Source organism: Streptomyces sp. NRRL F-5135, assembly GCF_000719775.1.
GTDB classification, from domain to species: domain Bacteria; phylum Actinomycetota; class Actinomycetes; order Streptomycetales; family Streptomycetaceae; genus Streptomyces; species Streptomyces hebeiensis.
This window is the reverse complement of the sequence record NZ_JOHR01000013.1, coordinates 170,592-226,755: the sequence shown is the minus strand read 5'-3', so window position 1 is coordinate 226,755 and position 56,164 is coordinate 170,592. Positions and strand designations below refer to the sequence as shown.

Annotated in this window: 50 protein-coding genes, 1 tRNA gene and 3 pseudogenes (1 of these 54 running past the window's edge); 26 read left to right on the top strand and 28 right to left on the bottom strand. The window is 70.1% G+C overall.

Annotated elements, in window-relative coordinates:
- Nucleotides 1-117: 117 nt before the first annotated feature.
- The gene (locus IG02_RS0123420; protein WP_030751502.1) at nt 118-975 is read right to left on the bottom strand and encodes an alpha/beta hydrolase; all 858 of its coding nucleotides are present in this window, start codon (nt 973-975) and stop codon (nt 118-120) included.
- A 365-nt stretch (nt 976-1,340) separates the two neighbouring features.
- Between IG02_RS0123420 and IG02_RS0123415 the strand changes: the two genes are divergently transcribed.
- Nucleotides 1,341-2,336: an aldo/keto reductase gene (locus IG02_RS0123415; RefSeq protein WP_030751500.1), complete on the top strand. Its 996-nt coding sequence runs from the start codon at nt 1,341-1,343 to the stop codon at nt 2,334-2,336.
- Nucleotides 2,337-2,452: 116 nt separating this feature from the next.
- On the opposite strand, the gene IG02_RS0123410 is transcribed toward IG02_RS0123415, so the two are convergent.
- The 6 genes from IG02_RS0123410 to IG02_RS0123385 all read right to left on the bottom strand — a co-directional run bounded on the left by IG02_RS0123410 (nt 2,453) and on the right by IG02_RS0123385 (nt 6,604).
- A complete protein-coding gene (locus tag IG02_RS0123410) occupies nt 2,453-3,109 on the bottom strand; it encodes a contact-dependent growth inhibition system immunity protein (protein ID WP_030751497.1) in 657 nt (218 codons plus the stop codon).
- A 14-nt stretch (nt 3,110-3,123) separates the two neighbouring features.
- A complete protein-coding gene (locus IG02_RS0123405; RefSeq protein ID WP_030751495.1) occupies nt 3,124-3,423 on the bottom strand; it encodes an RNase A-like domain-containing protein in 300 nt (99 codons plus the stop codon).
- Nucleotides 3,424-3,485: 62 nt separating this feature from the next.
- The gene (locus IG02_RS0123400) at nt 3,486-4,046 is read right to left on the bottom strand and encodes a hypothetical protein (protein ID WP_030751492.1); all 561 of its coding nucleotides are present in this window, start codon (nt 4,044-4,046) and stop codon (nt 3,486-3,488) included.
- Nucleotides 4,047-4,070: 24 nt separating this feature from the next.
- A complete protein-coding gene (locus IG02_RS41735; RefSeq protein WP_051765571.1) occupies nt 4,071-5,876 on the bottom strand; it encodes an RNase A-like domain-containing protein in 1,806 nt (601 codons plus the stop codon).
- Nucleotides 5,876-6,181 (bottom strand): WXG100 family type VII secretion target, encoded by a 306-nt coding sequence (locus tag IG02_RS0123390; protein ID WP_030751490.1) that lies wholly within the window; start codon nt 6,179-6,181, stop codon nt 5,876-5,878. The genes IG02_RS41735 and IG02_RS0123390 overlap by 1 nt, the downstream gene beginning before the upstream one ends.
- A gap of 21 nt (nt 6,182-6,202) precedes the next feature.
- Nucleotides 6,203-6,604, bottom strand: coding sequence for a WXG100 family type VII secretion target (locus tag IG02_RS0123385; protein ID WP_030751489.1), 402 nt, complete (start codon nt 6,602-6,604; stop codon nt 6,203-6,205).
- Between the two features lie 542 nt (nt 6,605-7,146).
- Here IG02_RS0123385 and IG02_RS0123380 point away from each other — a divergent pair.
- Complete coding sequence (locus IG02_RS0123380) at nt 7,147-8,469, top strand: hypothetical protein (protein ID WP_030751488.1); 1,323 nt, start codon at nt 7,147-7,149, stop codon at nt 8,467-8,469.
- Nucleotides 8,470-8,645: 176 nt separating this feature from the next.
- Here the strand turns inward: IG02_RS0123380 and IG02_RS0123375 are convergent, their stop codons facing one another.
- Nucleotides 8,646-9,392: a DUF1838 family protein gene (locus IG02_RS0123375; RefSeq protein ID WP_030751486.1), complete on the bottom strand. Its 747-nt coding sequence runs from the start codon at nt 9,390-9,392 to the stop codon at nt 8,646-8,648.
- Nucleotides 9,393-9,761: 369 nt separating this feature from the next.
- Between IG02_RS0123375 and IG02_RS0123370 the strand changes: the two genes are divergently transcribed.
- Nucleotides 9,762-10,358: a hypothetical protein gene (locus IG02_RS0123370; RefSeq protein ID WP_030751482.1), complete on the top strand. Its 597-nt coding sequence runs from the start codon at nt 9,762-9,764 to the stop codon at nt 10,356-10,358.
- Between the two features lie 280 nt (nt 10,359-10,638).
- On the opposite strand, the gene IG02_RS0123365 is transcribed toward IG02_RS0123370, so the two are convergent.
- From IG02_RS0123365 to IG02_RS0123350, 3 genes are all read right to left on the bottom strand, one after another.
- Nucleotides 10,639-11,571, bottom strand: coding sequence for a hypothetical protein (locus IG02_RS0123365; protein ID WP_030751479.1), 933 nt, complete (start codon nt 11,569-11,571; stop codon nt 10,639-10,641).
- 527 nt (nt 11,572-12,098) lie between these two features.
- Nucleotides 12,099-12,470, bottom strand: coding sequence for a zinc-binding dehydrogenase (locus IG02_RS42225; protein ID WP_199814071.1), 372 nt, complete (start codon nt 12,468-12,470; stop codon nt 12,099-12,101).
- Nucleotides 12,471-12,933: 463 nt separating this feature from the next.
- Nucleotides 12,934-13,767 carry an SDR family NAD(P)-dependent oxidoreductase gene (locus IG02_RS0123350; protein ID WP_030751476.1) on the bottom strand — a complete coding sequence of 278 codons (834 nt, stop codon included), beginning with the start codon at nt 13,765-13,767 and terminating at the stop codon, nt 12,934-12,936.
- Nucleotides 13,768-13,847: 80 nt separating this feature from the next.
- On the opposite strand from IG02_RS0123350, the gene IG02_RS0123345 reads away from it, so the two are divergent.
- Nucleotides 13,848-14,513 carry a TetR family transcriptional regulator gene (locus IG02_RS0123345; protein WP_078854741.1) on the top strand — a complete coding sequence of 222 codons (666 nt, stop codon included), beginning with the start codon at nt 13,848-13,850 and terminating at the stop codon, nt 14,511-14,513.
- Nucleotides 14,514-14,580: 67 nt separating this feature from the next.
- Here IG02_RS0123345 and IG02_RS41730 read toward each other — a convergent pair.
- The 5 genes and pseudogenes from IG02_RS41730 to IG02_RS0123320 form a co-directional block, all read right to left on the bottom strand.
- A pseudogene (locus IG02_RS41730) lies at nt 14,581-14,670 on the bottom strand (zinc-binding dehydrogenase); the annotation flags it as partial.
- A 74-nt stretch (nt 14,671-14,744) separates the two neighbouring features.
- Nucleotides 14,745-15,794, bottom strand: coding sequence for a methyltransferase (locus IG02_RS0123335; protein WP_030751470.1), 1,050 nt, complete (start codon nt 15,792-15,794; stop codon nt 14,745-14,747).
- A gap of 278 nt (nt 15,795-16,072) precedes the next feature.
- Complete coding sequence (locus tag IG02_RS40875) at nt 16,073-17,059, bottom strand: helix-turn-helix domain-containing protein (protein WP_030751468.1); 987 nt, start codon at nt 17,057-17,059, stop codon at nt 16,073-16,075.
- Nucleotides 17,060-17,310: 251 nt separating this feature from the next.
- Nucleotides 17,311-17,782: pseudogene (locus tag IG02_RS36845) on the bottom strand (serine hydrolase domain-containing protein); the annotation flags it as partial.
- Nucleotides 17,783-17,933: 151 nt separating this feature from the next.
- Entirely contained in the window at nt 17,934-18,596 is a 663-nt protein-coding gene (locus tag IG02_RS0123320; protein ID WP_030751465.1) for a DUF4097 family beta strand repeat-containing protein, read from the bottom strand.
- Nucleotides 18,597-18,856: 260 nt separating this feature from the next.
- On the opposite strand from IG02_RS0123320, the gene IG02_RS0123315 reads away from it, so the two are divergent.
- Complete coding sequence (locus tag IG02_RS0123315; protein ID WP_030751461.1) at nt 18,857-19,612, top strand: GbsR/MarR family transcriptional regulator; 756 nt, start codon at nt 18,857-18,859, stop codon at nt 19,610-19,612.
- 42 nt (nt 19,613-19,654) lie between these two features.
- On the opposite strand, the gene IG02_RS0123310 is transcribed toward IG02_RS0123315, so the two are convergent.
- Nucleotides 19,655-20,488 carry a PIG-L family deacetylase gene (locus tag IG02_RS0123310; RefSeq protein ID WP_030751458.1) on the bottom strand — a complete coding sequence of 278 codons (834 nt, stop codon included), beginning with the start codon at nt 20,486-20,488 and terminating at the stop codon, nt 19,655-19,657.
- A gap of 1,172 nt (nt 20,489-21,660) precedes the next feature.
- On the opposite strand from IG02_RS0123310, the gene IG02_RS0123305 reads away from it, so the two are divergent.
- The 3 genes from IG02_RS0123305 to IG02_RS0123295 all read left to right on the top strand — a co-directional run bounded on the left by IG02_RS0123305 (nt 21,661) and on the right by IG02_RS0123295 (nt 25,171).
- Nucleotides 21,661-23,085, top strand: a complete 1,425-nt coding sequence (locus IG02_RS0123305; protein ID WP_324604744.1) for an ice-binding family protein — start codon at nt 21,661-21,663, stop codon at nt 23,083-23,085.
- A gap of 138 nt (nt 23,086-23,223) precedes the next feature.
- Nucleotides 23,224-23,934, top strand: a complete 711-nt coding sequence (locus IG02_RS0123300) for a DUF5819 family protein (protein WP_234314873.1) — start codon at nt 23,224-23,226, stop codon at nt 23,932-23,934.
- The gene (locus IG02_RS0123295) at nt 23,924-25,171 is read left to right on the top strand and encodes an HTTM domain-containing protein (protein ID WP_078854740.1); all 1,248 of its coding nucleotides are present in this window, start codon (nt 23,924-23,926) and stop codon (nt 25,169-25,171) included. The genes IG02_RS0123300 and IG02_RS0123295 overlap by 11 nt, the downstream gene beginning before the upstream one ends.
- A 105-nt stretch (nt 25,172-25,276) precedes the next feature.
- On the opposite strand, the gene IG02_RS36840 is transcribed toward IG02_RS0123295, so the two are convergent.
- Nucleotides 25,277-26,233 (bottom strand): helix-turn-helix domain-containing protein, encoded by a 957-nt coding sequence (locus tag IG02_RS36840; RefSeq protein WP_234314872.1) that lies wholly within the window; start codon nt 26,231-26,233, stop codon nt 25,277-25,279.
- 389 nt (nt 26,234-26,622) lie between these two features.
- Between IG02_RS36840 and IG02_RS41725 the strand changes: the two genes are divergently transcribed.
- On the top strand, nt 26,623-26,886 hold the full coding sequence (locus tag IG02_RS41725; RefSeq protein ID WP_158712372.1) for a hypothetical protein: 264 nt from the start codon (nt 26,623-26,625) through the stop codon (nt 26,884-26,886).
- Between the two features lie 406 nt (nt 26,887-27,292).
- Nucleotides 27,293-28,051: a MerR family transcriptional regulator gene (locus IG02_RS0123280; RefSeq protein ID WP_030751441.1), complete on the top strand. Its 759-nt coding sequence runs from the start codon at nt 27,293-27,295 to the stop codon at nt 28,049-28,051.
- A 198-nt stretch (nt 28,052-28,249) separates the two neighbouring features.
- Here the strand turns inward: IG02_RS0123280 and IG02_RS0123275 are convergent.
- Nucleotides 28,250-28,320 (bottom strand) — tRNA-Gly (locus tag IG02_RS0123275).
- A 456-nt stretch (nt 28,321-28,776) separates the two neighbouring features.
- Here IG02_RS0123275 and dcd point away from each other — a divergent pair.
- Together dcd and IG02_RS0123260 are read left to right on the top strand one after the other, a co-directional pair.
- Nucleotides 28,777-29,352 carry a dCTP deaminase gene (gene dcd / locus IG02_RS0123265; RefSeq protein ID WP_030751439.1) on the top strand — a complete coding sequence of 192 codons (576 nt, stop codon included), beginning with the start codon at nt 28,777-28,779 and terminating at the stop codon, nt 29,350-29,352.
- Nucleotides 29,353-29,360: 8 nt separating this feature from the next.
- Nucleotides 29,361-29,858: a phosphoribosyltransferase gene (locus tag IG02_RS0123260; protein ID WP_030751436.1), complete on the top strand. Its 498-nt coding sequence runs from the start codon at nt 29,361-29,363 to the stop codon at nt 29,856-29,858.
- Between the two features lie 116 nt (nt 29,859-29,974).
- On the opposite strand, the gene IG02_RS0123255 is transcribed toward IG02_RS0123260, so the two are convergent.
- The 3 genes from IG02_RS0123255 to IG02_RS0123245 form a co-directional block, all read right to left on the bottom strand.
- Nucleotides 29,975-30,946: a Yip1 family protein gene (locus IG02_RS0123255; protein ID WP_030751433.1), complete on the bottom strand. Its 972-nt coding sequence runs from the start codon at nt 30,944-30,946 to the stop codon at nt 29,975-29,977.
- Nucleotides 30,947-31,049: 103 nt separating this feature from the next.
- Nucleotides 31,050-32,318: a hypothetical protein gene (locus IG02_RS0123250; protein ID WP_063756837.1), complete on the bottom strand. Its 1,269-nt coding sequence runs from the start codon at nt 32,316-32,318 to the stop codon at nt 31,050-31,052.
- 305 nt (nt 32,319-32,623) lie between these two features.
- Nucleotides 32,624-34,942, bottom strand: a complete 2,319-nt coding sequence (locus IG02_RS0123245) for a (Fe-S)-binding protein (RefSeq protein ID WP_030751427.1) — start codon at nt 34,940-34,942, stop codon at nt 32,624-32,626.
- 371 nt (nt 34,943-35,313) lie between these two features.
- Here IG02_RS0123245 and IG02_RS36835 point away from each other — a divergent pair.
- The 4 genes and pseudogenes from IG02_RS36835 (at nt 35,314) to IG02_RS0123225 (ending at nt 39,355) form a co-directional block, all read left to right on the top strand.
- A pseudogene (locus tag IG02_RS36835) lies at nt 35,314-36,955 on the top strand (Hsp70 family protein).
- A complete protein-coding gene (grpE, locus tag IG02_RS0123235; protein WP_030751424.1) occupies nt 36,952-37,614 on the top strand; it encodes a nucleotide exchange factor GrpE in 663 nt (220 codons plus the stop codon). The pseudogene IG02_RS36835 and the gene grpE overlap by 4 nt, the downstream one beginning before the upstream one ends.
- Before the next feature lie 78 nt (nt 37,615-37,692).
- A complete protein-coding gene (gene dnaJ / locus IG02_RS0123230) occupies nt 37,693-38,874 on the top strand; it encodes a molecular chaperone DnaJ (RefSeq protein WP_030751421.1) in 1,182 nt (393 codons plus the stop codon).
- A 4-nt stretch (nt 38,875-38,878) separates the two neighbouring features.
- Entirely contained in the window at nt 38,879-39,355 is a 477-nt protein-coding gene (locus tag IG02_RS0123225; protein ID WP_030751418.1) for a heat shock protein transcriptional repressor HspR, read from the top strand.
- 262 nt (nt 39,356-39,617) lie between these two features.
- Here the strand turns inward: IG02_RS0123225 and IG02_RS0123220 are convergent, their stop codons facing one another.
- A complete protein-coding gene (locus tag IG02_RS0123220) occupies nt 39,618-40,628 on the bottom strand; it encodes a helix-turn-helix transcriptional regulator (RefSeq protein ID WP_078854739.1) in 1,011 nt (336 codons plus the stop codon).
- A gap of 102 nt (nt 40,629-40,730) precedes the next feature.
- On the opposite strand from IG02_RS0123220, the gene IG02_RS0123215 reads away from it, so the two are divergent.
- Nucleotides 40,731-41,012, top strand: a complete 282-nt coding sequence (locus tag IG02_RS0123215) for a hypothetical protein (protein WP_030751412.1) — start codon at nt 40,731-40,733, stop codon at nt 41,010-41,012.
- Entirely contained in the window at nt 41,009-41,329 is a 321-nt protein-coding gene (locus tag IG02_RS0123210) for a hypothetical protein (protein ID WP_030751410.1), read from the top strand. The genes IG02_RS0123215 and IG02_RS0123210 overlap by 4 nt, the downstream gene beginning before the upstream one ends.
- Before the next feature lie 214 nt (nt 41,330-41,543).
- Here the strand turns inward: IG02_RS0123210 and IG02_RS36830 are convergent, their stop codons facing one another.
- A complete protein-coding gene (locus tag IG02_RS36830) occupies nt 41,544-42,089 on the bottom strand; it encodes a pyridoxamine 5'-phosphate oxidase family protein (RefSeq protein WP_078854738.1) in 546 nt (181 codons plus the stop codon).
- A gap of 204 nt (nt 42,090-42,293) precedes the next feature.
- On the opposite strand from IG02_RS36830, the gene clpB reads away from it, so the two are divergent.
- Both clpB and IG02_RS0123195 read left to right on the top strand, forming a co-directional pair.
- On the top strand, nt 42,294-44,936 hold the full coding sequence (gene clpB / locus IG02_RS0123200) for an ATP-dependent chaperone ClpB (protein WP_051765562.1): 2,643 nt from the start codon (nt 42,294-42,296) through the stop codon (nt 44,934-44,936).
- 137 nt (nt 44,937-45,073) lie between these two features.
- Entirely contained in the window at nt 45,074-45,610 is a 537-nt protein-coding gene (locus IG02_RS0123195) for a YbjN domain-containing protein (RefSeq protein WP_030751403.1), read from the top strand.
- A 93-nt stretch (nt 45,611-45,703) separates the two neighbouring features.
- Here IG02_RS0123195 and IG02_RS0123190 read toward each other — a convergent pair whose 3' ends face one another.
- Both IG02_RS0123190 and IG02_RS0123185 read right to left on the bottom strand, forming a co-directional pair.
- Complete coding sequence (locus IG02_RS0123190; RefSeq protein WP_030751401.1) at nt 45,704-45,913, bottom strand: DUF397 domain-containing protein; 210 nt, start codon at nt 45,911-45,913, stop codon at nt 45,704-45,706.
- Nucleotides 45,910-46,803 carry a helix-turn-helix domain-containing protein gene (locus IG02_RS0123185; RefSeq protein ID WP_030751399.1) on the bottom strand — a complete coding sequence of 298 codons (894 nt, stop codon included), beginning with the start codon at nt 46,801-46,803 and terminating at the stop codon, nt 45,910-45,912. Before IG02_RS0123185 ends, IG02_RS0123190 begins: the two co-directional genes overlap by 4 nt.
- A gap of 161 nt (nt 46,804-46,964) precedes the next feature.
- On the opposite strand from IG02_RS0123185, the gene IG02_RS0123180 reads away from it, so the two are divergent.
- Together IG02_RS0123180 and IG02_RS0123175 are read left to right on the top strand one after the other, a co-directional pair.
- A complete protein-coding gene (locus tag IG02_RS0123180; RefSeq protein ID WP_037803970.1) occupies nt 46,965-47,444 on the top strand; it encodes an ATP-binding protein in 480 nt (159 codons plus the stop codon).
- A gap of 214 nt (nt 47,445-47,658) precedes the next feature.
- Complete coding sequence (locus IG02_RS0123175; protein ID WP_063756836.1) at nt 47,659-48,732, top strand: hypothetical protein; 1,074 nt, start codon at nt 47,659-47,661, stop codon at nt 48,730-48,732.
- 536 nt (nt 48,733-49,268) lie between these two features.
- Here IG02_RS0123175 and IG02_RS0123165 read toward each other — a convergent pair.
- Nucleotides 49,269-49,877 carry a L,D-transpeptidase family protein gene (locus IG02_RS0123165; protein ID WP_051765559.1) on the bottom strand — a complete coding sequence of 203 codons (609 nt, stop codon included), beginning with the start codon at nt 49,875-49,877 and terminating at the stop codon, nt 49,269-49,271.
- Between the two features lie 273 nt (nt 49,878-50,150).
- On the opposite strand from IG02_RS0123165, the gene IG02_RS0123160 reads away from it, so the two are divergent.
- Complete coding sequence (locus IG02_RS0123160; RefSeq protein WP_030751386.1) at nt 50,151-51,440, top strand: hypothetical protein; 1,290 nt, start codon at nt 50,151-50,153, stop codon at nt 51,438-51,440.
- Nucleotides 51,441-51,589: 149 nt separating this feature from the next.
- Here IG02_RS0123160 and IG02_RS0123155 read toward each other — a convergent pair whose 3' ends face one another.
- Nucleotides 51,590-52,882 (bottom strand): pyridoxal phosphate-dependent aminotransferase, encoded by a 1,293-nt coding sequence (locus IG02_RS0123155; protein ID WP_078854736.1) that lies wholly within the window; start codon nt 52,880-52,882, stop codon nt 51,590-51,592.
- A 193-nt stretch (nt 52,883-53,075) separates the two neighbouring features.
- Here IG02_RS0123155 and IG02_RS39710 point away from each other — a divergent pair, with 193 nt between their 5' ends.
- The 3 genes from IG02_RS39710 to IG02_RS0123145 form a co-directional block, all read left to right on the top strand.
- Entirely contained in the window at nt 53,076-53,420 is a 345-nt protein-coding gene (locus IG02_RS39710) for a hypothetical protein (protein ID WP_078854735.1), read from the top strand.
- 418 nt (nt 53,421-53,838) lie between these two features.
- Entirely contained in the window at nt 53,839-54,357 is a 519-nt protein-coding gene (locus tag IG02_RS0123150; protein ID WP_030751380.1) for a DUF2617 family protein, read from the top strand.
- 86 nt (nt 54,358-54,443) lie between these two features.
- Nucleotides 54,444-56,164, top strand: the 5' portion of a protein-coding gene (locus IG02_RS0123145; protein ID WP_078854734.1) for a spermidine synthase. The gene runs 16 nt beyond the window's last position; the window shows 1,721 of its 1,737 coding nt (coding positions 1-1,721); its start codon is at nt 54,444-54,446; the stop codon falls past the right edge of the window.

Sequence of the window (56,164 nt, the reverse complement as noted above, 5' to 3'; positions counted from 1 at the left end):
CGGCTACCCGGTGGGTACGGAGACGAGTCGGCGCCCTGGCCGACGGGGACGCGCCCTACGGGGCCGGGCCGACCGGGCCGGCCGGGCCGGACAGGTCGCACGCGTCGGACGGGGCCGTCAGCGGAGGTCGGAGACGAGAGTGGCGGCCAGTTCGCCGGGCCGGGTGGCGAACGGAGAGTGCCCGCCGGGCAGTTCGCGGACCGTGAACGGGTTGTCGGGGGTGAACGCGTCGGCGTCGTTGATCATCAGGTCCTGCATGGCCGGCCGGGCGGCCCAGTCGTCGGCCAGCCGTACGAACGTGCGCGGCAGGCGTCCCCAGCGGCCGGCCGTCAGGCGGACCGGCGTCATCGGGACGGCCGACGGCAGGTCGGGGCTGAGGGTGAGGTGCCAGCGCGCGAACCCCTCGGCCGGGATCTCCTGGTAGTAGGTCCGCCGTAGCTCCTCGACGTACTCGGGGTCCGGCGAGAGGGGATTGATGCGGAACGCGCCGAGGCTCTCGACGTCTCCGACACCGAGGCTCCCGCCCCGTACGGTCGCGGTCTGCTCCGGGGCCGTCAGGTAATCGACGAAGCGGGGCCGCCCGGCGGGGACGAACGCGGAGAGGTAGACGATCCGGTCGACGAGGTCAGGAGCGGTCTCCGCGGCGAGCGACGCCGGACCACCGCTCGCGCTGTGGGCCACGAGGACGACCGTGCGGTAGTGCCGCCGTACCTCCCTCAGCGTGGACAGGACGCTCTCGGCGCACTCGTCGATCGTCAGCCCGGCGAGCGCGGACTTCTCCGTGGCGAACCCCGGCTGCCCGGGGAGCAGGTATCCGGAGGGGAGCGGCGCGTCGAAGCCGTGGCCGGGCAGATCCAGCGCGACGCTCGCGGCACCGAGCCGGGCCAGCGAACGCTGCGTACGTGCCCAGTGCCAGGAGGAGTGCCAGGCCCCGTGGACGAGGACGAACACGGTGCCGGCGGCGGGGGAGATCATGGCGGACTTCACTTTCGACCGGGTGAGGGGAAACGGTTCACGTCCGACGGACGCGACGGTTGTGGCGGACGCGACCGGCGAAGAGCCCCTGGTGGCGGCGTCGGCCACTGCCGTCGGCCGTCGTCCCGCCCCAGTCCAGTCGACCGGTGCGCCGCGAACAACGCCGATGCCGAACAAGGCGGCGCGCGATATCCCACAGGTATGGCCAAGGGGCCAGGTTTTGCGTCGTACGTATCGAAGCGCGCCATCTCCGCGATGCCCTGAGACGCGGAGCGACCACCTCGGAGGAGCGGTACCGGGCCGCGCCGGCTCCGCGGTCGCGAGGGTTGCCTTCGCGCCCACTCCAACTCCTAGCGTGCGCGGGCATGGAGACCAACACGCACGTCAGGACACTGGGCCGCAGCGGCATCGAGGTGAGCGCCCTCGGCTTCGGCTGCTGGGCCATCGGCGGCGAGTGGCAGTCCGTCGACGGGCGGCCCCTGGGCTGGGGCAGGGTCGACGACGACGAGTCGGTGCGCGCGATCCGGCGCGCCCTCGACCTCGGCGTCACCTTCTTCGACACCGCGGACGTGTACGGCACCGGCCACAGCGAACGCGTGCTCGGCCGCGCCCTCGGCAAGCACCGCACCGATGTCGTCGTCGCCACGAAGTGGGGCAACCTCTTCGACGAGGAGACCCGGACCAGGCACGGACAGGACGACTCCCCGCAGCACGCGCGCCGCGCCCTGACAGCCTCCCTGCGCCGTCTGGACACGGACTATGTCGACCTCTACCAGCTGCACATCTCCGACGCCGACCCGGAACGGGCGGCCGGGCTCCGCGACACCTGCGAGGAGTTCGTGCGCGAGGGCCTCATCCGCGCGTACGCCTGGAGCACGGACGATCCCGCCCGGGCCGCCGTCTTCGCCGAGGGCCCGCACTGCACGGCCGTCCAGCACCGTCTGAACATCCTCCAGGACGCTTCCGTACTCCTCGCCCTCTGCGCGGAGTCGGACCTCGCGAGCATCAGTCGCAGCCCGCTCGCCATGGGCCTGCTCACCGGCAAGCACACCGCCGGGCGCGCCCTGGACAACGGCGACATCCGCAACGCGCCTCCCGCGTGGCTGCCGGGATTCACCGCCGACGAGGGCGCCGACCCGGCCTGGCTCGATCGGGTCGAGTCTCTGCGGTCCGTCCTCACCAGCGACGGCCGTACCCTCGCGCAAGGCGCCCTCGCCTGGATCTGGGCCCGCGCCCCGCGGACGATCCCCATCCCCGGTTTCCGTACGGCCGCCCAGGCCGAGGAGAACGCGGGCGCGCTCGCGAAGGGCCCGCTCACCGCCGGGCAGATGGCCGACGTCGACCGGATCCTGGGACGGTGAGCGGTGAGCGGTGAGCGGTGAGCGGTGATCGGTGGGCAGTGAGCATTGGGCGGTGATCAGTGTGCGCTGATCAGTGGGCGCCGCCGGAGCCGGAAGCGGAGCCGGCCGTGGCTGGATCAGGTGCCGGACAGCGTCGTGGCCAGCGACTGGAACCAGGCCCCGTAGGAGAACGGCTCGGGCGGGCTGACCTCCATGCCGAGTTCGGCGGCTGCCAGGGCGTAGTCCGCCTCGTCCAGGGGCAGCGCGAGCAACTCGTGGAGTTCACCGACAAGGCGCGCGACCAGCTGGGGGTCGGTGGTGGCGGCGTAGTCGGTGACGGCGGCCCCGTGGTCGGGGAACTCGTCGGCGATGTCCTGCGAGAACCAGCCGCCGAGCAGTTGCGCGGTCTCCGGGAAGCGTGCGTGCCACTCCCAGTGCGTCTGCGGGGACGACGGCTCCGGTACGTCGCCTTCCTCGATGCTCTTCTTCAGGTGGTCGGCCAGCGTCATCAGCCAGTCGCCGATCTCCGACTGGGGCAACCTGATGTCCGGGACCGCGTAGAACTCGCCCAGGCCGAGCCGGATGCGGCCCGGCGGGTTGCGGCTGTATTCGCGCAGTTGGCGCTCCGCCTCCGCGATGGCAGAGGGGCGGGTGTGCCAGGTGTGACGGAGGTACGCGTCCAGCGCGCGGCTGCGCCTCTCCGGGGTGTCGTCGGCCGGCTGCCCCAGGTACGCGCGCATCACCTTGTCCAACTCGCCGTACCGGCGATCGTGTTCGAGGGGCTTCATGGACATGTGCGGACGGCCGCCTACAGGTAGAAGGGGACGGTCGTGTGGACGACGAAGCCGTGCGGGCTCGACGGCTCGCGGCGCAGCACCACGCGCGCCGCGCGGACGTCGACGGGCCCGCGCCCGGCCAGCAGCTCGGCTTCCAGCTGGACCCGGCCCACGGGCTCCTCGCGGGAGGGCCAGGCGGCCTCGATGGTGAGGCGGGCCCGGGTGTTCTGGGCGAGCCAGTGGTGAATGGCCTGCTCGTTCGCGGTCACCACCTGCTGGGTGGCCCACTGGGCGGTCTCCCGGTCGGGGTACGTCGCGGATCGCGTCTGCACGGGGGCATCCTCTCAAATCGCCGGGTCAGCAGCTGTGCTCGTGCGAATCGGTGGCCGGATCGTCAGTCGGTGAAGTTCCAGAACAGTCCGACCTCGGTCGTTGAGACGACGACGAGGCCGCAGTCCTCCATGTAGACGCCCAGCGGGTTGTACCCGAAGGTCTCCAGCGTGAAGTCGAGTGTGCCGGGCGCGCTGCCGCGCTTGCTGACGTTGGTGTGGTAAGTGGCTTCGTCTCCGTAACGCGCGAGGATCGTGCGCGCCATCGCCCGCAGTTCGTCCGGGGATTCGGCGAAGTACTGGAGGTTGGACAAGCTGCAGCCGCCCTCGGTGATGGCCAGGAGCAGGTTCTCGGCGCTGTCCCGATCGATCTCCTTGAGGCGCTGCGCGACGTACTCCGCAGGGTGGACGGCGAACGGGTACGTGGGAGACCCCTCGCGCTCCGGATCCTCAGCAGCGTCGTCGACGACGGCCCAGCCCCGGGGGTCCGGGGTCCGGGCCATCACGGTGAGGACGTCGAGCGTCCAGTCCTCGTGGCGGCGCGGCCCCGTGGCGATGTACGCGTACGCGTCCGCGTACAGGTGGCGTACCGCGGTGTCCCAGGACGACTGGTCGACGGACGGCATGTGGTGTGGGCCTTTCTCGGGGACTTACGGTACCTGCGTGTTCTGGGGCCGGTAGGGCATCGACGTCATGACCGTGAACGGGGGATTGCGACTGCTGTCGTACTTGAGACGCGTCTCGATGCCGTTCACGTCGTACGCCTTGGCGTCAGATCCCCCCTGTTTGTACCCGGACATCGGGTCGTTCGGGTTCACGGGCTGCTTGCTCACACTGCGGCCGGAGGTCTCGCCGTTCGGCGCGGTCGACTGGAATTTCTCGACCTTCCCCTCCTCCGGCGGCGGTGGGCCTTTGATCCACGCGTCGATGGCGGCCCTGTTCTTGTTGAGGTTGTACTGGGTCAGTTCCTCCGCGCGCCCATAGTTCGGGAAGGCCGAAGAGCTGTTGGGCATGGGCTTGCCGTACGGCCAGGCATGCGTCGGACCGCCCGACTGCTGGTCGCGCAGGCGCTGGGCGAGCTGCTCGTCGGTCTTGCCGACGTGCTTGTCCAGGGTGTGGCCGTTCTCCAGATACTCGTTGGCGGCGAGGTTCAGCTCGTACATGCCGTTCGAGTCGACCTTCAACCAGACCTGCGAGTCCTTGAACTCCTCCAGCGCGCGGGCGCCGAAGCCGTGGGCGCGCGCGACGCCGGCCTCGAACTTGGGAGCGCTCAGGTACGCCTCGTCCAGCGGCCCCTTCAGCGCATCCATCCGCGTGGTCAGGCCTCCCAGCGTGCCGGTGTACGTGTCGACGATCCGGTTCAGCTTGGCCGTGTCGATGTTCAGGACGGTCTTGACGTCGAACGACAGGACCAGCCCCGCGCCCTTGCCGATGACGGACGTGACCGCGCTGAGGACACTCTTGGGGTCCTTGGGCTTGGCCAGGTCCTCGATGATTTCCTTGGCGGCCGCCCACATGGCGCGGTGCAGCTCGTCCGCGACATCACGGTTGAGATCGACGGCGGCCTCGGCGTACTCGCGAAGGATGGTGGCGATCTTGTCGGCCGTGTCCTTCAGCACGGCCATGACGGGCTCACTGCCGGTGGGGACGCGGGGCGTGCCGGGGCCGGAGCCGGCCGTCTGGCCCCACTGGTAGCCGTGCCGCTGCTGCCCCCAGGCCGTCGCGCCCCACAGGGCGCTGCAGAAGGTCCGCATGGCGGCTTCCCAGTCGGCCTGCTGGTGGTTGGTGATGGTCCCGACAGCCTGGGTGAGCCGGTCCGCCCCCGTCGTCGCGACGACGGAGACGTTCATCCAGCTGTGACACAGGGAGTTGAGGTAGTGCTGCTGCGGGAAGGGGTGGACGTCCGCGACCCTGCCGACCCGGAACACGTGCTTGCACAGGGGATGGATGACGTCCCGGACGATCTCCGGGATCCCCTCCATCAGTCCGCGCAAGAGGTCGTCGCCGCCGTCGTCGTCGCCCCACTTGATGTCGGGGACCGAGTCGAACTTCGGGGCCTGGTCGATGACCGTCGGCAGAGGGCGCTGCTCGGCCGTTTTCCCCGGCTTGGGATGGGCTGCCGCGTCAGCCCTGGTGTAGGCGTTGGCCGTCTCGGTGAAGCCGACGGCGACACCGCCGACGCTCAGCACGGACCGGCCCCAGACCTCCAGCCAGCGGTTGCCGGTCTTCTTGTACGCCTGGGCGAACCTCTGGGCGTCAGTGCCCGCGCCTCCGGCGTCGGGATACGTGCCCAGCTCCTCCAGGAGCGTGTTGGCGCCGCGCACCAGGAAGTCCTGCTCCGCGGCGACCTGGCCGCTGACCGACCACAGATTGCTCGGCTTGACGTCAATGGTGCCGGTGCCGGTGCCGGTGCCGGTGCCGCCCGGCGGCTGGGCGGGGACGGACGGTCCCGCCATCAGGCACCGCCTCCCCAGCCCTCGAGCACGGACCTGTTGGCCGCGGCGTAGTTGAGGTGCCCCTTGACCACGACCTCGTGGAGCCAGGCCTGGGCGGCCCTGAGATCGTCGGCGGAGCGGCTCCACTTGTCCAGCTCGTCGATGAACGCCTCGCGGGCCTCGCCGTCCCAGCTCAGTACGACCTTGGTGGCCCGCCCGTACAACGTCTCCAGCTTCTCGTTGAGAGCGCGGAGGATCTCCTCCAGGTCCCCGGAAAGACGCTGCAGAGTGGCGAAGTCGACGGTGATCCGGTCTTCGTCCTGCATGGTGCTGATCCCCCCCGTGCTTCAGATGTCCAGGATGCGGCTCTTCGACTGACCGGCGTCCGGCGCGGGCGCCGGCTCGGGCACGGTGAGGGCGCGGGCGGCGGCGGACACGTCCTCGCTCTCCTGCATTCGACGGATCCGGGCCAGGGTGTCGAGTTCCTGCTCGGTGAAGCCGTCGCGCGAGGCGCGCATGGCCGCTTCGAGGAGGATCACCACCTGGCGGATGCGTACGGCGTCCTCGGCGACGCCGCGGTGCAGGGAGCGGTACGCGGTGGCGGTGGGGCCCTGCCAGCCCGCGGCGATCCTGTCGACGACCTCGTCCATGCCGCGGGTCTGTTGTTCCAGGTAGCGCTGCATCTCGTCGAGGTCGTTCGCAAGCTGGGTGAGGTCGTCCCCCGACACATCCAGATCGGCATCGCGCATCCCGTGGCCCCTCACCCGTTACGCTCTGTCGTGCATATGTGCTCTGCGTATGGGTGGCCACTCTAATTGGTGAGGCCGCGTCGGCCGGGACAACGGCTGAACGGAGCGGGCTGCTCGCCGCCACCGATCGCCTCGGGCTCACGGCTGAACGCGCCTGCGTCGTGCTGAGCCACGTCAACGACCGGCGTGGATCAGACGGACACCTCGCCTCACCATGCCGAGGCAGCGGTCGGTTCCCGGTGCGCGCCTCCGTCAGATGGCCCGGATGACATGGATCACCAAAGTAGCCCGCGCAGGGAAGGCAACTGTCCCCCTATGGGGTAATTGCCTGTCGCATGAGAGAGGGGTGCCGCACTCGGCGCCTTCCTCACGTGCTTCCGACAACGGTATTTCCGGTCATACGATCAACGACGAGGCCCTGCGTGGGTACTGCCGCAGCGGCTGTCTCAGCACTTTTCGAACCTGCATGTCGAACTCGTTTGTCGAACCCGCTTGTCGATCCTGTTTGTCGAAACCAGTTTTCGGACCCGCGAAGGACTCCGTTGAAGATTCGCCGCGTTCTTGCCACGGCCGTCGCCGCCGCCGTGACCACCCCCGTCGTCCTGCTCTCCGTCACCCCGGCGTTCGCCGACGCCAAGCCGCCCGCCGCCGCGCGGGCGCAGCAGCAGGGCGAGCGGGACAAGCCTTCCATCGAGGAACTCGAGAAGGCCGCCGAGAAGGCGCAGAAGGCGTACGACGACGCCGTGGCCGCGAAGGCGGCCGCGTATGTCGTCCTGAAGGCCGCGCTCTCCGACGACGCGCCCCTCGCCGTCGCCGCGAAGGCCGCCAAGGAGGAGGCAGCCGCCGCTGCCGTCGCGAAGGAGAACGCCGACCAGGCGCTCGCCGACGCCCAGGCCGCACTCGCCGCATTGCCCGAGACCGCCACCGACGAGGAGAAGGCGGCCGCGGAGAAGGCCGTCACCGACGCCGAGGCCGCTGCCCGGTCCGCCGAGGACGCCAAGGCCGCCGCCGACGAGAAGGCGGCGACGGCCCAGGAGGCCGCCGACGACGGCCGCGTCGCCGCCGCTCGCGAGTACGCCAAGTACCAGGACGCGCCGGAAGAGGCCCTCAAGGCGAAGGAGGCCGCCGACAAGGCGCTCGCCGACGCCAAGGAGGAAGCGGCGGAGCCGGAGGAGCCGGATTGCGTTCCCGAGCCCAAGCTGAGCACGGTCGTCACCGGCCTGCCGTCCAAGATCGTCGCGGGCTCGACGACCGACTTCTCCCTCCGCGTGACGAACGGCACGGACAGGACGCTGGACGAGGTCTCCCCGTTCGTCTACTTCCACGCGACGGACAAGAGCGGCTACAAGGTCATCGACGACGCCTTCCACCTGCAGTGGTCGACCGCCGCGTCCCCGGCCTGGAAGAACGTGGAAATGGGTGGCTACGCCGGCTCCGTCAGCCCGCTGAAGGCCGGTGCCCACGCCGACGTGAAGCTGCGCGTGAAGGTCGACGCCAAGGCTCCGGCCGGGGAAGGCCTCGCCCTCGTCGCCGGTGACTACGTCAACGACGACGAGTCCTGTGGCGGCAACTTCTCCACCGAGTACGCCTTCGAACTCCTCGCCGCCGGCAGCGACACCGACGACGTCGACGACGCCAAGCCCGGCAAGCCCGTGCCGCACACCCCGGACAACAAGCCGCAGGGCAGCACGTCCACCACCCCGGTCGCCTCCACCAACTCCGCGGTGACCGGCTCCCTCGCCAGCACCGGATCCCCCTCGGCCCTTCCGCGGTTCGCCGCGGCGGCCGGCGCGGCGGTGGCCCTCGGCGCAGTCGTGGTCCTCGCCGGACGCCGCCGCAAGGCCAGTGGCGGAACCGCCTCCTGATGCCTGGTGACGGTCTTCTGATGCGGTCTCATCCAGACGCGCCGTGAGAAGCCGCGTTGTGAGACATGCGTGGTGAGACAAGGGCGCCCCTCCCGGGGGGCGCCCTTGTCCCGTAATGCGGGTCGGCGGACCTCGAAGAGCTGACCCCGCGGCCGCTTCGCCGGGGAAGCCCGCGGCTATGTCGGCGGGTTGAGCTTGCGGAAGTACGTCCAGCTGGTCTCGTTCGGCTCGCTCCACTCCTCCGGGGCCCGCCCGAACTCCGGGTGGTGGTCGGCGATGTAGGCACGGGTCCGCTCGGGGACCTCGGCGTACGAGCCGAGCTTGCGGCCCCGGCAGTGGAAGGTGAGGCCGCCGGGCCGCTGTCCGCGGGCCATCCACGGGAGCCACGGGGACATCCGGGTCCACGACATGGTGGCGGGGACGCTGGGAGCCGGGCCGGCCAGGTCGGCGCGGTCGGCGAAGAACTGGAAGAGTTCCAGGGCCTTGTACGTGTCGCCGGCCGAGTGGACCGGATACTGGGCCACCGGCAGCGGCGAGGGGTAGGCGAGCGGGATCTCCAGGCTGAAGCAGACCTGTCCGCCGAGCTCGGTCGTCGGGACCGGGAAGGGGCGCCACTTCTGGTTCGCCGGGTCGTTCCAGACGTGCACCACCGGCAGGTCCTGCCAGGTCTCCAGGATCTCGCGGTCGGTGGGATCCAGGTAGAACGCGGCCTCGCGGGTGAGCAGTTGGTAGGCGTCCGGGCCGGCTTCGGCGTCGCGGACCAGGCGGGCGACATTGAGCCCTTCGAAGCCGAAGACGCGCTGGTACGGCTCGTCAGGGGCCCACGCGTACACGTCTCCGTACCACCAGTACGTGACCTCCTCGCCGTCGAGCGAGGCGCGGGTGCGGGCGAAGGACCGGAGCAGCTCTGCGGGTGTCGTCATACGGAGTAGTGTGCGTGCCCGCCGCCCGGCCTGTCCGGCTTCCGGCCGCAGGCCCGGACAAGGAGCTTCTTGTTCGCTCGCTGCCATTCGGTCAAGTCCGCTCGCATTCCACTTGGCGGCTGATTTCGTTGCCGAAAACACCACCGAAGCAGGTAGGTCACCTTTCGGGCATCGCCGTATTTCTCCACGGGTTCCGCGTTCCGCCCGGCAATACGAGAAGATTCGTCTGCTGTTCCGTCGGAAGGAAATGTTCGGAGGGTTGACCGGTGCGGTCGTGAGTGCGAAGACATGTGCAACGGGAACTGGTTGGCCGTTTTCGTGGTAGAGTCTTGATGAATTCACAGGACGCCACGAAAAAAGGGGAATGGCGTGAATACCGAGAAGGTTGCGGCTCGACGTCTCACGGCCGAAGAGGTTGCGGAGTTGGGTCTCCAGGACAGCATCTTCGTCTCGGCGGAGACGGATGGCCTTCCTCTCGACTGCTACGCCCCGGCTTTCCTCACGGGGCCGGGTTCGAATTTTGAGGGAGGGTCCTTCACCGCCAGGACGATCTTCGGTGAGGAAATCCATGTTCTGCCGGACAACGCCGAAGAGGGCGGGATCTGGGTTGCCGACGAGACCGGGGAGGAAATCGAGGTCCTTCAGAGCGCCGGCGTCCTCCTGAACCTCGCCCTCTTCGTGCCCAACGGGAACAAGGAATCCCTGGAGGCGCTCTACGCCGCCGCGCGGGACGCATTTGGCGCGGGGATCGTTCAGCGCTGGAACGAGGAAGTCGTCGAGGTGCCGGACGTCAAGGTCGACCTGTACGAGGAGCCGGCCCGGGGCCGGAAGAACGCCAGCCAGAACCGCGACCGCCGCGCCCTCGACATCTACCCGACCCGAGTGCGGTTCCTGGAGCCCAGCGATGGCTGGAAGTTCGTTGTCGAGCCGCACAAGGAGGTCGTCGACGAGACACCGACGATCTGACCTGATGGCGGCCTGAAGGCCGCGCCGGCGGTCTGCACCCCTCCCGGTGGCGAACTCAAGGGGGCGCGGCAATGCGCCGGCCAAGGGTCCGGTGTCAGCAGTTCGACCAGACGCTCGGTTCGACCAGACGCTCGGCTGGAATCCTCCAGCCGAGCGTTCTGCGTGCGTCAGCGTGCCTCGGCGTGCATGGGCGTGCCCGGGCACCCCGGCCCGGAGGCGTGGGCGTGCGTGGCGCACAGCATGGGAGGCGTCCCCCGCGCCTCCAGGCCGGGGTGGTGACTCACATCGGCACCGTCGTGGTCATGGTCGGGATGATGGCCTGGCACAGCGACTGGGCCGCCGACCGGCCGACGCCCGCCGTGTGGTCGCAGTACACCCATACGCCCACGTTGAAGGTGTATTCGTGGCCGGCCTTCACCGGCCACTGGATCGACATCGGGGAGTCGGTGAAGAACCCCGGAGTGATCGCGTGGTCGGACTCGTTGACGCTGACCCGCTTGCGGTAGAGCCGGTGTGTGGCGCCCTTCCGGAACTGGCCGTCCTCCAAGATGGTGCATTCCGTACCGCCCTCGACGGTGGCGTTGCTGCCGATGCCGTAAGCGGCCACGGCGAAGCTGTCGTGCACCCGGCGCAGCGAGTCCCCGACCAGCATGCCGTTGGCCGGAGGATGGAAGAGCAGGCCGAATCCCGCATGGGCTTCCACGAAGGTGCTCGCGCCGCCCGGGATCGCGCCGGGGGAGCCGGACCGGCCGTCGAGGCCGACCTGACCGGTCGGCCGGTCGATGACGCGGTTGAACGGCGGGCTGCCGTTGGTGCGGTGCCAGAACCAGCTGAAGTGGTAGGGCGGCCCCCACACGCGGGTCTGGAGGTTCCGGATGGCGAGGGTGGCCTCCTCGGCGGCGGCGGACGTGTCCTCCGGGTGCAGGACGCCCACCGAGTCGAGTTCCAGCGGCAGCGGCCGTGTTTTCAGCTGCTGGAGTGCCTCGGCGGAGGCCGGATCGGATTCGGCCAGTCGCGCCAGCGGGCCGTTGAGGGCGGTCACCAGCTTGGCGTGGTCGGCTTCCGCCGCGCGCATCCGGTCGGTCTGCTGAGCCGCGTGCGCGGCCATGCCCTGGATGGAACGCTCCACCGCAGAGTGGTGCTCGGGTTCCAACTCCTCCGTGAACGTGATCTGGACCGTCGGTTCCACGACCGTTTCGTATGTCGCCGTCATGATCTTCTCGCACTCGCTCTCGATGGGAACCGAGACTGCCGTCCGGCAACCCGGAGCGATCTTTCGAGCCGCCGGCGCCAAAGGTCAGACGCGGTCTTCAGGCTGTCGACGCATCAGGCTGGTGTCACATCAGGCTGTCGGCGCATCAGGCTGTCGACAGCCTGATGCGGAAAGTCGGGCCAGCCGCCCCGGCGATGTCGATGTCGATGTCGATGTCCGGGTCCGGCTCCACCCCCGTCCGGCCCTGCCTCCATGCCCCCACGTCCGCAGCCGCTGCGCGGGGAGGGCAGATCTCTGCGTCACTTCCAGTACAACGCCGTCGGAGCCCCCGCGCATCTCGGTCCGGAGAGGGCGCTCAGCCCGGACGATCAGGGCGACGGCCGCCGCAGCGGCCGAGGCGGCGGTGCGGCGGTGAGTGTGAACGCCGTCGAGCTCAGCCAGGAGGGAACGACGTGCTCCGACCTGGGCCGACCTGCTCCGTGGACGAGTTGAGTGTGCGGCATGTGCCTCCGCGCGTGATCGTCCGGTCAGCCCTGGCCTTGTGGAGAAGGCACCGGGGTACGCGGTCCTTCGGATGTCACCGTCAGGACCGCTTTCCCGGAGACACGACGCCCGCGCAGGGCCTCGGCGGCCTCGTCGAAGCGGTCCCAGGATCCCTGCCGGCCGATCTCGACGGTGAGGAACCCCTTCGCGGCCAACTCGGTGAGAAGGGCGAGGTCCGTGCCGACATCGCCCTCGATGACGAAGGAGGTCAGCGACTTGGCCGGGCCGACGGTCGCATACGGCGGAAAGACCGCCGGCTCGCCGGATGTCCAGCCGACGCTCTGCACGCTGCCCCCGGGAGCGAGCAGGCCCCATATCGCGGCCAGTTGAGGGCCGCCGACGCTGTCGATGACCACGTCGACCGGTCGCCGGAGTCCCGCCGGCCCGATCAGCACCTCGTCGGCGCCGGCCTCTGGCCAGCCCCTCCCCGCGGGCTGCCGAGCCCACGGACGCGATCACGTGGGCACCGGCCCGCGCCGCCAGTTGGACGGCGAACCGGCCGACTCCGCCGGAGGCCCCGGTGACCAGCACCCTCTTCCCCGGTCCGAGCCCGGCGGCCCGCAGTGAGCGCAGTGCCGCCACTCCGGCGACCGGCAGAGCCACCGCCCGCGCCAGGCCCAAGCCCTTCCCGCCTACGACAGCGCGGTGGAACCGTAAAGCCGTGGAGCCGGCCGCCCGCGCTGCCCGAAAGCAGCCGAGGAGGACTGGATCCGAATGGCGTTCCGACGACCAAGGCCCTTGCCCACGCCGGTGACCGTCACCACTCTGCCGCCGAGTCGTCCCCTCGTCTCCCCATCCGTCCTGTCCGCCGCGCAGGGATCAGAGCGTCTCGCCGGCGTCCGCGAGAAGCGTGCTCCCGGTCATGATGAGCGCGAGGTCGCTCGCGGCGAACAGCACGACCCGTGCGATGTCGTCGGGCGTCCCCAGCCGGCCGATCAGGCTCTGCTGCATGACGTCGACCGTCGGGATCTCCGTACCGGCCGCGGCGGCGGCCTCGGCAGCCTCGCGCGTGGCGGCGATATTGCCCTCGGTCGGTACGTAGCTGGGCGCCACGCCCAGCACCCGGATGCCGAGCGGGGCGAGGTCGACGGCGAGGGACTTGGTCAGTCCGCGCGCGGCGTGCTTGGAAGCGACGTACGCGGCCATGCCCGGGAACGCGACCTGGAAGCCGGCGGTGGAGATCGTGTTGACGATGACCCCGCCCTTGCCGTCGGCGGACATGCGGCGCGCGGCCTCCCGTGAGCCGAGGAAGACCCCGCGGGAGTTGACGGCGAAGACCTGATCCCACATCGCGTCGGTCATGTCGAGCGCGGGCGCGTTCGGGAAGAGTCCGGCGTTGTTGACCCAGATGTCGATCCCGCCGAGTTCCGCCACGGCGAGGTCGGCGGCGGCGGCCACCGCCGCGGTGTCGCTGACGTCCGCCCGTGTGCCGAGGCCCTTGACCCCGTGACGCGTGGCGAGTTCCTCGGCGGCGGTACGTGCGTGCTCCTCGTCGAGGTCGACGAGGAGCAGGTCGGCCCCGGCCTCCGCGAGGCGTGCCGCGATCGCCTTGCCGAGGCCCTGCGCACCGCCCGTGACCACGGCACGGCGACCGCGAAGGGAGATCAGGTCCGCTATCGGCGCGTTCGAGACATCGGGGAAAGGAAACGGCATGGAGGCCTCCGTGATCCGCGGAAACAATTAATGGCACGCTATGTCATTAATCGGTTCGAGGCAAAGACTACGCTGGACGGATGCCTGGACGGATGCCTGGACGGACGCCTGGACGGACGCCTGGACGGAATGCGCAGCGCGGACGCCCGCCGCTGGCCGACGTCGGAGTGCTGCGCGAGCGCGCGATCGGAATCCTGCTTCGCGACGGCTATCCGAACGTCAGCATGGCGCGCCTCGCCGGCGAAGTCGGACTGAGCGTGCGCACGTTGCACCGGTACTTCCCGACGAAGGCGGACATCGTGTGGGGCGGGACCGAGGGCTCCCTGGACACGCTGCGCCGCCACCTCGACGAGACCGACGCGGATCTCCCGATCCTCGACGCGATCACCGTGGCCGTCGTCGGCGTCTTCTCCCAGGACGCCGACGAGCCGTCCCTCAGCCGCGCCCGGCTGCGCATCATCGCCACCACCCCGGAACTGCAGTCCACCCGCCCGGAGACGTATCGCGGATGGCGCGACGAGACCATCGCGTTCATCGCCCGGCGAACAGGCACCTCCGTGCACGACGTCAGCGCTCGGGCCGCGGGCGCCGCGGTCCAGACCGCGATCGCGGAGTCGCTGGCCTGCTGGGCCGCGGACGACAGCGGGGAGAGCCTGGCCGACTCCGTCACCCGCGCGCTGCTCGGCCTCGGCGCGCTCGCGGCGTCGCCCAGGCCGTGTTCGAGTGCCGCGACCGGCACCGGGTAGCGCCGCCGTTGCGGCGGTGTGCCATGACGCTGACCCGAGGCCGCGCAACGAAATCAGACGGCCGGGATCAGACGGTGAGGACGAGCTTGCCCTGGAGGTGACCGCCGTCGAGCACCCGGTGCGCGTCGGCGACGCGCTCGAACGGGAACGTCTCCCGCCAGGGCACCGGGCCTCGCTCCCGACGGCTGCGGCACCGGCCGGCAACCAGTCGTACCGCGACATCCATGGGGATCAGGAAGCGACGAGTTCCAGCCCGACATAACCGCCACCGACCGGGTACGTCTTCGAGCGACGCCAGCCCGTGGCCGCGAAGAGGGCGTCGAACTCGTCGAGGTCCCGCTCCTCACCGTTCGTGATGCTGAGCATCCCCATGTCCGCCCGGGTGACGAGATCGGGCTCGCCGAGTTCGCCGATGAGCATCTCGACGACCACGGCGCGTCCGCCCTCGGTCACGGCGGACCGGCAGTTGCGCAGGATGGTCGCGCACTGGTCGTCGTCCCAGTCGTGCAGGATCGTCTTCAGGAGGTAGAGGTCCGCAGGCGGAACCTCGGTGAAGAAGTCGCCCGCGACGGCGGAGAACCGGTCCGACAGACCGCGCTTCCCGGCCTCCCGGCGTGCGCCCTCGACGGCGTGGGGAAGGTCGAGCACCTGCCCCCGCGGCAGCGGGTTCGCCTCCATCAGCGCGAGGACGAACTGACCGTCCGCGCCGCCGACATCGACGATGGTGGACACGTCGGCGGCATCGATCGCGGCGACGGCCTCCTTCGTCACCAGCGCGGACATGTCCCCCATCGACCGGGCGAAGAGCGCTGCCTCCTCGGCGTTCTCCGGCCGCGCGTAGTACTCGAAGACGTCGGCTCCCAGCGCCTTCGTCGCCTGGCTGCTCCCGCTTCGCACCGCCTCGGGGAAGTGCTTCCAGACCTGCCAGTGCGCGTTGCTCGTCTGGACCAGCACCAAGGAACGCAGAGAACCGGGCAGGTCCGTGCGCAGCAGCCGGCCCCGCCCCGTGAGGCCGAAACGACGGTCGCCCTCATGAGTCAGCACACCGAGCGAGGCGGCCGCACGCATCAGACGGTAGGTGGTTCGCGGGTGGCTGCCCACGCGCTCGGCCACTTCTTCGGCCGACAGGGCGCCGCCGGCGAGGTGGTCGGCTATCCGCAGTTCGGCCAGCGCGCGCAGCGTCTGGGCCACGACCCCGCCGGTGACAAGGTCCAGAACGGCGGCGGCGTCCGCTGCGGGATCGTGCGCCGCGTCGGCGGTGTCGGGCGTTCTGTCGGTCACGACAGCCGACTCCTTTCGTATGTCCGGGGAAGGCCGGAGGCGGTGATGTGAAGGGGGCGACCCGGAGGCGCGGCGAGGCGGCCACGCGGAGGCACGACGGCAGACCTGAGCGGCGAACCATTCGCTTGGGGACGAGACCGTGGGCCCTCGGCTCCCACGCCCCTGCCGGGAGCGGCTTCTCCGTTCATCTTAGGAAGATCCGTGTGGTGGACGCTTGGATCTCAGTGACACACGGGTGGTACGTCAGTGCCGCGGTAAGGAGCGGTCCGCACCGGCGCTCAGGATCCGGTGGCGCTCGGCCCCGTGGGGCCGTTCGACCGGGCGTAGTCGGCCGGGGTCCGGCCGTACTGCTTCTTGAAAGCGCGGATGAAGTGACTGCTGTCCGCGAACTGCCAGTGGGCGGCGAGTTCGGAGATGCTCGGCCGGCCGACCGCCGCGGTCAATGCGAGCCGGGCCTGTTCCAGCCGTCTGCGACGGACGTATCCGGTCACCGACTCCTCGGTCGTGGCGAACGCCCGGTACAGCGTCCGTACGGAGACGTTGAGTTCGCCGGCCAGCATGGTCGGGGAGAGGTGGGGATCGGCGAGGCGGCGGTCGGCGAGGTCCTTCGCCGCCTGGGCCAGCGCGGTGGCCAAACGGGGTTCCGTGCCGTCGAATTCCTGTTTGAGGACACCCTTGGCCAGTTCGATCAGGGCGTCGCGGGCGGCCTCCACACCGGCCGGGGTGAGGTCGTGCAGCGTCTTGTCGACCATGTGCGCGTGGGCCATGAGCATCCGCATGGTCGCCGACTCGGCGGGGCCGACGACCTGCCGGTCACCGATCAGCGGTCTGATCAGCGAGGCGGGCAGAATCAGTACCTTCGCCCTTGTGCGCGGCGGTACCTCGAACCGTGCGGGCGGCCCGTTGTGCCGGACGATGAACTGTCCGGCCGGTACGGTGAGATGGCCATGGTCGTCGGGCCGGGCGAAGCGCCACCTGCCGCGCTGCAGCACATGCATCAGCACCCGGTCCTGGAAGTGGTCACGGACACCCCCGGTGTGACCGCTGAACGCCTCGCTGTAGAGGTCCGCGATCACCGCGTCGCCCACCTTGGAAGCGCGGGCACTGACGCGGAAGCCGCCGTCCGCGCCCGGGGTGAAGACCGGCAGCGGGAATCCCTCGCCGACCTGTGCTTCCCAGCCGCGCCGGAAGGTGTCGAATCCGTGCCGCGCGGCGTTCGGCGCCGTGACGTCCGCGAAGAATGTTCTGCCCTGTCCGTCGTTCACCGTCCCGGCGCCTCGGTGCCGCTCACCGACCATCAACCCCACCCGCCACAACCGTCACCCCTGGCCTGGTCGCCATCACCTTCTCACCGGCGCGGCACTCAGCCGTTACGCGATGCCGTTACGTGATCGAGCGCACAGCGGCGTGGTCCGGATTGCACTGCTCGACCCCGTCTACTGAGCCGATTCGGCCGCCTCGTGAGTCGGCTCGGCCTGCCCGCTGCGGAACACCTCCCTGATGAGCCTCTGCCGCGCAACGCCAGTCGTACCAGTTCCTCCGGCTGGTAGGTGTGGAACTGGTTGTCCACGTACTCCTGGCCCTGCCAGGGAATCCCCGGCGCGACCGTCCCGTCGTCGTAGTACTCGCCGGTGTGGTTGAACAGCCCGCTGGTGTGCTGCAGCAGCATGCGCACCGTGATCCGCCGGTCCAGCCCGAACTCGGGCAGGTAGTCGTCCGCCGGACCGTCCAGCCCGATCTTGCCTTCGGCCACCAGCCGCAGCACCACGGTCGCCGTGAAGGTCTTGGTGGTGCTGCCTATCCGGAAGTGTCCGTTCGTCGGCGGCTCGGCGCTCTCGCCCAGCTTGCGCACCCCGGCGCTGCCGGCCCACTCGCCCCGTTCATCGTGCACGCGCAGTTGCACCCCGGCGAAACCGGAATCGACGATCTCCTCCATGGCTTCGCAGCTCCGGGCGATCCAGCCCGGTGAGGGTGGGGCTGAGGGACATGGCTGTGCTCCTTGCGTGCCGCGTGGGTGGTTGTTGCGGTGAGGGTGTGCCTGCCCGGGGCCGCGATGAGGTCGTGCGAGTGCGGGCCGCCGGGGGCGTGCGCGGGCGAGCGCGTCCGGGGCGGTGGCCGTGCTCCTTCGGAGGGACCGGGTCAGAGGCTGCGGGCGGTGATGTCGCCGCGGGAGGTGGTGGCGCGGATGTCGAGACCGGCGGTGCCGTTGTTCTTGAGTGCGTTGCTGATACGGCCGTAGGCAGTGTCGGCGTCCAGGGCGGCCGAGACGCCGGCGGCGGCGCCGAGCGTGATGTCGCCGGACCGGGTGCGGAGCACGACCTTGCCGCCCGTGGCCTCGGTGATCCGGATGTCGCCCCTTGCGGTGCTGATCTCCGCGGGCCCGCCCAGCCGGCCGATCTCGACGTCGCCGTCGACCGCGGTGAGGCGCGCGCTCGCGGCCTCGTCCACCTTGATCTGGCTGTACGCGCCTTCGAAGACGATGTCACCGAGGCGGCCGACCGCCCGGAGTTCGGCGCCGGCCGCCCTGCCCTCGATATGGGAACCGGCGGGCAGCTTGACCGTCACCTCGATGGCCCCGGAGGGGCCGAAGTACTGGTCCTTCGCCGAAGACCCGATCCGCAGGACTCCGTCGGCGTACTCGACCGTGGTCTGCTCCGCCGCCTTCACGTCGCGACCCTTCGAGGCGTTCGCGGGCAGGACCTCGACGGCGGTGTCGGCCCGGTCCGCGGCGATGAACCGGACGCGTCCGGCGGGGATGCCCAGGACGGCGGTGATCGGGGCGGGGGTGTCGAACTTCTGCATCATGCTCTCCCTCGGCTTGCGGTTCTCTGTTTCCTTCCACTCGAAACGCTACGTTGCTTTCCAGATCAGCACAACGAAATCGTTGCCTAAACTCTGCGTCTTCGCAGGTGGAGGCGTAATAATCATTGCAACGCTCTCTCGCTTAACGCAATGATGACCAGTTGATCGTTGCAATGTGTTGAAGATGAAGGCTATGGTGGGGGCGTCAAGGAACATCGAGCAGCACCATGGGGCGCCCGTGGAGCATGAAGGGGGTCGTGATGCCGGGAGGCAGGCTCACCCAGGCCGAACGCCAGCAGATCGCGGTGGGGCTGGCCGACGGCCTGGCCTACGCCGAGATCGCCCGCCGTCTCGACCGTCCGACCTCCACGGTCACGCGTGAGGTGACGCGGAACGGCGGCCCCACCGGCTACCGCGCCGACCTGGCTCACCGCGCCACCCAGCAGCGCACCCACCGGCGGAGGCAGGCCGCGCCCCGGGGGGCGCGGGCGCTCCCGCAACCTTACGGACGCGACGCCGAGGCCGTGCGCGACTACCAGGAGACCCTCACCACCGTCTTCATGACCTCGGGCCTGCCCAAGATGATGGCCCGGGTGCTGGGCTGCCTCTACATCACCGACACCGGCAGCCTCACCGCCTCCGAACTCGCCCAGCGCCTCCAGGTCAGCCCGGCGTCCATCTCCAAAGCGATCACATTCCTCGAAGGCCTGGACCTCGTCCGCCGGGAACGCGATGAACGCCGCCGCGAGCGCTACATCGTCGACGACGACCTCTGGTACCAGTCGATGATCCGCAGCGCCCGGGACAATGACCAGTTCATCGAGACCGCACGGCAGGGCGCCGGCATCCTCGGCCGCGGCACCCCGGCCGCCACCCGCCTCGAAAACGCGGCCCGCTTCCTCGACTTCGTCAGCGAAGGACTCATCCGCGCCGCGGAGCAGGGTCGCGAGGTCCTCCACACCAGAACCGAAACGACCCCGGACGGCATCGCCACGCCAGGTTCGGATCGCCCATAGGCAGGCCCTTGTGCTTTCCTGGGCCCCGGCCGAACGGACGGATCAGCGCAGTCCGGCGAAGAGATCGTTCTCGGGTACGGCCGCGTCGGTGGTGTCCTTGACGCGTACGAACGTCTCCAGGCCCATCATCTCGCCGAATCTCTCCTTGCCCATCTTGAGGAAGAAGATGTTCTCGCCCTGACTGGCGTGGGCGGCCAGCGCGTCGAACTTCTGACCGCTGAACGCGGTGGTGTCCACCCACGTGGTGATCTCGTCGTCGGGGAGGCCGATCTCGGCCATCGCGGCGGCCTCGGCGGGATCCGGCTCCGGCATGTCCTCATGGAACTCGCGCATGGTTTCCCCGAACCGCCGCATCACCGAGCGGGGCATCGTCGTCCAGTACACCTTCGGTGTCAGCGCGGTCATCTCCAGAGCCGCCATCGTGATGCGGTTGGCCTGGATGTGGTCGGGGTGGCCGTAGAAGCCGTTCTCGTCGTAGGTGACGACCACATCGGGTCGGTAGTGCCGCATGAGCTCCGCGAGCCGGGCGGCGCCTTCCTCGACGGGGGTCTGCCAGAAGGATCCGGGGGCGTCGTTGCTCGGCCAGCCCATCATCCCGGAGTCGGCATAGTCCAGCATCTCCAGATCGCTGATCTTCAGGACGTCACAGCTCTCCTTGAGTTCTCGACGGCGCATCAGGGCGACGGCCGCCGGATCGTGGCCGGGATCGCCCGGCTTGACACCTCCCGGCCCGTCGCCGCAACCGCCGTCGGTACACGTCACGAGAACGGTGCGGATGCCTTCCGCCGCGTACCGCGCGAGGATCCCTCCGGTTCCGGTGGCCTCGTCGTCGGGGTGGGCGTGTACCGCCATGAGCGTCAAAGGCCGATCAGTCATGAAAAAGTCCTCCTGTGTACATACGTCTTGGCCCGGGTGGGCGCGGGCGTACCCCCCGAACCCGGGACCCGGATCCCGGCAGGGAGGATGGCCTCGCGGTCTCCGTGTCCCCCGCCGGTCGGCCCCGGCCCCCTCGGTTGCAACCGTGCCGGCCGGACCGGCTGTTCCCGGCACGGCCGCTCGGTCTTCCACGCGTCGGCGTCTCAACGCTGACGAGGCGCGGGAGCGACCTGCACGTCTCATCGCCACGTCCGATCCGACTTCCGTCCGGCACCAGCCGTGAGACTCCGACACGAAACGAGAAATCCTACAGCGGCCCAGAAGCCCGTTCCGCCGGGGTGGACGGGAAGGGGCCGCCGAGGACCGGCCATGCCGGCGCGTTGGGCGACCGCCGTGATGGCTGAGGATACGGCGACCTTGGCACCAGCGACGGGGCTGTCACGGCTGCGCCGGCTGGACGGAGACCGAGGTCCGTCAAGACCAGTACCGGGAACCGTACGTCGGTTGCCCCGAGAGCTCCGGCCCCGGGGACCGCTCCCGGTTCGCGAGCTACCGCGTGGAGCGCCGGGACCCCGTCACGCTCTGACCGGACGGGAGACATGCGGAGGGGACCGAAGAATCCTCCGGGCCCGTCCGCACACGCCCGTGAGCGGCAGTCCGAACCCGCCCGTGAGCGGCAGTCCGATCGCCGCTTCCGCGTGGGCGGTCGCCGCTCCGCCAGCGAGCCGGTCTGCCACAACTCCGTTCAGAGGGCGCGCCACGCCCCGCGCAGCCTGGACAACGAAAAGCCCCCGGGTCGTTGACCTGAGGGTTGTCGTGGAGCGGGTAACGAGAAACAGATGCCATGCTTCAGACGCCAACGTGGGTGGCCAACACGCTCCGGAGAATAGCCAAGCAAAAAGGTTTCTTCTTTGCTCGCTTTACCGAGGCCCTGATCGGCTCGCCCGTAAATCCTGGAACCGCGTGGCTCGCAACACACCCGCAACTCCTTCCCCGCATGGCCGCTGAATAGCGAATATTCGAAGATCACCCGTTTGCGCCGTATAAAGAGGCGCGGAACGGTGTTACATGCCAACGACAGAAAAGGACGGAACAGCGTAACCCGGGAAGTGCCCGTCACGCCGCCGTCTCACACAGGAGTTGGTCCCTCGATGACACTTAATTTCCCTGTCGTGGCTCTACGACGCACGATGTCGGCCTGGGTCGGGGCGGCACTGACCGTACTTCTCGCCGTCACGGTGGTCGCTGCTACGTCGACACGAGCGAATGCCCTCGCCACACCCGTACCTCTGGGCACGGCGACCAGTTTCGCTGTTCTCGCCGGTCAGTCCGTTACCAACACCGGCCCCTCGGTGATCACCGGAGACCTCGGCGTCAGCCCGGGAACGGCCATCAGCGGATTTCCGCCGGGTACGGTTCTCGGGGTCCAGCACTCCGCCGACGCGGTGGCTCTTCAGGCCAAGTCCGACCTGGTCGCGGCGTACAACAACGCCGCTGGACAGGCCACGGACGCCGCCCTTCCCGCGGACGCCGGTGGCCTGACGCTCGTTCCGGGCGTCTACACCGCTTCGTCGACGCTCGGGCTCACCGGCACCCTCACCCTTGACGCGCAGGGCGACCCCAACGCCGTCTGGGTGTTCCAGGTCGGTTCGGGTCTGACGACGGCGTCCGCCAGCCGGGTGCTCCTGATCAACGGCGCTTCGCCGTGCAACGTGTACTGGCAGATCGGCAGCTCGGCCACGCTGGGCACCAACACCACGTTCGTGGGCACCATCATGGCCCTGACGTCGATCACGGTGACCACGAACGCGAGCATCGACGGTCGGGCGCTGGCCCGTAACGGTTCGGTGACTCTGGACACCAACCGGATCACCCGCCCGCAGTGTTCAACCACCACCACCGGGGGGACCACGACCGGAACTACGACCGGCACCACCACCGGAACTACGACCGGTACCACCACTGGCACCACGACCGGTACGACGACGGGTACGACGACCGGGACCACCACCAGCGGCACGACGGGCAGCGCCACGAGCGGCCTGCTCGGTGGCTTGGTGACGGGCGGTCTCACCAACGGTGGCCTCCTGGGCGGTGTCCTGACGGGTGGCATTGTCGCGGGCAACACGGCCGGCAACCTCTCCGGCGCGAACACCACCGGTGGAAGCACCACCGCCGGAAACGGAGGCCCCGTCAAACCGGGCCACCACATCCACCACCCGAGGCCCGGCAAGCACCACCACGGTCCGGAGCACGGTAAGCCGAACCACGGTCCGGAGCACGGTAAGCCGAACCACGGTCCGGAGCACGGTAAGCCGAACCACGGTCCGGAGCACGGTAAGCCCCACCATGGCCCGGAGCACGGTAAGCCGAACCACGGCCCGGACCACGGCAAGCCCAAGCACGGTCCGAAGCACGGTAAGCCGAACCACGGCCCGGACCACGGCAAGCCCAAGCACGGTCCGGACCACGGCGCGCCCGTCGGCTGGGGCGGCCACCAGGGCTACGGCGACAAGCCGGACATGTCCGAGGGGCACCACCCCGGCGACAAGGGTCACGGAGGCCATCCCGGCGAGCACGAGCGCTTCAACGGCTAAGAGTGCGAGCGGGACCGGTGGCGCGCGACGGATCATTCTCGATTCCGTCGCGCGCCACCGCTGAAAGTCCAGGAATTACGCGAGTGAGCAGCCGAGTTGGGAAGGCCGGGTGGGGCTGTGCCGGGTGGCGTCGAATCAGTGGATGTGAAGGACCCGGACCGGACAGGTATTGGGCCGACCGCACCGGAACGGTCCGGAGCGTTGTCTCCGGCTCGCGGGCCGTCGATAGTGACTGGTCTGCTGAGGGTGGGGCTGGGTGCCACCGTGGCCCTGTGCCTGGCGCTTTCTCTGATCCATGTGCTCATGGTGTTTCTGCATGTGGCGCCTGCGAACCTCGTCTCCCAGAAGTTCAACCGGCAGGTCACCGCGTGGGTCTACCCGCTGTTCGAGCAGAACTGGCGGCTGTTCGCCCCGGACCCCGAGTCGGTCAACCGCCAGATCTCCGCGAGAACCGCGCACACCGAACCGGACGGCACCGTGCGGGTGAGCACGTGGTTCGATCTGAGCGCGGTGGATGATGCCGCGGTAGAACACAACGCGATCCCGAGCCATACGTCCCAGAACATGCTGCGCCGGGCCTGGACCTCCTACTCCGAATTGCTCGGCAGTGACGACGTGCCGCACTCGGAACGCGCCCTGCTGATCCAGAAGTACCTGCGCAACATCGCGGCGGACCGTGTCTCCTCCCATCACCCCGGAGCCTTCGAGTCCATCCAGCTTCGTGTGATCACTCAGCCCATCGCCGCGCCCGCCACGGCGGATGACGGCCGTCCGGCGGGCGCGGCCCAACACGCCTCGGGCGACACCCGTGTTCTCCCCTGGTGGAAGGTGACCCCCGATGGGAACTGAGCAAGAGCCGGTCGTGGCGCCCGTACCTCAGCCGCGCACCCGGCCGCGAGCGGGCACGGACAGCTCGCGGAGACTTCTGCACCGGGCCGGTGCCCTGTCGGCCATGCTGACCGAGCGTCCGGTGTCCCTGTACGCCGCAGCGGTGCTGCGTATCGGCTACGGACTGCTCTACCTCGTCTTCCTCCTACGAGAGTTCCCGCACCGCGACGAGATCTGGGGGCCGGGTTCGGCGTGGACACCCACGCTGGCGAGGCAGTTGTTCGACCAGACGGAATTGGCCAGCGTCCTTACGCTGTCCGACAGCCGGGCGTACTTCGAGGTCTGTTACGCGGTGGCCGTCGTGACGTCCGTTCTTCTCATGCTGGGCTGGCGGACCAGGGCCGTGTCCGTGCTGTTCGCAGTGGTGGTGGCGTCGTTCCACGCCAGGTCGATCTTCATGACGGACGGAGGGGACAACCTCATCCTCCTCATGGCTCTCTATCTCGTGTTCACCGCATGCGGCCGACACTGGTCACTCGACGCGCGCAGGGCCCGGCTCCGCGACTCCGAGAGCAGAGCACCGAAGCGGTGGACCGACTCCTACGGAAGTGGACTCCCGGGGCAGCTCCGCCAAGCGCGGACGGCGTTGGTCACGGTCCTGCACAACTGCGGCATGTTCGTCATCGCCGCCCAGGTCTGCGTCCTCTACGGCTCCGCCGGCCTGTACAAGGTGCAGGGAGGGACATGGGGCAACGGGACCGCTCTCCACTACGCGCTGAACCTCGATCTGTTCAGGCCCTGGCCCGCACTGTCCCTCATGGCGGACGAACACACGGTGCTGCTCGCCATCGCCGGCTATCTGACGGTCCTGTTGCAGGTCGCCTTCCCGTTCGTCCTGTTCGGCAGGCTCAAGTACCCCGTTCTGGCCATGCTGCTGGGCATGCACATCGGTATCGCGGTGCTCATGGGACTGCCACTCTTCTCCGGCGCGATGATCATCGCGGACGCCGCCTTTCTTCCGGACCGCTTCTACCGATCCCTGGGGCGTCTGTGGCGGCGTACACGCAGGCGGGCAAAGGCTGACGAGGCGGGCACCCGCCGGGAAGGCACCGTGTCCGTCCCGCCACAGCCCGGCCCTGCCGTGGACCACGCCGGCCTGCGGCGTCACACCGTGGGACTTCTCCAGGGGCGGGCCGCCACGGTTTTCAAGAGCAGGCTGCCTACGGTGATCACACGCGCTGACCTGCATGAACCGTAAGAGTCACGGCTCCCGCCCCAGCTCCGGAACACAACGGACCGCTGACGGGCAAGGGCGGCGCCGAGAACCACCCCCTCCGGCGAAGGGAGTGGGGCTCGGCTCGTCCTACGCGTCGGCGTGCTTGGCCACCTCGACGAGGCGCTGCCACGCTTCGGGGGACACCATGAGCGTGGGGCCTGTGGGGCGCTTGCTGTCCCGGACGGGGACAACCCCGTGGGCCCTCGCGTGCGTCGGCGCCCACTCCAGGCAGTCGCCCCCGGCCTGGCTGCTGTAGCTGGACTTGACCCATGTGTGGGTCATGGCGTCTCCATGAGCTTCAGAATGAAATGTGCGGACGCGTCGGGCGACAGTGCCGATGCGGTCAGAACATCGTAGGACCGGGCCAGCTCCCTGTATTGCCCCCTCCGGGGGTGTCAGAATCGACATCGTGCCGTCCATCAGGCCGTGCCAACCGGCGTTCAGGGGGAGCACCTGCACCACGCTGGTGGGACGGCGGCCGTGGGACAGCAGCGCGGCCAGTTGCTCGCGCATCACGTCGGCGCCGCCGACCATGCGCCGGATCACCGACTCGCAGATGACGGCGGAGAAGTCGGGCGGGGAGCTTCGCTTGAACACGTCCTGCCGTGCGATCCGGGCCGCCACCATCGTTGCGATCTCACGCTCACTGGCCCGGGGCGAGCCGGCCCGGAACAGCTCGTGCGCGTAGGCCCCTGTCTGCAGGAGGCCAGGCACTACGGTCTGCGTCCACTCTGCGGTGGCCAGCGCCTGGGGCTCCATCGCGATGCGCTTGCGGGAGTGTGCGGGAAAACCGCCGGCCTGGATCCGCTCGTAGAGGCGCTTGAACGTCCCGTCCGTGGCGAAGACCTGGTCGAACGCTGCCGGCAGGTTCGCCGGGATGGGCAGGTTCCCGGATTCGACGCGCGAGATGGTGGAGCTGGACGTTCTGACCTCCCTGGCCAGGCGGGCCTGTGTCCATGGGCCCTCGGGGCGTAGCTCGCGTGCGTCGCGCAAGGCTTCGCCGAAGGCGCGCCTCGGGTCGCCCGCCCCGCCGTTGTCCGCCACACCGCATCGCTGACCGTCTCGATCCTGCGCCGGACACGCCGTGGGCCGTGGGGAGCGTCGTTCAGAGAGTGCCCGCGGGACTGCCCGACGCACCCGACGAACTACGCCGGTGGTGTGACGACGTCGACGCGCAACGCGCGGCTCGGCAACAGCTGATACACGGCATGCCGGTGACGGTCAACGTCGCTGACCACACGGGCCATTACTCGTTGACCGTGTGGCCGGTGAAGACGCCGCCCCCCACCCCGCCCCACCTTTCCCCCGGAGTTCCGCCCCGGTCATCGGGGTCCGGGTCACAGAAGGACCCGCCGCAAGCGGAGTTGGCTCGCTGCTCTCTTCCGGCTGCCTGAGCGGACGCACCACACCCTCACGACTGAAAAGGCACTCCGATGACATCAACCGCCCTGCTGTCCGGCGCCCTCCTGTCCGCTGCGACGCTCGGCGCGGCCCACCTGGTGATCAGCCCGCGTCAGCACCGCGACCGGTGCGCACTGACTACGACGCAGCTCCACCACGCGCTGCTGTCGCGCCAGGAAGAACACCCGGAGACGGCCGGAACGTGGCCGACGCTGACGCACCTGTCCGAGGACGCGCGCACCCGCGTCGGAAGTGCGGGACACCGTGGACCGGCGGTTCCTCGAAATCTTCGATGAGGCGTACGGGAACGTCATGCGGGACCCGGATGACTCGGGATGCCCCGGCGTCGCAGGTCGAGGATTCGCACCCGAGTGTCCGTGAATCGGTGCTTCGCATGAGCTTGGGGCACGTGAAGGACACGCCGCCCTTCAATTGGACCAGGCAACTTCCCAATGCCGACTGTCAAGCGGCTGGGGCGAGGGCGACTGATCACCCATCTGTCGGGTGGGCGTTGGACCGGTCGGGCTGAGCGTTCCGCGGGTGTTGGTGACGGCGATCCACGCGTGCGGGCGGCACCTTGTGATCGGGGGCGGGCGAGATTGGTGACCACCAAGGCTTGTGGTTGCCGCTGCGGCAGCTTCTACGGTCGTGACCAGGGCCGGAAGGACCGGCCCGCGAGGTGAATCGTGAGGGGTGACGGTGATGGACTGGCCGATCGCTGAGGTGGCGCGGATGTCGGGCGTCACCGCCCGAACCCTGCGGCATTACGACGAGATCGATCTCCTCGCGCCCGCCCGGATCGGAGCCAACGGCCACCGCTACTACGGCGAGGGGCAGCTGCTGCTCCTGCAGCAGATTCTCGTGCTGCGGGCCCTGGGGCTGGGGCTGGAGGTCATCGGCCGGGTCCTGGCCGAGCAGATCGACGAGGTGGAGGCTCTGCGCGGCCACCGCCTGCGGCTGATCGCCGAACGGGACCGGCTCGACACCCTGGCCGCCACTGTCTCCCGCACGATCGCCGAACTGAAGCAGTCCAGGAAGGACGGCATACCCATGGCGATCAATCGCCCCGAGAACCTCTTCGACGGCATCCAGCCCGAGCAGTACCAGGACAGCCTGCGCGACTTCCCCGAGCACGCCGAACAGGTCGCCCAGCGCGTGGCGGGCATGAGCCCGCAGGACATCGAGTCCGGGCAGCGCGAGCGCACCGCCCAGATGATCCGTCTCGCCGAGCTCATGGCCGAGGGCCACCCGGCCGACGCCGGACCCGTGCAGACCGAGATCGACGGTCAGTACCAGGCCCTCATCGCCCTGCGGCCGGTATCCGCGGACGAGTACCGGGAGATCGGCCGCTCCTGCGTCGACAACCCCGCCTGGCGCGCCGCCTACGAGGCCATCGCGCCTGGCCTGGCGGCATTCCAGCGCGACGCCATCGACGCTTACGCCGCGGACCGCCCTGCCTGAGCGGTGAGCAGGGCAGCCCTGGCACGGGGCGGCCCTGCTGGCACCGGCCCGGGGGCCGGGGCCCGTCACCGGGCGTCGGCCCCCTCAGAACCGTTCATCGGTCACTTATGACACTTATGGCACGCGAATGGCGCGGGATCTCGAAATGGTCTAGTCAAAAAGAAAGGCCCCGGTCGCCGACCTGGGCCTTCTTCGAAGAGCGGGTGACGAGAATCGAACTCGCGCTCTGAGCTTGGGAAGCTCATGTTCTACCATTAAACTACACCCGCGTAGCTCCACCGCGATCGGCGTCGCCTCGTGGGACACTCTACCCCATCCCCGCTCCGAGGCGTATCGCCTGGCCCCCGTTTTGCCCCGTCCCGGGCTCGGACACGGAATGCCGGTGCGGGAGTTGAGGCGCGGGCCCCGGGGGATGTGCCGGGGGAGGGCGGGGGTGGGTGATCCCCTAGTGTGGCGTTCGTCCGCGTTTGTTGGGGAAGGGGCCTGATGGACTTGATGGAGCGCACCGTCCGCTGTGCTGAGGGGCACGTGTTCAGCACGACGACGTTTCCGATGCAGCAGCTCGACACCGGCCGGATCGGGCCCGGGCGCCTGATCCGGTGTCCTCGGTGTGCGCGGTTGCGGCATGCCGTGCCGGTGGAGCTGAAGCGGCGCTGACTGGTCCGGCGGGGCGCGCGGGGTTGCCCGATTGGGGCGGGCTCGCGCGCTCTGCGTATCCTCGGGGCGTGCTTCTCTCAGACAAGGATATCCGGGCCGAGCTCGACTCCGGACGCGTTCGCATCGAACCGTACGACGAATCGATGGTGCAGCCCTCCAGCATCGACGTGCGGCTCGACCGGTTCTTCCGCGTGTTCGAGAATCACCGCTACCCGCACATCGACCCCGCCGTCGAGCAGACGGATCTCACGCGCCGGGTCGAGCCGGAGGGGGACGAGCCGTTCATCCTCCACCCCGGGGAGTTCGTGCTCGCGTCGACGTACGAGGTGATCACGCTGCCCGACGACATCGCCTCCCGGCTGGAGGGGAAGTCCAGCCTCGGGCGGCTCGGGCTGGTGACGCATTCGACCGCCGGCTTCATCGACCCCGGCTTCTCCGGGCACGTCACGCTCGAACTGTCGAATCTCGCCACCCTCCCGATAAAGCTCTGGCCCGGAATGAAGATCGGGCAGCTGTGCCTGTTCCGGCTCAGTTCGGCGGCGGAGTTCCCGTACGGCTCCGAGCGTTACGGATCGCGTTATCAGGGGCAGCGCGGGCCGACCGCCTCGCGTTCCTATCTCAACTTCCACCGGACCCGGGTGTGATGTCCGCCATGAGTGACGCACGCGAGAATCTGACGTACGAGACGTTCGGCCGCGCCGTTCGTGAACTCGCGCAGGCCATCGCCGACGACGGCTACGAGCCGGACGTCGTCCTGAGCATCGCGCGCGGCGGCGTCTTCGTCGCCGGTGGGCTCGCGTACGCCCTGGACTGCAAGAACATCCACCTGGTCAACGTCGAGTTCTACACCGGCGTCGGCACCACCTTGCCGATGCCCGTCATGCTCGCGCCCGTCCCGAACGCGATCGACTTCTCGAACAAGAAGGTCCTCATCGCCGACGATGTCGCCGACACCGGCAGGACGCTGAAGCTCGTGCGGGAATTCTGCCTCGACCAGGTCGCCGAAGTGCGCAGCGCCGTCATATACGAAAAGACGCAGTCGCTGGTGAAATGCGAATACGTCTGGCGGCGCACGGACGACTGGATCAACTTTCCGTGGAGCGTGGAACCTCCCGTCGTGCGCCGCGACGAGCAGGTGCTCGACGCCTGAGCCGGCATGCGAAAAGGCCCCGGATCAATCGACGGCATCTCCGCCGTCGATTCCGGGGCCTCTTTTTCGTCGCTCCGTTGCTTCGTCGCGCCCGTCGCGCCGGACGCGCCCGTTCGTTACAGCGTGCCCAGCTTCAGCAGCGACAGCAGCGCCAGCAACTGGATCGCCGACGCCCCCAGCGCCTTCGGCCACGGCAGGTCGTGCGACTTGCTCACCATGACCGTGAAGAGCGCTCCCGCCGCCACCCAGGTGACCCAGCCGAGCACCTGCACCAGCCCGTTCTCGCCGCCCAGGAAGAGCGCGAAGAGCAGCCGCGGCAGGTCCGTGATCGACATGATCAGCATGGACAGGCCCACGGTCGGCTGCCAGGTGCCGTCGCCACCGAGCTGGCGGGCCAGCGTGTGGGTCACCGCGCCCATGATCAGACTGCCGACGACGAAGGCCACGGCCGTCGTCAGGGCGTACGGGATGGCGGTGGACAGCGTCGCGTTGATCGCGTCCTCGCGGGCCGCGTCGAAGCCGAAGAGCGCCAGCAGGCCGTAGATGAACGTCACGATCAGGGCCGGGCCCCAGACCGGGTAGTCGCGCATCCGGTAGAAGGTGTCGGCCGGGCGCAGGACGATTCCGCTCAGCAGTTCCTTCCAGGGCAGCCGAGGGCCCGCCGGGGGCGCCGGGGCGGCGGTGTACCGGTCGTCGCCCGCGTACGGCTCCTCGCCGATGCTGAACGCCTGCGTGTGGCCCGGTGAGTTGGCGTACGGGTCGCCCTGCCGGCCCGGCCGCGGGGGCTGCCCGCCGCCGTGCGGCTCGCCGAAGTACTCCGGCTCGCCGTGCCCACCGTGCCCGCCCGGGCCGCCGCCGTGCCCGCCGTACTGTCTGCCGGCGCCGCTCTGCCCGCCGTACGCCGGCCCGCCGCCCGCCTGGGGCCACTGCTGCTGTCCGTACGGCGGGGCGCCCTGGGGACCGGCCTGCGGGCCGGGGCCCCCTCCGTATCCGGGAGGCGGAGCCTGCCGTCCGTACGACTGCTGCTGCTGCGGGTGTTGTTGCGAGGTGCGGTTGTCCCGGCCGCGTCCGATCCTGAATCCAGCCACGCATTCGAACGTACCCGGTCCTGGCGTGTGCGACGGCTGCGCCGGGGAACGGACGGGCCATTGCGGCCGAGCTGTGACATCCCCTAGGGGATCCCCGGGGGGTTCACCCCAGGAAGATCGACGTGCTGAAAGTGATCAACGGACGGTCCGGCACAGCGGACTTCGCGCCGTCCGCGCCCGCGTCCCCGCCGCCCGTTCCCTCGCCGTCGGCGCCCTCGCCGCCCGCGTCCGCGTCCCCCGCGGAACCGCCGCCCGTCCTCGTCCCGTACAGCGCGATCAGGTCCTCCGTCTCGCCCCGGTGCGTCCGCGTCACCACATCGGGGCGCTTGTCCCCGTCGAAGTCCGCGGACCGGAGCAGGACGGTCGTCACCTTGCCCGTACGCGGCGCCTCCGTACGCGACCGGGACGGGAGCTCGGGCGGCGCCGGAAGCCGCACGGCGCGGAAACGGTACGGGCCGCCCGCGCGCGCCGGTCCGTCCGGGCCGCCCCGCAGCAGCGTCCCCTTGTCGGCCTTGCCGGGGACGTGCGCCCGCGAGGAGTGGACCAGGTCGTCGTAGCCGTCACCGTCGACGTCGGCCTCCGGCTCGGGCGCCGCGAGGGCCGCGCCGCCGTCGGGGATCGGCGCCGCCGCGCCGCGCGGCGCGCCCGACCGGCTGAAAGGGCCGCGCAGGTAGCTGATCTGTCCCGCGCTCGCGGTGACCGCCAGGTCCACCGCGCCGTCGCCGTCGAAATCGCCGCAGACGGGGTGGTCGGGCCACTCGTTGCCGGCGCGCGCCTTGGCGGGGATCTTCAGGACGACCGCCTTGTCGTTCCCACCGCTGCCCAGCCCCGTGGGGCCGCCGAACAGGATCTGGAGCGGTACGGGCGGCACGCCGATGCCGTTGTACGGCGGGTCCGTGGTGATGATCAGATCGCCGTAGCCGTCCTGGTCCAGGTCGCAGGCCGCCTCCGCGTCGAACGCCGCCGGGAGCGCGCCGTCGACCCGCGCGCCCTGCTCGTGCGCGCTGAGGGTCTGGCGTACGGCCGGGTCGAGGGCCCGCGGGCCGGCCGTGCCGTACACGATCCCGATGCCGGCGTCGTCGCCGTACGGGTCGTCCGGGGATTTGACCAGGTCGTTCAGGACGAGGTCGCGGTGACCGTCCCCGTTGAAGTCGTCGGGGATCCGGCTGCCCTTGCCGCGCGGTACGGAACGACGGGCCCCGTCCGCCCCGCCCCCGGCGCCGGAAGCCGGGGCGCTGTCGCCGTTCTTGGCCTCGGTGCCTTCCCGGCCGCCGTCACCGGCCCCGTCCGAGGGGCCGGAGCACCCGGCCAGGACCAGGGCCGCCGTGCAGATGCCGGCGCAGAGCAGGGCGCGGACCGAGCGGACGCCCATACGCGCGGGGAGACCCGTCCGCGCGGGGAGACCCGTCCGCGCGGGGACGCCCGTACGCGCGGGGAGACCCGGGGCCCGCTCGCCTGCCGCACGGGGCCTGTTCAGTGCTCTCGCCACGATCTCTCCGCGCATGACCACCTGTCCCACCCGTCCGTCCCACCCGCCTGTCGGGTACCAGCCGCCACATGATGCCTCAGCGAGGCGCGCGTGACACGGGCGCGGTACGCCGCGGTACGGCCGCGGTACGGCCGCACGGCACGACACCTCGCACCGCGGCCGTACCGCGACGCGGGGTGCCGCGTCGGCTACTTCACCGGTTCGGGCCGCGGCGCCGGGTCCGGATCCGGGTCCGACGCGCTCTCGGGCTCCTCGGTCCCGGAGGGGTCGGCCGGGGTCCTCACCGAGTCGAGCAGCAGCTGCGCCACATCCACGACCTGGAGGGATTCCTTCGCCGCGCCATCGTTCTTCTTGCCGTTGACGGAGTCGGTCAGCATCACCAGGCAGAACGGGCAGGCGGTCGAGACGATGTCCGGGTTGAGCGAAAGGGCCTCGTCCACGCGCTCGTTGTTGACGCGCTTGCCGATCCGCTCCTCCATCCACATCCGCGCGCCGCCCGCGCCGCAGCAGAAGCCGCGTTCCTTGTGGCGGTGCATCTCCTCGTTCCTGAGCCCCGGCACCTTGGCGATGATCTCGCGCGGCGGGGTGTAGACCTTGTTGTGGCGGCCCAGGTAGCACGGGTCGTGGTACGTGATCAGACCCTCGACCGGGGTGACCGGGATCAGCTTCCCCTCGTCCACGAGGTGCTGGAGCAGCTGGGTGTGGTGGATGACCTCGTACTCGCCGCCGAGCTGGGGGTACTCGTTGGCGATGGTGTTGAAGCAGTGCGGGCAGGTCGCGACGATCTTCTTCGAAGCCTTCGGCTTCTTGGTGGCGGCGTCGTCATCGTCCTCGCCGAACGCCATGTTCAGCATCGCCACGTTCTCCTGGCCGAGCTGCTGGAACAGCGGCTCGTTGCCCAGGCGCCGGGCCGAGTCGCCCGTGCACTTCTCGTCGCCGCCCATGATCGCGAACTTCACGCCGGCGATGTGCAGGAGCTCGGCGAACGCCTTGGTGGTCTTCTTCGCCCGGTCCTCGAGCGCGCCCGCGCAGCCGACCCAGTACAGGTAGTCGACCTCGGTCAGGTCCTCGACGTCCTTGCCGACGACCGGTACCTCGAAGCCGACGTCCTTCGCCAGCTCCTTCGTCCACTCCAGGCGCTGCTTCTTGGCCAGGCCCCAGGGGTTGCCCTTCTTCTCCAGGTTCTTGAGCATCGTCCCGGCCTCGCTCGGGAAGGAGCTCTCGATCATCACCTGGTAGCGGCGCATGTCCACGATGTGGTCGACGTGTTCGATGTCGACCGGGCACTGCTCGACGCACGCGCCGCAGGTCGTGCACGACCACAGCACGTCCGGGTCGATGACGCCGTTCTCCTCCAGCGTGCCGACCAGCGGGCGCTCGGCCTCGGCCAGGGCCGTGGCGGGGACGTCGGCGAGCTGCTCGGCCGACGCCTTCTCCTCGCCCTCCGCCGTCTTCCCGCCGCCGGCCAGCAGGTACGGCGCCTTGGCGTGCGCGTGGTCCCGCAGGGACATGATCAGCAGCTTCGGGGAGAGCGGCTTGCCCGTGTTCCAGGCCGGGCACTGCGACTGGCAGCGGCCGCACTCCGTGCACGTGGAGAAGTCGAGGATGCCCTTCCAGGAGAAGTGCTCGACCTGCGAGGCGCCGAAGACGGCCTCCTCGCCCTCCTCGTCGTCGAAGACCGTCTCGAAGTCGATCTCCTTGCCGTTCGAGGTCATCGGCCGGAGCGCGCCGAGGGCCGTGCCGCCGTCCGCCTCGCGCTTGAACCAGATGTTCGGGAACGCCAGGAAGCGGTGCCAGGCCACGCCCATGTCGGTCTTGAGCGCGACGGTGATCATCCAGACGAAGGACGTCCCGATCTTGATCATGGCGACCAGGTAGACCAGGTTCTGCAGCGTCCCGGCGTCGAGCCCCCTGAAGGCGGCCACCAGCGGGTACGAGACCACATAGGCGGCCTCGTAGGAGCCGACGTGGTGCAGCGCGCCCTCCAGGCCGCGCAGGAGGAGGATCGCCAGGCCGATGACCAGGATGACGGCCTCGACGAAGTACGCCTGGCCGAAGTTGGAGCCGGCGAAGCGGGACTTGCGGCCCGCGCGGCCGGGGAGCGAGAGCTGGCGGATGACGATCAGCGTCAGGATGCCGAGCGTCGTCAGCAGGCCGATCAGCTCGACGAAGACCTCGTACGGCGTCCAGTCACCGATGACCGGCAGCAGCCAGTCGGCCCGGAAGAGCTGTCCGAAGGCGTTGACGAGGGTCAGGACGAGCGAGAAGAACCCGATCGCGACGAACCAGTGCGCCACGCCGACGACACCCCAGCGGTTCATCCGGGTGTGGCCGAGGAACTCCTTGGCCACGGTCACGGTGCGCTGTACGGGCTCGTCCGTGCGGGAGCCCGCGGGAACCGGCTGTCCGAGTTTCACGAAGTGGTAGATCTGCGCGATGGCTCGGCCGAACAACGCCACACCGACGACGGCGAGAACCAGCGACACGGTGATCGCGGCGAGTTGCATGGGAGGGCTCCTCGGGCCTGCGAGGTGGGGTCTGTGCGCCCTGTCGAGCGCTCTACTAAGCGGTAACTTAATGGGGTCGTGCTGAGGTTACCCACTTATCCGGCCGCAATGTAGTGCCACGGTCGGTGATCTGTGTCGCTGGGCGCTCCAGTCGCCTCCGGTGCCGCGAGCGCCCCCTCGTGGTCCTGTCGGGCTGCCGTCGTGGTCCCGTCGTACGTTCCGTCGCGCGTTCCGTCGTGCTCCCGTCCATCATGCGCCCGGCGCGCTTATGCGCACTTTAATTGAGTCTGATCGACTCAGGTCCTTTGACTCCGGCTGCCCCGTCATGCATCCTTGAGCCTGTTCCACTCAAGTCAGCTGGAGGAATCGAAATGGCACGTGCGGTCGGCATCGACCTGGGCACGACTAACTCCGTCGTCAGCGTTCTCGAAGGCGGCGAGCCCACCGTCATCACCAACGCAGAGGGCGCCAGGACCACGCCGTCCGTCGTCGCCTTCGCCAAGAACGGCGAGGTGCTCGTCGGCGAGGTCGCGAAGCGCCAGGCGGTCACCAACGTCGACAGGACCATCCGGTCGGTCAAGCGCCACATGGGCACCGACTGGAAGATCAACCTGGACGGCAAGGACTTCAACCCGCAGCAGATCTCGGCCTTCGTGCTGCAGAAGCTGAAGCGGGACGCCGAGTCGTACCTGGGCGAGAAGGTCACCGACGCGGTGATCACCGTCCCCGCGTACTTCAACGACTCGGAGCGCCAGGCCACCAAGGAGGCCGGCGAGATCGCGGGCCTGAACGTCCTGCGCATCGTCAACGAGCCGACGGCCGCCGCGCTGGCCTACGGGCTCGACAAGGACGACCAGACCATCCTGGTCTTCGACCTCGGTGGCGGTACGTTCGACGTCTCGCTGCTGGAGATCGGCGACGGTGTCGTCGAGGTGAAGGCCACCAACGGTGACAACCACCTCGGTGGTGACGACTGGGACCAGCGCCTGGTCGACCACCTGGTGAAGCAGTTCGCCAACGGCAACGGCGTGGACCTGTCCAAGGACAAGATGGCGCTCCAGCGGCTGCGCGAGGCGTCCGAGAAGGCGAAGATCGAGCTCTCGTCCTCCTCGGAGACGACGATCAACCTGCCGTACATCACGGCGTCCGCCGAGGGCCCGCTGCACCTGGACGAGAAGATCACCCGCTCGCAGTTCCAGCAGCTGACCGCGGACCTGCTGGACCGCTGCAAGACGCCGTTCCACAACGTCATCAAGGACGCCGGCATCCAGCTGTCCGAGATCGACCACGTGGTGCTCGTCGGCGGCTCGACCCGTATGCCCGCCGTCGCGGAGCTCGTCAAGGAGCTGACCGGCGGCCGCGAGGCCAACAAGGGCGTCAACCCGGCAGGGCGAGCGCGAGATCGCCGCGTACAACAAGAAGCTCGGGATGTTCGAGCTGACCGGTCTGCCGCCGGCCCCGCGCGGGGTGCCGCAGATCGAGGTCTCCTTCGACATCGACGCCAACGGCATCATGCACGTGACCGCGAAGGACCTCGGCACGGGCAAGGAGCAGAAGATGACCGTCACCGGCGGCTCCTCGCTGCCGAAGGACGAGGTCCAGCGGATGCGCGAAGAGGCCGAGAAGTACGCGGACGAGGACCACAAGCGCCGCGAGGCCGCCGAGACGCGCAACCAGGCCGAACAGCTCGTCTACCAGACGGAGAAGTTCCTCAAGGACAACGAGGACAAGGTCCCGGGTGACGTCAAGACCGAGGTCGAGACCGCCGTCGGCGAGCTGAAGGAGAAGCTCAAGGGCGAGGACACGGCCGAGATCAAGACCGCCACGGAGAAGGTCGCGGCCGTCTCGCAGAAGCTCGGCCAGGCCATGTACGCCGACGCCCAGGCCGCGGGCGCGGCCGGCGGCGCCGAGGGCGCGGCTCCCGGTGCCGGCGCCGGCGCCAAGGCCGACGACGACGTCGTCGACGCCGAGATCGTCGACGACGAGAAGCCGAAGAAGGACGGTGCCGCGTGAGCGAGGAGACCCCGGGCTTCGAGGAGAAGCCCGACGTCCCCTCCGGCGCCACCCCCGATGACGCCGCGCAGGGCGCCGAAGGGCCGGACTCCGCCAAGGAGCCGGGCCCGTCGGCCCCGGCCGGGGACGTTCAGGACGTGGCCCTGACAGCGCAGCTGGACCAGGTCCGTACGGCGCTCAACGAGCGCACGGCAGACCTCCAGCGGCTGCAGGCCGAGTACCAGAACTACCGCCGCAGGGTGGAGCGGGACCGGGCCGCGGTCAAGGAGATGGCGGTCGCGAACCTGCTGACCGAGCTGCTGCCGGTGCTCGACGACATCGGCCGGGCCCGGGACCACGAGGAACTGGTGGGCGGCTTCAAGTCCGTCGCCGAGTCCCTGGAGGCGGTCACGGCCAAGCTGGGGCTCCAGCAGTTCGGTTCGGAGGGCGAGCCCTTCGACCCGACGGTGCACGAGGCGCTGATGCACTCGTACGCGCCGGACGTCACGGAGACGACGTGCGTCGCGATCCTCCAGCCCGGGTATCGGTTCGGCGAGCGGACGATCAGGCCCGCACGCGTCGCGGTGGCCGAGCCCCAGCCGGGGGCGCAGCCGAAGGGCGCGGACGAGCAGGACGGGTCCGCCAAGGACAAGGAGAGCGGTGGCCCGGAAGAGGGCTGACGCGTCGGCACACGGGTGCGGGCGCGGTTGTGGACGCGGTGACGGTGGTGTCGCGGGCGGAGAGGAGGGACGTCGGGAATGAGCACCAAGGACTTCGTGGAGAAGGACTACTACAAGGTTCTCGGCGTCCCCAAGGACGCCACCGAGGCCGAGATCAAGAAGGCGTACCGCAAGCTCGCCCGGGAGTTCCACCCGGACGCCAACAAGGGTGACGCCAGGGCCGAGGAGCGCTTCAAGGAGGTCTCCGAGGCCAACGACATCCTCGGCGATCCGAAGCGCCGCAAGGAGTACGACGAGGCGCGCGCGCTCTTCGGCAACGGCGGATTCCGGCCGGGGCCGGGCGCGGGCGGCGGCTCGTTCAACTTCGACCTGGGCGACCTCTTCGGCGGCGGCCAGGGCGGTCAGGGTGGTCCGGGCGCCGGCGGCTTCGGCGGCGGGCTCGGGGACGTGTTCGGCGGCCTGTTCAACCGGGGTGGCACGGGGACCCGCACCCAGCCGCGCCGTGGGCAGGACATCGAGTCCGAGGTGACGCTCAGCTTCACCGAGGCGGTCGACGGGGCCACGGTCCCGCTGCGGATGTCCAGCCAGTCGCCCTGCAAGGCGTGTTCGGGCACGGGCGACAAGAACGGCACCCCGCGGGTCTGCCCGACCTGTGTGGGCACCGGCCAGGTCTCGCGCGGCACGGGCGGCGGCTTCTCGCTGACCGACCCGTGCGTGGACTGCAAGGGCCGCGGGCTGATCGCCCAGGACCCGTGCGAGGTCTGCAAGGGCAGCGGCCGGGCGAAGTCGTCGCGGACGATGCAGGTCCGGATCCCGGCGGGCGTCAGCGACGGCCAGCGGATCCGGCTGCGCGGCAAGGGGGCGCCCGGCGAGCGCGGCGGTCCGGCCGGCGACCTGTACGTGGTCGTGCACGTCGACTCCCACCCGGTGTTCGGCCGCAAGGGCGACAACCTGACGGTCACCGTGCCGGTCACCTTCACGGAGGCCGCGCTCGGCGCCGAGGTGAAGGTGCCGACGCTGGGCGGCCCGCCGGTCACCCTGAAGCTCCCCGCGGGCACCCCCAACGGCCGTACGATGCGGGCCCGGGGGAAGGGTGCCGCCCGCAAGGACGGAACCCGCGGCGACCTCCTGGTCACCGTCGAGGTCGTCGTCCCCACGAACCTCGGCGCGCAGGCACGCGACGCGCTGGAGGCATACCGGAAGGCGACCGCGGACGAGAACCCGCGGGCGGAGCTGTTCCAGGCCGCGAAGGGAGCATGACGCGATGGACAGGGACGGGCGTCGTCGGCAGTCCGCATCGTTCAACAGGTCGTACCAGCTGACCGAGGAGACGCCGGTGTACGTCATCTCGGTGGCGGCGCAGCTCTCCGGGCTGCACCCGCAGACGCTCCGGCAGTACGACCGCCTGGGGCTGGTCTCCCCGGACCGTACGGCGGGCCGGGGGCGCCGCTACTCGGCCCGTGACATCGAGCTGCTCCGGCAGGTGCAGCAGCTGTCGCAGGACGAGGGCATCAACCTGGCCGGCATCAAGCGGATCATCGAGCTGGAGAACCAGGTCGCCGCGCTCCAGGCCCGGGTCGCCGAGCTGTCGTCCGCCGTGGACGGCGCGGCGGCGGCGATGCGCCAGCGCGAGGCGCAGGTGCACGCCTCGTACCGGCGGGACCTGGTCCCGTACCAGGACGTGCAGCAGGCGAGCGCGCTGGTGGTCTGGCGGCCGAAGCCGAAGCGGCCGACGGACTGAGCCGAGGCGCCCGGGCCGTACGTGCGCGTGCCGAGGGGGCGCGGCGGCGCGGCGGGTCCTTTTGCGTCGGGAAGCGCGTACAGAGGCACACAGACGCGGTAGAGACGCGGCACAGACGCGCACAGACGCGCACAGACGCCCGGACGGGACCCCGTCCGGGCGTCTCGCGTTGCCGCGTGCGTGCGTGCGTGCGTGCGTGCGTGCGTTCGGGCCGGGCGTGGTCCGTGTGCTCGTCGGTGGCCGGTCGTGGACGGCGGTCGGCTCAGTGGTCGTCGTCCAGGATCCCCGAGTGCGCGATGAGGTAGCCGAGTTGGGCGCGGCTGCCGCTGCCGAGGGCGGTGGCGAGCTTGGCGATGTGCGCGCGGCAGGTCCGTACGTTCATGCCCAGGCGGCGGGCGATGGCCTCGTCCACGAACCCCTCGATCAGGAGCTTGGCGATGGAGCGCTGGACGCCCGTGATGCCGAAGGGGGCCGGCTCGTACGGGATTTCCTCGTTCAGGGGGGTGGCATGACGCCACAGGTGCTCGAAGACCTGGGCCAGGTAGTCGACGAGGCCCGGGTGCCGCAGCTCCAGGGCGACCTGCCGGTCGGAGCGTGCCGGGATGTACGCGACCGAGCGGTCGAAGATGATCAGCCGCTCGATGAGTTCTTCCAGCGTCCGGATCTCGACCTTGCTCTCGGCCAGCCGTTCCGCGTAGGCGAGTGTGCCCTGGCTGTGCCGGACGGTGTGCTGGTACAGCGTCCGGATGCTGACGCCCCGGTCCACCACTGACTGGCCCCGTTCGAGGGCCCTGGCGAGCACGTGCGCGCTGCGGCCGCCGCCCGGCTGGACGGTGAGCACCTCCGTACGGCACTCGGCGGTGGACAGGTCGAGCGCCGCGTTGATTCTGCTGTCGCCTTCCAGGACCGTGATGGCGTGGGTGGTCGGTGGGTCCTGGGCGCTGATGGTCATGAACGGCTCAAAAGCGTCCGTCAGCTTCACCGCGAAGTGCCGGCGCTCCTGGATCTCGCGCTCGACGGGGTGAAGACGTTGTGCGAGTGCGGCGGACGGTGGAACCGGCCGGAGCCAGTCGGGGTCATCAGGGTCGGGGTGGAGGAGCGGGAATTCCATGAGGCAGGGCGCCGCCGCGGCCTCCCCCCGGGCGATGCGCCCGGACCTCAGTGCTTTGGCGTAAATGTGCTTGCCGTCCTCGCACAGATCAGTGACGACATGGGGATGTGTCTGATTTGTGTCTTTTGATGTCAAAGCTCCACCCCCCAGGGTCCTGAACATGCAGGAACATGATGCCTCGTCCTGGTGGTGTTGACGTGTCCGGGTGAGACATCGTCTAGGTGGCGGGGGAGAGGAATCCATCAAGTGAGGACGAAGCCGACTATGTACAAGAGAATGCTTCGCGCGGTGGTCGCCACCGCTTTCTCTGCGGCTCTGGCCTACGGCGCGCTGACCGTTGGCGGTGACATCGGCTGGCACGCCGAGCCAACAGGACCTGTCGCGCAGGGTGTCGAGTCGGGTGGTGACATCGGCTGGAACGTCGAGGCCGGGGCGGTCTCCGCCGCGGACGCGACGAACGGCGGCGACATTGGCTGGATCGTCTCCCCCAGGAACGCGCCGGGGGACATCGGCTGGAACACCACGCCGGCCGACTCGGGCGCATGACCGTGCCGCCGGACGACCGGGTCTTCCGTCGCGAGATGGCGACGGCCTACCGATCCGGGTGGCATTTCATCGACTTGGTCACGGCCATTCCTCACCGTGGCGATTCGTTGATGGTCACCCTGCTCGGAGAACCGATCGTCGTCGTACGCGAAGAGGACGAGGACGTCCGCGCCTACCGCTGCCTCCGGAAGCCGCGGGGAGCACCGCGGCCGGTCCGGTGCGCGATCCGATACGGAATGATCTTCGTTAACCTCGACCAGCGGGACCACCAGCTGGTCGGACCGAGAACCACCATCGCCACCCCCCGCAGCGCCTGAGCGATTCCCCCGTCGTTGTAAATCGCTCCGGCGCTTCCCCCACACAGCGGCGCCATCGTGGACCTGAAACACGATGGCGCCGCTGTGCTGTCCGGGTGCGGGTGCGGGTGCGGGTGCGGGTGCGGGTGCGGGTGCGGATGCGGGCGGGCGGGCGCGCGGGTGCGCCGGGGAGTGCGTACGGTGCCCGGCGGGCCGTGCTCAGTCACTCCATCGTTCAGCTGTTTCCCTCCGCCGCCGGCTTTCGCGCCCAGCCGCGCCCCATCGCCCGGTCCAGGGCGATCTCGATGACGACCCGGTTCGGGTTCACCCGGGGAGGGTGGCCGTAGCGCTCCTCGTAGCGGCGTTCCGCGTCCGCCACCGCCTCCGGCTCCCGGCGGACCGTGGCGCGGCCCTCCAGCGTCGCCCAGCGGGCCCGGTCGACCTGGCAGACCGCGACCCGCGCGCCCTCCGGTCCGGCGGCCAGGACGTGGGTGACCTTCCGGCTGTTCCCGTCGGAGATGACGCGCGCGAGCCCCGCCTCCGGGTCGTACGTCACGCCCACCGGGACCACGTGCGGAGTGCCGTCCGCGCGCACGGTGGTGAGGGTGCACAGATGGTGTTCGCGCCAGAACGCGAGAAAATCGGGGCTGGGATTACGTACGTCATGGTGCGCGGGAGTGCGCGCCGGTGCGGGTGCGGGTGTCGGCGCCGTTCCGGACGTGGACGCGGTTGCGTCGGCCGGCGCGGGCGCGGGGGCCGCCTCGGGCGTAGGTGTGGGCATGCGTCGAAGCGTAGGACGTTCGGGCGTTCGGGCATGGATTCGACCGTGCGGGGGCAGTTTCGGTGTTGAGTGGAATAGACTCAACTTTACGTATGTTGCAGGAGTCAAAGAGCCGGAGTCGGACACGGGGCCTGGGCCCCGCGCGCGGCAGGTGCGGGGCGCGGGCGGGCCGCATACGTGAGGACGCCAGGAGGAGAGAGCGCAGTGGACGCCGAGCTGACCAACAAGAGCCGGGACGCGATCAACGCGGCCACCAACCGGGCCGTGGCGGCCGGGCACCCCGACCTGACCCCCGCGCACCTGCTGCTCGCGCTGCTGCCGGGCCAGGACAACGAGAACGTGACGGACCTGCTGGCCGCCGTCGAGGCGGACCAGGCGGCGGTCCGCTCGGGCGCCGAGCGGCTGCTGGGCGCGCTGCCCAGCGTGGCCGGGTCCACCGTCGCGCCCCCGCAGGCCAACCGCGACCTGCTCGCCGTCATCGCGGACGCCTCACAGCGGGCGAAGGACCTCGGGGACGACTACGTCTCCACCGAGCACCTGCTGATCGGCGTCGCGGCCAAGGGCGGCCAGGCCGGGGACGTGCTGGCCGGGCAGGGGGCGGACGCCAAGAGCCTGCTGGCCGCGTTCGAGAAGGCGCGCGGCGGGCGCCGGGTGACCACCCCCGACCCGGAGGGGCAGTACAAGGCCCTGGAGAAGTTCGGCACCGACTTCACGGCCGCCGCCCGCGAGGGCCGGCTCGACCCGGTCATCGGCCGGGACCAGGAGATCCGCCGCGTGGTGCAGGTGCTCTCGCGCCGTACGAAGAACAACCCCGTGCTGATCGGCGAGCCGGGCGTCGGCAAGACCGCCGTCGTCGAGGGGCTCGCGCAGCGCATCGTCAAGGGCGACGTGCCGGAGTCGCTCAAGAACAAGCGGCTGGTGGCGCTGGACCTCGGCGCGATGGTGGCCGGCGCGAAGTACCGGGGCGAGTTCGAGGAGCGCCTGAAGACCGTCCTCTCCGAGATCAAGGAGAGCGACGGCCAGATCATCACGTTCATCGACGAACTGCACACCGTCGTCGGCGCGGGCGCCGGCGGCGACTCGGCCATGGACGCGGGCAACATGCTCAAGCCGATGCTGGCGCGCGGCGAACTGCGCATGGTCGGCGCGACGACGCTGGACGAGTACCGCGAGCGGATCGAGAAGGACGCGGCCCTGGAGCGGCGCTTCCAGCAGGTGCTGGTCGCCGAGCCGACCGTCGAGGACACGATCGCGATCCTGCGCGGGCTCAAGGGCCGCTACGAGGCCCACCACAAGGTGCAGATCGCGGACGCGGCCCTGGTCGCCGCCGCCACGCTCTCGGACCGCTACATCACCTCCCGCTTCCTCCCCGACAAGGCGATCGACCTCGTGGACGAGGCCGCCTCCCGGCTCCGGATGGAGATCGACTCCTCCCCGCTGGAGATCGACGAGCTCCAGCGCTCCGTGGACCGGCTCCGCATGGAGGAGCTGGCCCTGCGCAACGAGTCCGACGCGGCCTCCAAGGAGCGCCTGGAGAAGCTGCGCCGCGACCTCGCGGACCGCGAGGAGGAGCTGCGCGGCCTGACCGCGCGCTGGGAGAAGGAGAAGCAGGGCCTCAACCGCGTCGGTGAGCTCAAGGAACGCCTGGACGACCTGCGCGGCCAGGCGGAGCGGGCACAGCGCGACGGCGACTTCGACACCGCCTCCAAGCTGCTGTACGGGGAGATCCCCGGCCTGGAGCGGGAGCTGGAGGAGGCCGCGGCGGCCGAGGAGGAGGCCGCCAAGGACACGATGGTCAAGGAGGAGGTCGGCCCCGACGACATCGCGGACGTGGTCGGCTCCTGGACCGGCATCCCGGCCGGCCGGCTGCTGGAGGGCGAGACGCAGAAGCTGCTGCGCATGGAGCAGGAGCTGGCCAAGCGGCTGATCGGCCAGACCGAGGCGGTACGGGCCGTCTCCGACGCCGTACGGCGCACCCGCGCGGGCATCGCCGACCCCGACCGGCCCACCGGCTCCTTCCTCTTCCTCGGCCCGACCGGCGTCGGCAAGACGGAGCTGGCCAAGGCGCTCGCGGACTTCCTCTTCGACGACGAGCGGGCCATGGTCCGCATCGACATGAGCGAGTACGGCGAGAAGCACTCGGTGGCCCGGCTCGTGGGCGCCCCGCCCGGCTACGTCGGCTACGAGGAGGGCGGCCAGCTCACGGAGGCCGTGCGCCGCCGCCCGTACAGCGTGGTGCTGCTGGACGAGGTGGAGAAGGCCCACCCCGAGGTCTTCGACGTCCTGCTCCAGGTCCTGGACGACGGCCGGCTCACGGACGGCCAGGGCCGGACGGTGGACTTCCGCAACACCATCCTGGTGCTGACGTCCAACCTGGGCAGCCAGTACCTGGCCGAGCCGACGACGACCGACGAGCAGAAGAAGCAGCAGGTGCTGGAGGTGGTCCGGGCCTCCTTCAAGCCGGAGTTCCTGAACCGCCTGGACGACATGGTCGTCTTCACGGCCCTGTCGCGTGACGAGCTGGCCCGCATCGCCCGCCTCCAGATCGACCGCCTCGCCCGCCGCCTGGCGGAGCGCCGCCTGACGCTGGAGGTGACCCCGGCGGCCCTGGACTGGCTGGCCGACGAGGGCAACGACCCGGCCTACGGAGCCCGCCCGCTGCGCCGCCTGGTGCAGACGGCGATCGGCGACCGGCTGGCGAAGGAGATCCTCTCGGGCGAGGTCAGGGACGGCGACACGGTCCGGGTGGACCGCTTCGAGGACGGCCTGATCGTGGGCGCGGCGACGCCGGAGCCGACGGGAGCGGAGCCCACGGGGACCGGGCCGTCGTTCGACAAGAAGCCCTGAGGACCCCCTCCTGCCCGTCCCGTCCGCTCGGCCCTGTCCGCTCCTGGCGGATCGGGGCGGATCCGGGCGGGGCGGGCTTGCCATGGGGCGGGAGCGATGGGGGAGGATGGCAGGAACCGTACGAAGGGAAGAACACGGTGAGCATCGACCCGTCCTCGATTCCGAATTTCGGGGGCCAGCCCCGGCAGCAGGGCGCAGGAGCGGAAGGACCGGCGGGCCCCGTCGTCCCCGACCAGGACCTGGTCAAGCAGCTGCTCGACCAGATGGAGCTGAAGTACGTCGTCGACGATGAGGGCGACCTCGCGGCGCCGTGGGAGGACTTCCGCACGTACTTCATGTTCCGTGGCGAAGGGGACCAGCAGGTCTTCTCCGTGCGGACGTTCTACGACCGGCCGCACCCCGTCGAGGACAAGTCCAAGATCCTCGACGCGATCGACGACTGGAACCGCCGCACGCTCTGGCCCAAGGTCTACAGCCACATCCACGAGGAGGGCGACGGCCCGCCCACCGTCCGGATCATCGGTGAGGCCCAGATGCTGATCGGCACGGGCGTCAGCCTGGAGCACTTCGTGGCGTCCACGGTCAGCTGGGTGCGGGCGTCCATCGAGTTCGACAAGTGGCTCGTGGAGCAGCTCGGCCTGGAGCCGGGCGACGAGAAGCCCGAGGACATCTGAGCCGGGCCCTCTCCCGAGGCGTCCCCCGCAGGACCTTGCCGCCGCCCTCGCCACCGTTCCGTACGGCGGCGGGGGCGGTGGTGCGCTGAGGCGTCAGCTTTCGGCGGTGTACGTGACGAAGCCCGCCCAGGCGCTCGGGGTGAGCGCGAGCCGGGGGCCTTCGACGTTCTTGGAGTCGCGGACGTGCACGGTGCCGGGGGTGGTGGCGACCTCGACGCAGGAGTTGCCGTTGGTGCCGTCGCTGTAGCTGCTCTTGAACCACGCCAGCCCGGAGGCGTCCCCGGCAGTGGTCTTGCGGATCATGTTTCTCCCAGCAGTAGTTGCTCGATGAAAGCCAGCGACTCCCGAGGCGTGAGAGCCTGCGCCCGGATGGTGCCATATTGCAGCTCGATGATGCGCAGTTGCTTCGGGTCGGAGGTCGGTCGGCCGTTGAACTCACCATCGGATCGCCCCACCGCCGTGCCCTCCTCGAACTTCAGCATCTCAATCCTGCCGTCCACCCCAGGGTGAGCATCACTCTTCGTCGGCATCACCTGAAGCGTGACGTTGTGCAGCCGTCCCACCTCCAGCAGACGTTCGAGCTGCTGGCGCCACACCATTGTGCCTCCGACCTCCCGCTGCAGCGGCGCCTCTTCCAGGACGAAACTGATGGAGGGTGCCGGGTCCCGTTCGAAGATCGACTGCCGAGCCATGCGAGCGGCCACCATGCGTTCCACATCGTTCGGCGAGTACGCAGGCTGCGCGGCCTGGAACAGTGCTCGCGCGTGATCCGGTGTCTGCAACAACCCGCTGATGCTGTTGCACACGTACACCCCGATCTCGACCGCCTTGGCCTCCAGCCACCCCAGCTCCCGAACCTTCTTCGGGTACCGGACCTTCTTCACGTCCTCCCACGTCGCCGAGATGAGCCCATCCGCCCGCAGCACCTCGTCGGCCTTGTCCAGGTACTCCTGCCGGGGAATCCGCTTGCCGCCCTCGATCTTGAACACCATGTCCTCGCCGTAGCCGACGGCCTTGCCGAAATCCGAGGCCCGCATCCCCGTCGCCTCGCGCCGTAGCTTCAACTGGCGTCCCACCGTGGTGAGGACGGCCACGCCCCACTCGTCGTCCGGGTCCACCTCCCAGCCCGGCTCGTCACCCGGCTCGCGCGTCTCCGCCCCGTGCCCTTCCGCCTCGCCGTCGTCCACCGACATCGCGCCTCCCTCGTACCGCGCCGTCCCTCGGCGCCGTTCGCCCTACCCGTGAGAACCGTGCGGACAGGCAGGACAGCACCGGACAAACACCGGACAGTGACCGTACGCAACCGCCTTGTCACTCATCACGGTAAGCGGATTCGGCCACTCTCAGTCACGTGATGCATGAAAAGGCCGAGAACGCGGCCCAACTCGACCCCGTCGCCCCCACCTTCAGCGTGCTGCTCTCCTCCACGCCCCGGGGCGCCCGTCTCGCCCGGCTGCTCGCGGACGACCAACTCCGCAGTTGGGGGCTCCCGTCGGATCCCGCCCGTCACCTCGTGGCGGAACTGGCGGCCAACGCCGCGTCCCACGGACGCGTCTCCGGGCGGGACTTCCGGCTCACGCTGTACGTGACCGGTGACGTCCTCCGTATCGAGGTCACGGACACGCGCGGTGAACGCCTGCCCGAGCTCCAGCGGCCCGCCCCGGGGGACGAGTCCGGTCGCGGCCTGCTGCTCGTGGACGCGCTCGCCGACCGCTGGGGGGTTACTGAGGGGCTGTTCCCGCGCAAGACCGTCTGGGCCGAACTGCGCCTCGCGCGACCGGAACCCGTTTCCTCGGGCTCCGGTGCCGCCGGCGCTCTTCCCCAAGGAACGTGAGGAGGAAAGAACCCGACCAAGCCCCACCCCACCCGCCCGTCGTCACGCTCCCGGGCACACTCACTCGGGCGGGTGAACTACCCCGGTTGGGCTGGATTTCGTATCCCCCGACTGCCTTACGCTCAGCGCGACACCACCGCAGACATACGTCGGCCCCCGGCCGGGAGTAGCGTCCCGATCGAGGGCCTGACCACGAGGAAGCAGCCACTTCCCAATGGATACTCGAAACACTAGCGTGCCCCCGCACGCCTCGTCAGCCGTTGCCGACGGCCCGCGCCACTCACGGGCGAACCGGCGGCCCCGTGTTCGCCCGTCGGCGGCGGGCCTCGTCGGCGTCGTGCACGACAACGTCCGCCATACCACCCGTTTCACGGTGATCGGCAACCACCTCGCCCAGCACGACGCGCTGTCACTGCTCGCCATCGGGCTCGGCGTGCACATCCAGTCGCTGCCCCCGGGCGCCCGCGTCGACATCAAGACACTCGCCCACCGTTTCCCCGAGGGGGCCACCCGTATCGCCGCCGCGTTACGGGAACTCGAGGCGTACGGCTACCTGCGCCGCGTCCGCGAACGCACCCCCGCCGGCCGCATCGTCACCCGTACGATCTCCTGCAACCAGCCGGCGGCGGCGCGGCATGACACCTCACCCCTCCCCGATCTCTTGCGTCCACAGGAGCGTTCGGCGCGCACCGTGGACGCGACAGATCCGGACGCGAGCCACGCGACCCCCGACACGCACCCCGAGCCCACGCGGCCCACGCCGCCTGCGCGCCCCGCGCGGCCCACGCACCCCACGCCGCCCGCGCGCCCCGCGCCCCGCAAGAAGCGCCCCCTGCCCGCCGTACCCCAGCCCGGTTACCCCGCCCCGGACCTCCTCCAGGCGGCCACGGACCTGCTCACCGATCTGCGCGTCCACGACCCACGCCTTCTCCTCTCCGCCTGCGACACCGCCCACCTGGCCCCCGGCGTCGCCGCCTGGCTGGAGCGCGACGTACCGCCCGCCGCCGTAACGCACGCCCTGATCAGCGATCTGCCGCCGGAGGGCCCGCGCCGCCCGGCCGCCCTGCTGGCCCACCGCCTGACCGCGAAGCTGCCGCCCCCGCCCCCGTTCCGTGCCCCCGCCGCCCTGCCACCGATCGTGCACCCCCTTCAGACATGCGACGGCTGCGACCGCGCCTTCCGCTCCCCGGAACCCGGCAGCCACTGCGCCGAGTGCCGCGCGACCGTGCCCTCGGCGGCCGCTCCCCTCCGGGACCGGTCCCGAACACCGCACCCGGACGATCTCTGAGCTGTCTCCCACCCATGAAGAGGACCTTCGTTTCCCGCGTTCGCGACATCACGTCCCCGCCGTCCTGGACGAGCCGCCCATGAGCGGGATGTGAGCCGCTCTCAGGTAAGGCCGCCCCGGTATGTCGCCGGCCTTGCCGGCACGGGTAGCCCGCCGGTGCCTCAGCCGGGACCCCCGCGCGAACTGGTCCGCCGCTCCGAGCGGACGTCGGACGCGCTGCGGCCACGAGGGGAGGGCGTCCTCAGATGGGCCGTCACGAGGAGCGGAGGCCGACTCTCGTCGTCCGGCTGATCCGGCTGCTGCCGGAGCGGCACCACGAAGTGCCGGTCCGGGCGACCGGGGCGTCCTCCCCGGGGAGCGCGTGACGTGTGGACGGGTTCTGCGGCGTGGTCACCGTTTCCTGCCGCCGGGCCCCCTCGTTGGGCTGATCGGATGAACCGACGGTTCGACGATGAGGGGCGTGTGTGCGGCAGGAGCGGTCGCCGGAATACCTGCTGATGGGCGGCGCCGGCGGTGGGGTGCCACCGGGAAACGGGTCAGCTGACGACGTTCAGCGTCTTCGGCCATCCGATCCGGTCCAGCAGTCGGTACATCTTCTTGATCTCTTCGGGGCGCATCTTGACGCAACCGTTGGAAAGGAAGTCGTTCGGGTTCTTGTCGGTCCACTTGCGGGCCTCGCCGCTGCCCTGGCCTCCGTTCACCGTCATCTCGCTGTGGATGAACAACTCGGTGCGCTTGGTACGGCCGTTGGAACAGACCTTGTCGGCCAGCGCGATCGCATAGCCCTTGATCAGACGGCCGTTGTAGGTGCGGTGGTGCTTGCCGATCGTGTACGTGCCGTTGGGCAGCCAACCGCGGCCCGTGGCACAGTCGTTCGTGGTGGTCCCGGAGCCGGCCCGGAAGTTGGCCCACACCTTGCTTCCCTTGATGACGGACAGCTTGGAGTTGGAGGGGTCCGCCGGGTTCTTGTCGAACTTCAGGTGGACGGTGTTGGCGGCGGCCGCCCTGCCGTGCGCGCCGACGCCGGCTTTCGCGGCCTCCCCGGCCTGCGCGGTGGGCTGTGTCAGGCCCATGAGGAGGATGACCGATCCGGTCGCCAGGACGGCCGTCGTGGAGCGCGTCATGCGCGTCTTGATGGTGCTCATCAGAGGTCCTTTCCAGGTGAGTCGAGAAGACGGCTCGCGGTGGTTCATGGCACCCCGCGTCACGCGTCGGCTGGTTCCGATGCGTGATGACAGGGGTGGCTTGCGAGCCCGGCGAGCTGTGCGAGCGTCGCGGGGTCAAGGATTGAGGGGATCGGGAAGCGCCACCAGGGCCTTGGGAGGGCGTGGCATCCCGCTTGCGTCCCGATCCGCTCCCGGTTCTTTGCCGCGGCGTTCACCTGCGGAAACGTCGGAAATCGGGATGGCGGAGGGACAGTGACGGGAAACGTGGGGCCCGAGTTCGAGGCGGCCGGCGAGCCGGAGACGAGCACGTCGGAGGACACGCGTACGGCCGGGGCGCGTACAACCGGGGCGCGTAGGGCCGATGCGCGTACGGCCGATGCGCGGAGGGCCGACACACGTACGGCCGACGCGCGTGCGGCGCTCGTCGAGAAGCTGCACGCGGCATGGGCGCGCTCGGGTCTGAAACAGCAGAGCGTCGAAGCGCGGCTGAAGACGATGCTGAGCGGTCAGAACGTGAGAGGGCTCAGCGATACCGCCTTGAGCCGCTACCTGAAGCCGGACGAGACCGCTCTGCCCGCCGACGCCGTGCTGACGGCACTCGCGCACATCTTCCAGGTCGGCGAGGAGGAACGCGCGGAGTGGCACGAGTTGCGTCGGCGGGCGAAGGCCGACCAGCGGCGACTCCGGTATCAGCGGACGGCGCCCGGCCGGGCGTCTCCTGCCCCCGGCCCCGACCCCGCCGGTCCGTCGGCTCCGGCGGCGGGGAGCGGGCCTGGCGAACCGGGGCTGCACCCCGATGCCCCCGAGGCCCCGGACGCCCCCGACGTCTTCGTCGCTCCGGGCGGAGACGATGCCGGAAGCGGAGAGCCGGACGGCCGTGACCACTCCGCTTCCGGCGGCCCGGGGCCGGCCGCCGGAGACGCCCCCGGCCGAGCGCGACAGTCCGACCGCTCCTCGAAGAAGGCGAAAGCCGTGGCAGTCGCGACGGCGGCCCTCGCGACACTCTTGGCCGGTGGCGTGCTCGCGGGGGCCGCGCTGTGGGGCCGTGACACAGCCGACAAGACCGTTGTGTCCGACGCCGCGTCGGATACAACGGTCCCGGGGAGCGTCACCGCCGTGCCCGGAGCGCTGGAGAAGGGGTCGATCGGCGTGGACAGCCGATGCAGTGAGCCCTTCCAGGGGCCGGAGGCCGTCGTCTGGCGCGTGTGCGCGCGGGTCGAGGAGGAGCGTGTCTCCTTCGCCCTCAAGGTCACCAATCAGGGCCGGGCGGGGACCATGGTGAAGGTCCGTCTGGAGTACGCGCGTTCCTCCCGGTTCCACCCGTGCCCGAAGGCGCCGCGCGCTCACCTTCTCGACGTCCCGGCGGGGGAGACCGTCGTCACGGAACCGGGACTGTGCGCCCTGCCCCGGCAGGACGCGTACGTCGCGTACCAAGGAGTCGGCTGGGTGGTCGCCGAGCACGCCAACGCGGGCTCCTACGAGCTGTCCCCCACGGCGCACGTCCGCCCCGACCGGGTCATCTGGAAGCCGGATCTCGTATAACGGGCGGGGCGGGGCGGAGGCGAGAGCCGGCAGAGGGCGCCGTGCGGATGGCGGCTTTCCGGTGGCAGGCCGCTTGTGGAAGCTGCCTGCCGACGCTCGCCGTGCCTCCGTCGACGACGCACGTCGGTTACTGCCCCCGGGCGCGGCCCTCAGGACGCCAGGCGTCGCAGCCGGTCGGCCGCCTCGTGGAGGACGTCGTCCTTCTTGCAGAAGGCGAAGCGTACGAAGGGCGCGCCCTGGTCGCGGTGGTCGTAGAAGACCGCGTTCGGTACGGCCACCACGCCGCACCGCTCGGGCAGCGCGCGGCAGAACGCGAAGCCGTCGCTCTCCCCGAGCGGGCGGATGTCGGTGGTGACGAAGTACGTGCCGGCCGGCCGGTAGACCTCGAAGCCGGCCGCCGTCAGGCCCGCCGACAGCAGGTCGCGCTTGCGGCGCAGGTCGGCGCGGAGGCCGTCGAAATACGTGTCCGGCAGGCGCAGCGCCTCCGCGACCGCGTACTGGAACGGGCCGGCCGACACGTAGGTGAGGAACTGCTTGGCCGAGCGCACCGCCGTCACCAGCTCCGGTGTCGCCGTCACCCAGCCGACCTTCCAGCCCGTGAACGAGAACGTCTTGCCCGCGCTGCTGATCGTCACCGTCCGCTCCCGCATCCCGGGGAAGGACGCGAGTGGCGTGTGCTCGCCGTCGTAGACCAGGTGTTCGTACACCTCGTCGGTGACCACCAGCAGATCGCGTTCCACCGCGAGCTCCGCCACGGCGGCCAGCTCCGCGCGGGTCAGGACGGTGCCCGTCGGGTTGTGCGGGGTGTTGAGCAGGATCAGCCGTGTGCGGTCGGTGACGGCGTCGCGCAGTTCGTCCAGGTCCAGGTGGTAGGCGCCGTCACGGGGGCGCAGGGTGACGGGCACGCGGGTGCCGCCCGCCATGGCGACGCAGGCGGCGTACGAGTCGTAGTACGGCTCCAGCGCGATCACCTCGTCGCCCGGCTCGACCAGCGCCAGCAGCGCGGCGGCGATGGCTTCGGTGGCGCCGGCGGTGACCAGGACCTCGGTGTCCGGGTCGTACGTCAGCGCGTAGCGCGCGAGCTGGTGCTCGGCGACGGCGGTGCGCAGCTCGGGGATGCCGGGGCCGGGCGGGTACTGGTTGCCGCGCCCGTCGCGCAGCGCCCGTACGGCGGCCTCCCGGACCTCCTCGGGGCCGTCCGTGTCGGGGAAGCCCTGGCCGAGGTTGATCGCACCCGTCCGTACGGCCAGTGCGGACATCTCCGCGAAGATCGTCGTGCCGAACTCCGCCAGGCGGCGGTTGAGCAGCGGGCGCGGACCGGGGCCGGGGCCGGGGCCGGGGCGTGGACCGGTTCCGCCCGCTTCTGTTCCGCGTGCGGCGGTCCTGTGGGCGCCGGCCCCGGGGGCGGCGGTTTCGCGTGCGGCAGTTTCGCGTGCGCTCATGGCGGACATCCTGGGCCGAACCTCTGGAGTTGCTCAAGTCGGCTTTGGCGCCGTGACGGCGCGGGGACAAGGTAGTCACTCAGGAAGCCGGGTGAGTGCGGGGGCCGGTGCGGAGAGCCGCGAGAGCCCGGCACCAGGTCCGGCACGGGGGCCCCGGACGGGGTCGGTACGGGGGACGAAGGACGGTGGGGGTATGGCAGAGGTCGTAGTGGTCGCTCTGGTGGCGGTTGCCGTCGTCGGGCTGGTCGCGAGCCGGAGGAGTCAGCAGCAGCGGAGCAAGAAGCGCCTGGGGACGGCCAAGGGCCGGAGCGCTTCCAAGGTGTCCACGCGCAAGAGCGCGAAGCGCCGTTCCTCCGACAGCAGTTGGTGGGCCGACAGCGGGAGCGGTGGCTCCTCCTCGTGCGGCGGTTTCTCCTCGGGTGGCGGCGGCTCGTCGTGTGGCAGCAGTAGCAGCGGCGGCTCGTCGTGTGGTGGTGGCAGCAGTAGCAGCAGTGGCTCGTCGTGCGGTGGTGGCGGGGGGTGCGGCGGAGGCAGCTGACACGGGGTGGCTGGTCCGCGGCCAATGGTGCCCGGCGGGAGAGTGATTCCCGCCGGGCACAGTCATGTTGATCGTTTATTGGTCTACTTCGACAGGTTTTGCTGAACAGTTGAACTGTGCGGCCCCCTAGGGGATGTAAACCCCGTCAACTTGGGTAAAAGCGCTGTGAGCGTCGCGTAGTTCATGATTCCCTCCCTGTTGAGAGCTTCCAGCCCTCGGGCCTCGTACGGAACCGAGCAGGCGGTCTCCCCCCACAAGTTCTCCCCAGCCGATGTCCCTCGTCGCCTTCGTTCCCCTCTTTCCCCTCTTTCCCCTCTTTCCCTCGCTTCTGTCGTTGCCTTTCGCTTCTTCCGTTTTCCCAGCTCATCGTCCGGGACGTCCCCGGTCCACCCGTCAAGCGTGTCTGCGGAGCCGACCCATGCTCACCACTCTCCACACCCCCTATATCGACTCCCGTGCCGCCGACCTGGCCTGGGCGTTGGGCAGGGAGCCGCTTCCCGCCCTGGCCGTCCTCGATCTCGACCTCGCCGGCGCCGAGTTACAGCTGAGACTTCTCGGCGCCTCCCACCAGGTACTTCTCCAGGAGGAGCGGGGCGTCTGCTCCGAGACCGTCGCCTGCATGCCGGGGAGCAGCACGCCGCTGCCGCTGGGGGTGTCCAAGCGGCTCGGGGCGTGGGAGTACGAGTTCGCGGCGCGGGTCGAGACACTCTCGCGAGGATCGTTCGCCGGGCGGGCGCAGGAGCTGCTCGCGCTGGTCGCGGACCATCCGAACGGACTGGCCGGGACCTTCCCCGGTGCGCCCAACGCGTTCACGGCGATGCTCGCCCAGCGCGACGAGGGGCAGGTGCGGTGGCGCACGTGGCACGCGTATCCGCAGGAGAACAAGCTCGTCGTCACGCGGACGCGCGTGGGCGCGCGGATGCCCGCGATGCTGTAGGCGTCGCGGTGTGTCGTGGCTTTATGCGGAAGTTACACCCGTGTGGGTGACAAACCGCGAGGAAATCGTGACGTAGCGTTACCAGCATGATCGAGCAACAGTCCGTGCCGCCGCCCTGCCGAGGCCCCCGCGGGTCCCGGGGCGCCCGGTTCCGAGCGGGCCGCGCCCGGTCCCGCGGGGGCCGGGGTGAGGGACGGCCGCCTCTGCGCGCGGACGCCGGCCGCTTCCTGATCCTCGCGGTTGTGTTCATCTGTGCCGCGTGCGGTCTGGTGTACGAGCTGGAGCTGGTGGCTCTCGCCTCGTACCTGCTGGGCGACTCCGTCACCCAGGCGTCCGTCGTCCTCTCCGTGATGGTCTTCGCGATGGGCGGGGGCTCGCTGCTCGCCAAGCGGCTGCGCTGTCGGGCGGCGGTCGGGTTCGGGCTGCTGGAGGCGTCGCTGGCACTGCTGGGCGGCTGCTCGGCCCTCGTGCTGTACGCGGCCTACGCCTGGCTGGGCGAGACGCGGTACGCGCTGGTGGGGTTCTCACTGGGCGTCGGCATCCTCATCGGCGCGGAGATCCCGCTGCTGATGACGCTGATCCAGCGGGTCTCCCGGCAGGACGCGGAGGGGACGGTCGCGGACCTGTTCGCGGCGGACTACGTGGGGGCGCTCGTCGGGGGGCTGGCCTTCCCGTTCCTGCTGCTGCCCTGGCTCGGGCAGCTCACGAGCGCGCTGCTGACGGGCGCGGTCAACGCGGTGGCGGGCGGCGCGCTGGTTCTGTGGCTCTTCGGCCGCGACCTGACGCGGCGGTCGCGCCGGCTCCTGATCGTCGTCAACGCCGTCGTCCTGGCGCTGCTGGCCACCGCGACGGTCCTGGTCGGGGACTTCGAGCGGGCGGCGCGGCGCGCGGTGTACGGGGAGGGGGTGCGGGTCGCGGTCCGCACGGATGTGCAGGAGATCGTCCTCGCCGGTGGCCGGGGCGGGCCGTTCGACCTCTATCTGGACGGGCGACTGCGAGTGAGCGGGCGCGACGAGTTCCGGTACCACGAGGCGCTCGTGCACCCCGCGATGCGCGGACCGCACGCCCGGGTGCTGATCCTGGGCGGTGGCGACGGGCTGGCCGCGCGCGAGGTCCTGCGGTACGGGGACGTGCGGGAGGTCACGGTCGTCGAACTGGACGCCGAGCTGATACGGCTGGCCCGTACGGACCCGGCGCTGTCCGCCCTGAACGGGCACGCGTACGGCGATCCGCGGGTACGGGCGGTGTCGGCGGACGCGTTCACCTGGCTGCGGGGCGGGCGAGGCCGGGTTTCCGGGCCGAGCGGAGGGGGCGGTGCGGGCGATGCGCGGGTCGGGCCTGGTGCGGATACCGATACTGCCGGTGGCGGCCCCGGTGCCGGTGGCGGTCCTGACGGCCGGGGCGGATTCGATGTGGTGATCTCCGATCTGCCGAACCCGGGGATCACGGACAGCACGAAGCTGTATTCGGAAGAGTTCTACGGCCTGGCCACCCGCGTGCTCGCCCCCGGCGGCCGACTGGCGGTGCACGCGGGCTCGCCCTCGGCGAAGCCGCGCACGTACTGGACGGTGGACACGACGCTGCGGGCCGCGGGTTTCCGCACGAGCCCGTACCGCGCGGGGGGCGGCCCTGCCACCGCGCGCGACTGGGGCTTCGACCTGGCGCGTCTCGGCCCCCGCCCGCCGCTCCTGGCCCTGCCCGCCGACGTCCCGCGGCTGCGCTCGCTGGGCCCGTCGTCGCTGGCGGCGGGGGCCCGGGAAATGGAGCGGACGCGACTGGCCGGGCTGACGGCATCGACGCTGGTGCA

Excerpts from the sequence above, each read along its gene's own strand:
- IG02_RS0123410 (WP_030751497.1), bottom strand. The coding sequence starts at position 3,109 with ATGTCCATGAAGCCCCTCGAACACGATCGCCGGTACGGCGAGTTGGAC.
- IG02_RS41725 (WP_158712372.1), top strand. The coding sequence starts at position 26,623 with ATGACATCAACCGCCCTGCTGTCCGGCGCCCTCCTGTCCGCTGCGACG.
- IG02_RS0123260 (WP_030751436.1), top strand. The coding sequence starts at position 29,361 with ATGAGTGACGCACGCGAGAATCTGACGTACGAGACGTTCGGCCGCGCC.
- IG02_RS0123180 (WP_037803970.1), top strand. The coding sequence starts at position 46,965 with ATGCATGAAAAGGCCGAGAACGCGGCCCAACTCGACCCCGTCGCCCCC.
- IG02_RS0123250 (WP_063756837.1), bottom strand. The coding sequence starts at position 32,318 with ATGGGCGTCCGCTCGGTCCGCGCCCTGCTCTGCGCCGGCATCTGCACG.
- IG02_RS0123320 (WP_030751465.1), bottom strand. The coding sequence starts at position 18,596 with ATGCAGAAGTTCGACACCCCCGCCCCGATCACCGCCGTCCTGGGCATC.
- IG02_RS0123215 (WP_030751412.1), top strand. The coding sequence starts at position 40,731 with ATGTACAAGAGAATGCTTCGCGCGGTGGTCGCCACCGCTTTCTCTGCG.
- IG02_RS36830 (WP_078854738.1), bottom strand. The coding sequence starts at position 42,089 with ATGCCCACACCTACGCCCGAGGCGGCCCCCGCGCCCGCGCCGGCCGAC.
- IG02_RS0123225 (WP_030751418.1), top strand. The coding sequence starts at position 38,879 with ATGGACAGGGACGGGCGTCGTCGGCAGTCCGCATCGTTCAACAGGTCG.
- IG02_RS0123295 (WP_078854740.1), top strand. The coding sequence starts at position 23,924 with ATGGGAACTGAGCAAGAGCCGGTCGTGGCGCCCGTACCTCAGCCGCGC.
- IG02_RS0123185 (WP_030751399.1), bottom strand. The coding sequence starts at position 46,803 with ATGTCGGTGGACGACGGCGAGGCGGAAGGGCACGGGGCGGAGACGCGC.
- dnaJ (WP_030751421.1), top strand. The coding sequence starts at position 37,693 with ATGAGCACCAAGGACTTCGTGGAGAAGGACTACTACAAGGTTCTCGGC.
- IG02_RS41735 (WP_051765571.1), bottom strand. The coding sequence starts at position 5,876 with ATGGCGGGACCGTCCGTCCCCGCCCAGCCGCCGGGCGGCACCGGCACC.
- IG02_RS0123165 (WP_051765559.1), bottom strand. The coding sequence starts at position 49,877 with ATGAGCACCATCAAGACGCGCATGACGCGCTCCACGACGGCCGTCCTG.
- IG02_RS0123155 (WP_078854736.1), bottom strand. The coding sequence starts at position 52,882 with ATGAGCGCACGCGAAACTGCCGCACGCGAAACCGCCGCCCCCGGGGCC.
- IG02_RS0123280 (WP_030751441.1), top strand. The coding sequence starts at position 27,293 with ATGGACTGGCCGATCGCTGAGGTGGCGCGGATGTCGGGCGTCACCGCC.
- IG02_RS0123220 (WP_078854739.1), bottom strand. The coding sequence starts at position 40,628 with ATGTTCAGGACCCTGGGGGGTGGAGCTTTGACATCAAAAGACACAAAT.
- IG02_RS0123175 (WP_063756836.1), top strand. The coding sequence starts at position 47,659 with ATGGATACTCGAAACACTAGCGTGCCCCCGCACGCCTCGTCAGCCGTT.
- IG02_RS0123415 (WP_030751500.1), top strand. The coding sequence starts at position 1,341 with ATGGAGACCAACACGCACGTCAGGACACTGGGCCGCAGCGGCATCGAG.
- IG02_RS0123345 (WP_078854741.1), top strand. The coding sequence starts at position 13,848 with ATGCCTGGACGGATGCCTGGACGGACGCCTGGACGGACGCCTGGACGG.
- IG02_RS0123210 (WP_030751410.1), top strand. The coding sequence starts at position 41,009 with ATGACCGTGCCGCCGGACGACCGGGTCTTCCGTCGCGAGATGGCGACG.
- IG02_RS0123420 (WP_030751502.1), bottom strand. The coding sequence starts at position 975 with ATGATCTCCCCCGCCGCCGGCACCGTGTTCGTCCTCGTCCACGGGGCC.
- IG02_RS0123150 (WP_030751380.1), top strand. The coding sequence starts at position 53,839 with ATGCTCACCACTCTCCACACCCCCTATATCGACTCCCGTGCCGCCGAC.
- IG02_RS0123190 (WP_030751401.1), bottom strand. The coding sequence starts at position 45,913 with ATGATCCGCAAGACCACTGCCGGGGACGCCTCCGGGCTGGCGTGGTTC.
- IG02_RS0123390 (WP_030751490.1), bottom strand. The coding sequence starts at position 6,181 with ATGCAGGACGAAGACCGGATCACCGTCGACTTCGCCACTCTGCAGCGT.
- IG02_RS0123310 (WP_030751458.1), bottom strand. The coding sequence starts at position 20,488 with ATGACTGATCGGCCTTTGACGCTCATGGCGGTACACGCCCACCCCGAC.
- IG02_RS0123400 (WP_030751492.1), bottom strand. The coding sequence starts at position 4,046 with ATGCCGTCCGTCGACCAGTCGTCCTGGGACACCGCGGTACGCCACCTG.
- IG02_RS0123245 (WP_030751427.1), bottom strand. The coding sequence starts at position 34,942 with ATGCAACTCGCCGCGATCACCGTGTCGCTGGTTCTCGCCGTCGTCGGT.
- IG02_RS0123365 (WP_030751479.1), bottom strand. The coding sequence starts at position 11,571 with ATGACGGCGACATACGAAACGGTCGTGGAACCGACGGTCCAGATCACG.
- IG02_RS39710 (WP_078854735.1), top strand. The coding sequence starts at position 53,076 with ATGGCAGAGGTCGTAGTGGTCGCTCTGGTGGCGGTTGCCGTCGTCGGG.
- IG02_RS0123385 (WP_030751489.1), bottom strand. The coding sequence starts at position 6,604 with ATGCGCGATGCCGATCTGGATGTGTCGGGGGACGACCTCACCCAGCTT.
- IG02_RS0123350 (WP_030751476.1), bottom strand. The coding sequence starts at position 13,767 with ATGCCGTTTCCTTTCCCCGATGTCTCGAACGCGCCGATAGCGGACCTG.
- IG02_RS0123375 (WP_030751486.1), bottom strand. The coding sequence starts at position 9,392 with ATGACGACACCCGCAGAGCTGCTCCGGTCCTTCGCCCGCACCCGCGCC.
- IG02_RS0123315 (WP_030751461.1), top strand. The coding sequence starts at position 18,857 with ATGCCGGGAGGCAGGCTCACCCAGGCCGAACGCCAGCAGATCGCGGTG.